This window comes from Cupriavidus sp. PB-02, from assembly GCF_058252315.1.
The window spans coordinates 1,696,692-1,752,214 of sequence record NZ_CM177695.1 but is presented as its reverse complement, the minus strand read 5'-3'; the positions used below and the strand labels follow the sequence as shown (position 1 = coordinate 1,752,214).

General features: G+C 66.1%; 51 protein-coding genes and 2 pseudogenes (2 of these 53 cut by a window edge). 22 read left to right on the top strand and 31 right to left on the bottom strand.

Going from position 1 to position 55,523, the window contains the following annotated elements:
* Positions 1-529 carry the final stretch of a hypothetical protein gene (locus AC10V3_RS28780; protein WP_490923826.1) on the top strand. The gene continues 1,025 nt to the left of window position 1, outside the view, so the window shows 529 of its 1,554 coding nt (coding positions 1,026-1,554); its start codon lies beyond the left edge, outside the window; its stop codon occupies positions 527-529.
* A gap of 90 nt (positions 530-619) precedes the next feature.
* Here AC10V3_RS28780 and AC10V3_RS28775 read toward each other — a convergent pair whose 3' ends face one another.
* The 3 genes and pseudogenes from AC10V3_RS28775 to AC10V3_RS28765 all read right to left on the bottom strand — a co-directional run.
* A complete protein-coding gene (locus AC10V3_RS28775; protein ID WP_041681795.1) occupies positions 620-928 on the bottom strand; it encodes a polysaccharide deacetylase family protein in 309 nt (102 codons plus the stop codon).
* 80 nt (positions 929-1,008) lie between these two features.
* Positions 1,009-2,532, bottom strand: a complete 1,524-nt coding sequence (locus tag AC10V3_RS28770) for a Rieske 2Fe-2S domain-containing protein (protein WP_490923825.1) — start codon at positions 2,530-2,532, stop codon at positions 1,009-1,011.
* 707 nt (positions 2,533-3,239) lie between these two features.
* Positions 3,240-3,648: pseudogene (locus tag AC10V3_RS28765) on the bottom strand (DDE-type integrase/transposase/recombinase); the annotation flags it as partial.
* 47 nt (positions 3,649-3,695) lie between these two features.
* On the opposite strand from AC10V3_RS28765, the gene AC10V3_RS28760 reads away from it, so the two are divergent.
* The 4 genes from AC10V3_RS28760 (at position 3,696) to AC10V3_RS28745 (ending at position 5,625) form a co-directional block, all read left to right on the top strand.
* Positions 3,696-3,866 carry a glycosyltransferase gene (locus AC10V3_RS28760; protein ID WP_022538766.1) on the top strand — a complete coding sequence of 57 codons (171 nt, stop codon included), beginning with the start codon at positions 3,696-3,698 and terminating at the stop codon, positions 3,864-3,866.
* A gap of 265 nt (positions 3,867-4,131) precedes the next feature.
* Complete coding sequence (locus AC10V3_RS28755; RefSeq protein ID WP_022538765.1) at positions 4,132-5,088, top strand: GNAT family protein; 957 nt, start codon at positions 4,132-4,134, stop codon at positions 5,086-5,088.
* A 52-nt stretch (positions 5,089-5,140) separates the two neighbouring features.
* Positions 5,141-5,389: a hypothetical protein gene (locus tag AC10V3_RS28750; protein ID WP_022538764.1), complete on the top strand. Its 249-nt coding sequence runs from the start codon at positions 5,141-5,143 to the stop codon at positions 5,387-5,389.
* Between the two features lie 35 nt (positions 5,390-5,424).
* Positions 5,425-5,625, top strand: a complete 201-nt coding sequence (locus AC10V3_RS28745) for a hypothetical protein (RefSeq protein ID WP_022538763.1) — start codon at positions 5,425-5,427, stop codon at positions 5,623-5,625.
* Positions 5,626-5,715: 90 nt separating this feature from the next.
* Here AC10V3_RS28745 and AC10V3_RS28740 read toward each other — a convergent pair whose 3' ends face one another.
* Positions 5,716-7,068 carry a polysaccharide deacetylase family protein gene (locus AC10V3_RS28740; RefSeq protein WP_490923824.1) on the bottom strand — a complete coding sequence of 451 codons (1,353 nt, stop codon included), beginning with the start codon at positions 7,066-7,068 and terminating at the stop codon, positions 5,716-5,718.
* 420 nt (positions 7,069-7,488) lie between these two features.
* Here AC10V3_RS28740 and AC10V3_RS28735 point away from each other — a divergent pair, with 420 nt between their 5' ends.
* Both AC10V3_RS28735 and AC10V3_RS28730 read left to right on the top strand, forming a co-directional pair.
* A complete protein-coding gene (locus AC10V3_RS28735) occupies positions 7,489-8,733 on the top strand; it encodes a glycosyltransferase family 4 protein (protein ID WP_022538761.1) in 1,245 nt (414 codons plus the stop codon).
* Positions 8,734-8,850: 117 nt separating this feature from the next.
* Positions 8,851-9,993, top strand: coding sequence for a 3-deoxy-7-phosphoheptulonate synthase (locus AC10V3_RS28730; RefSeq protein ID WP_022538760.1), 1,143 nt, complete (start codon positions 8,851-8,853; stop codon positions 9,991-9,993).
* 55 nt (positions 9,994-10,048) lie between these two features.
* On the opposite strand, the gene AC10V3_RS28725 is transcribed toward AC10V3_RS28730, so the two are convergent.
* Together AC10V3_RS28725 and AC10V3_RS28720 are read right to left on the bottom strand one after the other, a co-directional pair.
* The gene (locus AC10V3_RS28725) at positions 10,049-11,374 is read right to left on the bottom strand and encodes a phosphoribosyltransferase family protein (RefSeq protein WP_349605905.1); all 1,326 of its coding nucleotides are present in this window, start codon (positions 11,372-11,374) and stop codon (positions 10,049-10,051) included.
* A gap of 114 nt (positions 11,375-11,488) precedes the next feature.
* On the bottom strand, positions 11,489-11,944 hold the full coding sequence (locus tag AC10V3_RS28720; RefSeq protein WP_022538758.1) for a universal stress protein: 456 nt from the start codon (positions 11,942-11,944) through the stop codon (positions 11,489-11,491).
* A 174-nt stretch (positions 11,945-12,118) separates the two neighbouring features.
* Here AC10V3_RS28720 and AC10V3_RS28715 point away from each other — a divergent pair, with 174 nt between their 5' ends.
* The 3 genes from AC10V3_RS28715 (at position 12,119) to AC10V3_RS28705 (ending at position 13,640) form a co-directional block, all read left to right on the top strand.
* Positions 12,119-12,274 (top strand): hypothetical protein, encoded by a 156-nt coding sequence (locus AC10V3_RS28715; protein WP_374063717.1) that lies wholly within the window; start codon positions 12,119-12,121, stop codon positions 12,272-12,274.
* Between the two features lie 86 nt (positions 12,275-12,360).
* Complete coding sequence (locus AC10V3_RS28710; protein WP_022538757.1) at positions 12,361-12,780, top strand: Hsp20/alpha crystallin family protein; 420 nt, start codon at positions 12,361-12,363, stop codon at positions 12,778-12,780.
* 26 nt (positions 12,781-12,806) lie between these two features.
* Positions 12,807-13,640: a universal stress protein gene (locus AC10V3_RS28705; RefSeq protein WP_490923823.1), complete on the top strand. Its 834-nt coding sequence runs from the start codon at positions 12,807-12,809 to the stop codon at positions 13,638-13,640.
* Between the two features lie 39 nt (positions 13,641-13,679).
* Here the strand turns inward: AC10V3_RS28705 and paoC are convergent, their stop codons facing one another.
* From paoC to paoA, 3 genes and pseudogenes are all read right to left on the bottom strand, one after another.
* Positions 13,680-15,875, bottom strand: a complete 2,196-nt coding sequence (paoC, locus tag AC10V3_RS28700) for an aldehyde oxidoreductase molybdenum-binding subunit PaoC (RefSeq protein WP_022538755.1) — start codon at positions 15,873-15,875, stop codon at positions 13,680-13,682.
* 4 nt (positions 15,876-15,879) lie between these two features.
* Positions 15,880-16,846: pseudogene (locus AC10V3_RS28695) on the bottom strand (FAD binding domain-containing protein).
* The gene (gene paoA / locus AC10V3_RS28690; protein ID WP_349605906.1) at positions 16,843-17,487 is read right to left on the bottom strand and encodes an aldehyde dehydrogenase iron-sulfur subunit PaoA; all 645 of its coding nucleotides are present in this window, start codon (positions 17,485-17,487) and stop codon (positions 16,843-16,845) included. The pseudogene AC10V3_RS28695 and the gene paoA overlap by 4 nt, the downstream one beginning before the upstream one ends.
* A gap of 455 nt (positions 17,488-17,942) precedes the next feature.
* On the opposite strand from paoA, the gene AC10V3_RS28685 reads away from it, so the two are divergent.
* Complete coding sequence (locus tag AC10V3_RS28685) at positions 17,943-18,845, top strand: LysR family transcriptional regulator (RefSeq protein ID WP_022538752.1); 903 nt, start codon at positions 17,943-17,945, stop codon at positions 18,843-18,845.
* A 6-nt stretch (positions 18,846-18,851) separates the two neighbouring features.
* Here the strand turns inward: AC10V3_RS28685 and AC10V3_RS28680 are convergent, their stop codons facing one another.
* From AC10V3_RS28680 to AC10V3_RS28650, 7 genes are all read right to left on the bottom strand, one after another.
* The gene (locus tag AC10V3_RS28680; protein ID WP_022538751.1) at positions 18,852-19,169 is read right to left on the bottom strand and encodes a non-heme iron oxygenase ferredoxin subunit; all 318 of its coding nucleotides are present in this window, start codon (positions 19,167-19,169) and stop codon (positions 18,852-18,854) included.
* Between the two features lie 9 nt (positions 19,170-19,178).
* A complete protein-coding gene (locus AC10V3_RS28675; RefSeq protein WP_022538750.1) occupies positions 19,179-19,649 on the bottom strand; it encodes an aromatic-ring-hydroxylating dioxygenase subunit beta in 471 nt (156 codons plus the stop codon).
* Between the two features lie 2 nt (positions 19,650-19,651).
* Positions 19,652-20,905, bottom strand: coding sequence for an aromatic ring-hydroxylating dioxygenase subunit alpha (locus tag AC10V3_RS28670; RefSeq protein ID WP_022538749.1), 1,254 nt, complete (start codon positions 20,903-20,905; stop codon positions 19,652-19,654).
* 85 nt (positions 20,906-20,990) lie between these two features.
* Positions 20,991-21,980: a 2Fe-2S iron-sulfur cluster-binding protein gene (locus AC10V3_RS28665; protein WP_022538748.1), complete on the bottom strand. Its 990-nt coding sequence runs from the start codon at positions 21,978-21,980 to the stop codon at positions 20,991-20,993.
* A 96-nt stretch (positions 21,981-22,076) separates the two neighbouring features.
* Positions 22,077-23,042 carry a D-2-hydroxyacid dehydrogenase family protein gene (locus AC10V3_RS28660; RefSeq protein ID WP_022538747.1) on the bottom strand — a complete coding sequence of 322 codons (966 nt, stop codon included), beginning with the start codon at positions 23,040-23,042 and terminating at the stop codon, positions 22,077-22,079.
* A 2-nt stretch (positions 23,043-23,044) separates the two neighbouring features.
* Positions 23,045-24,415 (bottom strand): MmgE/PrpD family protein, encoded by a 1,371-nt coding sequence (locus AC10V3_RS28655; protein WP_022538746.1) that lies wholly within the window; start codon positions 24,413-24,415, stop codon positions 23,045-23,047.
* A gap of 49 nt (positions 24,416-24,464) precedes the next feature.
* Positions 24,465-25,445 (bottom strand): Bug family tripartite tricarboxylate transporter substrate binding protein, encoded by a 981-nt coding sequence (locus AC10V3_RS28650; protein ID WP_490923822.1) that lies wholly within the window; start codon positions 25,443-25,445, stop codon positions 24,465-24,467.
* 139 nt (positions 25,446-25,584) lie between these two features.
* On the opposite strand from AC10V3_RS28650, the gene AC10V3_RS28645 reads away from it, so the two are divergent.
* A complete protein-coding gene (locus tag AC10V3_RS28645; protein ID WP_022538744.1) occupies positions 25,585-26,532 on the top strand; it encodes a LysR family transcriptional regulator in 948 nt (315 codons plus the stop codon).
* Positions 26,533-26,637: 105 nt separating this feature from the next.
* Here the strand turns inward: AC10V3_RS28645 and AC10V3_RS28640 are convergent, their stop codons facing one another.
* Both AC10V3_RS28640 and AC10V3_RS28635 read right to left on the bottom strand, forming a co-directional pair.
* Positions 26,638-27,417, bottom strand: coding sequence for a DUF2182 domain-containing protein (locus AC10V3_RS28640; RefSeq protein WP_022538743.1), 780 nt, complete (start codon positions 27,415-27,417; stop codon positions 26,638-26,640).
* An 8-nt stretch (positions 27,418-27,425) separates the two neighbouring features.
* Positions 27,426-28,205 carry a DUF899 domain-containing protein gene (locus tag AC10V3_RS28635; RefSeq protein WP_022538742.1) on the bottom strand — a complete coding sequence of 260 codons (780 nt, stop codon included), beginning with the start codon at positions 28,203-28,205 and terminating at the stop codon, positions 27,426-27,428.
* 116 nt (positions 28,206-28,321) lie between these two features.
* Between AC10V3_RS28635 and AC10V3_RS28630 the strand changes: the two genes are divergently transcribed.
* From AC10V3_RS28630 to AC10V3_RS28620, 3 genes are all read left to right on the top strand, one after another.
* Positions 28,322-29,542 (top strand): helix-turn-helix domain-containing protein, encoded by a 1,221-nt coding sequence (locus tag AC10V3_RS28630; RefSeq protein WP_490923821.1) that lies wholly within the window; start codon positions 28,322-28,324, stop codon positions 29,540-29,542.
* 13 nt (positions 29,543-29,555) lie between these two features.
* Positions 29,556-30,242, top strand: coding sequence for a Vgb family protein (locus AC10V3_RS28625; protein WP_041681790.1), 687 nt, complete (start codon positions 29,556-29,558; stop codon positions 30,240-30,242).
* A gap of 104 nt (positions 30,243-30,346) precedes the next feature.
* A complete protein-coding gene (locus tag AC10V3_RS28620; RefSeq protein WP_374063716.1) occupies positions 30,347-30,940 on the top strand; it encodes an NYN domain-containing protein in 594 nt (197 codons plus the stop codon).
* On the opposite strand, the gene AC10V3_RS28615 is transcribed toward AC10V3_RS28620, so the two are convergent.
* Entirely contained in the window at positions 30,859-33,009 is a 2,151-nt protein-coding gene (locus AC10V3_RS28615; RefSeq protein ID WP_041681789.1) for a phosphocholine-specific phospholipase C, read from the bottom strand. The two genes, AC10V3_RS28620 and AC10V3_RS28615, sit on opposite strands and share 82 nt — an antisense overlap.
* A gap of 354 nt (positions 33,010-33,363) precedes the next feature.
* On the opposite strand from AC10V3_RS28615, the gene AC10V3_RS28610 reads away from it, so the two are divergent.
* Positions 33,364-34,215, top strand: a complete 852-nt coding sequence (locus AC10V3_RS28610) for an HAD-IIA family hydrolase (RefSeq protein WP_022538738.1) — start codon at positions 33,364-33,366, stop codon at positions 34,213-34,215.
* On the opposite strand, the gene AC10V3_RS28605 is transcribed toward AC10V3_RS28610, so the two are convergent.
* The 10 genes from AC10V3_RS28605 to AC10V3_RS28560 form a co-directional block, all read right to left on the bottom strand.
* Positions 34,202-35,035, bottom strand: a complete 834-nt coding sequence (locus AC10V3_RS28605) for a MurR/RpiR family transcriptional regulator (protein WP_041682092.1) — start codon at positions 35,033-35,035, stop codon at positions 34,202-34,204. The two genes, AC10V3_RS28610 and AC10V3_RS28605, sit on opposite strands and share 14 nt — an antisense overlap.
* Before the next feature lie 168 nt (positions 35,036-35,203).
* Positions 35,204-36,340, bottom strand: coding sequence for a DSD1 family PLP-dependent enzyme (locus tag AC10V3_RS28600; protein WP_041682091.1), 1,137 nt, complete (start codon positions 36,338-36,340; stop codon positions 35,204-35,206).
* Positions 36,341-36,370: 30 nt separating this feature from the next.
* A complete protein-coding gene (locus AC10V3_RS28595) occupies positions 36,371-37,909 on the bottom strand; it encodes a M81 family metallopeptidase (protein WP_022538735.1) in 1,539 nt (512 codons plus the stop codon).
* A gap of 14 nt (positions 37,910-37,923) precedes the next feature.
* Positions 37,924-38,907, bottom strand: coding sequence for a Bug family tripartite tricarboxylate transporter substrate binding protein (locus tag AC10V3_RS28590; protein WP_022538734.1), 984 nt, complete (start codon positions 38,905-38,907; stop codon positions 37,924-37,926).
* Between the two features lie 159 nt (positions 38,908-39,066).
* Positions 39,067-40,038, bottom strand: a complete 972-nt coding sequence (locus AC10V3_RS28585; protein WP_022538733.1) for an ornithine cyclodeaminase family protein — start codon at positions 40,036-40,038, stop codon at positions 39,067-39,069.
* Positions 40,028-40,657, bottom strand: coding sequence for a helix-turn-helix transcriptional regulator (locus AC10V3_RS28580; protein ID WP_022538732.1), 630 nt, complete (start codon positions 40,655-40,657; stop codon positions 40,028-40,030). Before AC10V3_RS28580 ends, AC10V3_RS28585 begins: the two co-directional genes overlap by 11 nt.
* 117 nt (positions 40,658-40,774) lie before the next feature.
* Entirely contained in the window at positions 40,775-41,992 is a 1,218-nt protein-coding gene (metC, locus tag AC10V3_RS28575; RefSeq protein WP_041682090.1) for a cystathionine beta-lyase, read from the bottom strand.
* Between the two features lie 57 nt (positions 41,993-42,049).
* Complete coding sequence (locus AC10V3_RS28570; protein ID WP_022538730.1) at positions 42,050-43,048, bottom strand: Bug family tripartite tricarboxylate transporter substrate binding protein; 999 nt, start codon at positions 43,046-43,048, stop codon at positions 42,050-42,052.
* Positions 43,049-43,091: 43 nt separating this feature from the next.
* Positions 43,092-44,714 carry a rhodanese-like domain-containing protein gene (locus tag AC10V3_RS28565; RefSeq protein WP_022538729.1) on the bottom strand — a complete coding sequence of 541 codons (1,623 nt, stop codon included), beginning with the start codon at positions 44,712-44,714 and terminating at the stop codon, positions 43,092-43,094.
* Positions 44,715-44,821: 107 nt separating this feature from the next.
* Positions 44,822-45,409 (bottom strand): cysteine dioxygenase family protein, encoded by a 588-nt coding sequence (locus tag AC10V3_RS28560; protein ID WP_490923820.1) that lies wholly within the window; start codon positions 45,407-45,409, stop codon positions 44,822-44,824.
* 125 nt (positions 45,410-45,534) lie between these two features.
* Between AC10V3_RS28560 and AC10V3_RS28555 the strand changes: the two genes are divergently transcribed.
* From AC10V3_RS28555 to AC10V3_RS28535, 5 genes are all read left to right on the top strand, one after another.
* Positions 45,535-46,401, top strand: coding sequence for a LysR substrate-binding domain-containing protein (locus tag AC10V3_RS28555; RefSeq protein WP_022538727.1), 867 nt, complete (start codon positions 45,535-45,537; stop codon positions 46,399-46,401).
* Positions 46,402-46,625: 224 nt separating this feature from the next.
* Positions 46,626-48,635 carry a hybrid sensor histidine kinase/response regulator gene (locus AC10V3_RS28550; RefSeq protein ID WP_022538726.1) on the top strand — a complete coding sequence of 670 codons (2,010 nt, stop codon included), beginning with the start codon at positions 46,626-46,628 and terminating at the stop codon, positions 48,633-48,635.
* A complete protein-coding gene (locus AC10V3_RS28545; RefSeq protein ID WP_022538725.1) occupies positions 48,632-49,264 on the top strand; it encodes a response regulator in 633 nt (210 codons plus the stop codon). The genes AC10V3_RS28550 and AC10V3_RS28545 overlap by 4 nt, the downstream gene beginning before the upstream one ends.
* A gap of 172 nt (positions 49,265-49,436) precedes the next feature.
* Positions 49,437-49,676 (top strand): hypothetical protein, encoded by a 240-nt coding sequence (locus AC10V3_RS28540; protein WP_022538724.1) that lies wholly within the window; start codon positions 49,437-49,439, stop codon positions 49,674-49,676.
* A gap of 90 nt (positions 49,677-49,766) precedes the next feature.
* Positions 49,767-50,003 carry a hypothetical protein gene (locus tag AC10V3_RS28535; RefSeq protein WP_349605915.1) on the top strand — a complete coding sequence of 79 codons (237 nt, stop codon included), beginning with the start codon at positions 49,767-49,769 and terminating at the stop codon, positions 50,001-50,003.
* A 324-nt stretch (positions 50,004-50,327) separates the two neighbouring features.
* Here AC10V3_RS28535 and AC10V3_RS28530 read toward each other — a convergent pair whose 3' ends face one another.
* Positions 50,328-51,260, bottom strand: coding sequence for a substrate-binding domain-containing protein (locus AC10V3_RS28530; RefSeq protein WP_349605916.1), 933 nt, complete (start codon positions 51,258-51,260; stop codon positions 50,328-50,330).
* 225 nt (positions 51,261-51,485) lie between these two features.
* Between AC10V3_RS28530 and AC10V3_RS28525 the strand changes: the two genes are divergently transcribed.
* On the top strand, positions 51,486-54,311 hold the full coding sequence (locus tag AC10V3_RS28525) for a PAS domain-containing protein (protein WP_490923819.1): 2,826 nt from the start codon (positions 51,486-51,488) through the stop codon (positions 54,309-54,311).
* A gap of 57 nt (positions 54,312-54,368) precedes the next feature.
* On the opposite strand, the gene AC10V3_RS28520 is transcribed toward AC10V3_RS28525, so the two are convergent.
* On the bottom strand, positions 54,369-55,523 hold the 3' portion of the coding sequence (locus tag AC10V3_RS28520) for an alkaline phosphatase D family protein (RefSeq protein ID WP_022538720.1). It continues 855 nt past the right edge of the window; 1,155 of the gene's 2,010 nt are visible here — the last part of the coding sequence; the start codon falls outside the window, past its right edge — the gene reads right to left on this strand; it ends in the stop codon at positions 54,369-54,371.

Sequence of the window (55,523 nt, the reverse complement as noted above, 5' to 3'; positions counted from 1 at the left end):
CTCCGCTGAGCGCTTTGAGCCGGTCGCCAACATCGGCTGGGACATCAGCCACGCGCGGCGGCTGGTGCATTTCTTTGATGCCATCGAGCGCAATCGCTCAGCGATGGCGCAAGTGTTCGGCATCGCCCCGGCGAGCTTGCCCTCGCAAGACACCATCGCGGCTTTTGCGCGCCAGTTCAGTCGTCATGTGTGGAACCAGGACCCGGCTCGCCCGCTGTTCACCAACTACTACAGCGGCGCCAATGGCTGGTATCGGGTGAACTACGACAACGGCACCGGCAGTTGCGCGGAGGGCATTCCACCCTATGGCCTGGCGGAGGCCTTCCCGACCGGAGGCTTTGCGACGTGGCCCGCACTGCATGCGCTGGGGGTGCGCTTGTACGACCTGACGCAGTCGCCACGCGACGAAGACCGGGACTTCGTTGTGGCGCATTACCCAGGCCTGGTCGGAAAGCACGGCGACAGCAGGCGCATGCTTGCCGAACTGATGTTCTGGCCTACGCTGGTTCGCCGCAACGGCGCACGCTGAAGGACGAGGGCATCGCCGCAGCGCTGCCTGCCATCGAGCGAGCGCGGTCCCTGTGGAGGCGGGACCGCGGCTTGCCGGTGCGATGGCTTGTCAGTGGGCAACCACCGCCTGGTACAGCTCCCGCTCATCGGCATTGCCGAGCGAGGAGTTGTGCCACAGCATCGTGAAACAGCCATTCACCGCATTGCAGGTATCCTTCAGTTCCCGGAATTTCTTCCAGGCTGCCTCGCTGGTTCCAAGCCGCATATAGCCCATGACGGTGGCTTCCATCGCGATCAGCGGGCGAATGCGCAGGTTCAGGGCCTTTCCCGCGACCGGATCGAAGGCCGGGTACTCGAAGCAGGTTCCGCAGCGGAATCCGGCGCGGTCGGCGTAGCTGAGCGTGCTGTCGTAGGTCATGCCTGCCTGCTCCCAAGCGAGCATGGTGGTCGGGTGCGCCTCGCCGATGACGCGCCGGTGGAATAAAGCTGCAGCAGGTCTCATCCTTCCAGTTCTATAATTTTCGCTTCCAGGCTGCAACTTCCATCCAATGCCTTTCCGTCATCCTCAAGCGAGAAGGCCCAACCATGGCGCGGGCATATGAGCTTGCCATCTTCCGTAATAGTGGCGCAAGACAGATCTGCTCCTTGGTGAGGGCAATAGCGATTGATCTCATAACGTATTCCACTGCCCCGGGAAATCATTATTCTTTCCTTCGGAATGGCGAGCGTTTGGAGTATGGAATCGCGAAGATTTGAGACATCCGAAAGCAGGAATATGTTTATGATGTTGTCAAATCTGTCAGGAGCGCGATATAGCTTTGCCCTCAGCGAGAGGTGAATGTTCTGCCATCGGTCGCGGCCGCACATCAAGGCAAAGTATTTCTTGTCCGCGGTAATTCGCCAAAATGCCGGCATGGAACCAGGCGGATTAATAATGGCTTTCTCTGACAAATCAATACATATGGAGTCATCTTCGCCATCACCCCAGGCCAGTACCAGAAGAGACTCACATTGGAATTCCAGGTCCCAGATCTGATCCAGTCTGTTATTTATTTCATCTATCAGTTTTTCCTTTGAAAAATCAATAGCAAGACCTTCCCAGCGATCTGCAATATCCTTTTTGTAATCAAGAATATCGCGTTCCCTGGGTGGGGCGATGGGCTCCCGTGCGGTGAGTTCATTTATCTCATCCCCCGGCCTTGGGTACAGGATGTTTTCAATATTGGCGCGCAACAAATATTGATGAAGTTCTGGTTGGTGAATGAAAATGTTGCCGACCCCGTATGATAGGGGCAGGGGCAGGAAAGGAAATATTGCAGGCCCCGCAGCCGGGATGAAGAATCTTGGCTTAAGCCTTTGCATCGCGCCAACCACATTGTCAAGTTTTTTGATCGATTTTTCCTTGCTGAGCTCCGCTCGTTCGCTTTCACTGTAATTCTCATAACAGACCGGATGCCAGGTCGCCCCAGAAAACTGAACTGAATAGTAGGTTATCGACCTGGGCAGCTGATCAAGCCGATCAAATATCTTGCAATCGTTCTGGTTGAAAAAACTGAAAGCAGGCGTTTCAATCAGAAGCGCGCTATCATGATTCACTCCAATGTCCGACACAAAGCAGGTCAGCGTCAACCATGCGCTCATCAAGCTTGGCTGGCCATCGAGAAGTTCGATATATTGAAATCCCAGTTTGTCGATCTCGCTCCTCAGGGCGTCATCGCGAAATCGTGGAATAACAAATACCGCATCCCGGCCGATCTTGCTCAGGGTGTCCACGTCAAAATGATCCTCATGCTCATGGGAGATATATATCCAGCCCTTCTTTCTTTGGCTTGTCTCTATGAATTCGGCTTGAAGATGATGATTTTTTGGATACTGGAACCAGCTGCCATGGAATGCTCCGTTATCGGTGAGCCAGGGGTCTATCGCAAGATATTCCGTTGACGACTCGACCAGAAAGCCGTTATGCCCCAGGAATTTCAGGGAGACCGCTTGCTGCATACCCGTGCCAGTGATGTTCGCCATGGTCACTTCTCCTCATATCCTATATCCACGCCTTGGAATGGGTGCCGAAGGTCTCCTTAAAGATCCCCAGCCCGACCGCGATCGCCTGCCTCGAGCAGGCGCCATCGCCAACATTGTGCAGACCGATCTCGAAGCCGTTGTCCGACAAAAGGGCTCAGGTGTGTGCGAGCACCGCCAGATACAGGGCCCGTTCCTTCGCGGTGCCGAGCGAGGAGTTGTGCCACAGCCTCGTGAAGCAGCCGTTAAGGTTGAGCAAATTATCGAGATCACCGGGAGGCGTTACAACGGCACTGGGTGCGATGGCGCACGGATGTCTCATATGTCCAGGCTCACCAATTAATGTTACCGAGTGGAGACATTAGCCGTGCGATCAGGCGTAAGGGCCTGCGACCAAGCTTCGTAATTTTGCTCTGCCTTATCGGCATGACGTTTTGCCTGCCAAAAGCGGCCGGTTCCGGAATCGGTCTGACTCAAATCGAACAAATACAAGGAGTTGCAACGTGAGTGGACCATTCGATTAACCGTGGGCACGCAAGGCCGTTTCCCCAGCAGAAGAATGCAATGCCGCGCTGACGGACTGGGCACGGTGCGGGCCAGCCTGCAGAATCTGCGCTTCTCCGACATCGAGACCATCGAACCGAAGTGCATGCAAAGGCGTTGTCAACTTGCCGATGGCGAGACAAGGCAGTGGCATGTTGTACCACTGCTTAGGCAGCGGATGACGGATTTTGGGCCGCTTGGGTGAAGTGGTGCCAGGCGGTGAATCTCGCTGCGAGGTGCTTGCGATAGAGCGAAGCACACAGCAGATGCCGTTTCAGCGCGAAGTGTTGCCGAATCGGACCGAAGCTCGACAGGAAAGCCTGCGTGCGTTTCGGATCGCGAAAGCCACGCATGCGCCGCTCCCGTTCGCGGGTCGGCTGGTGGCTGTTCTCGGCCCGATTGGCTGCGCAGTTGATCGGTGACGATCCTGCGCGGTGCCGGGCAGAAACGCAGGACGCGCTGAAAGAAGTGTTTGGCCGCGGCCTTGTCGCGCCGCTTCTGCAGCAGCATGTCGAGTTCGGCGCCATGCTCATCGACCGCCCGCCATAGCAAGTAGGGCTCGCCGCGCAACGACACGCCCGCTCTGGCGTGAGATCGTCGAGGAAAGCGAGAGCGGCCTGTGCGTGGACCCGCTGGATCCGAAGGCGATCGCCGCTGCCGTCGACTATCTGGTGACGCACCCGGATGAGGCGCGCCGCATGGGTGAGAACGGCCGCCGCACCGTGGTCAGCAAATACAACTGGGCCAAGGAGCAGGACAAGCTGCTGCATTTCTACGAGCGGATTCTGGCGTGAAGTGTGAGCTGGGTCACGCACTGCCCTACAAAAGTAGCGGCAACTTTGATTAGATGGATAGCGCGGGAGCGGATCTCCATCGCCGACCCTTGCATCCGGAGAGGCACGATCCACGGCTGGTACGGCAGGGACTTCCACTGCTATCTGTTCGGTACGGGAGTGCAGGAGTCCTTCCCCTTCCATATGTATAACCAAGGATCCGCTAGTCTGGTGATCGGGGAAGACCCGTACAGCGACAACGGCCATTCACCGATGACTGAGACATATGGACCTCAATCAGCAGAAGTACAGAGATCTCTGCGAGATCGAACGCTCAATCCCGTTTTCCAGCCAGGCCTGGTGGCTGGACGCTACGGTCGGGCCTGACCGGTGGAGCGCGACCCTGGTGGAGCGGGCAGGGAAGGTGATCGCGGCAATGCCCTACGTCAAGAGGACGAAATACGGCTTTGTCATTCTTACCCAGCCTCCCGCTGGCCATGGCTTGGGTCCCTGGCTGGCGTGCAAGGACGCAAAACCGACAAAATTGCTCAGCCAACAGAAGGAGCTGATGACCGAGTTGATTGAACAATTGCCGAGGTTCGATCATTTCGCGCAGGCGTGGCATTACAGCGATACCAACTGGCTGCCTTTCTTCTGGAAAGGCTACCGGCAAACCACGAAATATACCTACATTCTTCCGGACCTCAGTGACGAGACGTCGCTTTGGAGCGCCATGCAACCCACCGTGAAACAGGACATCCGGAAGGCGACTGGCCGCTTCAATCTTCGCGTACGCCACAGCGATAGTATTGACGAATTCCTTCCCCTGAACCGCAATGTTGGCACCGACCCGAGATGGCGACGAGGCTATTCCGATGACGTCGCGAGGCGGATCGATGCTGCGTGCAAGGAGCGTGGGAAGCGCAAGATATTCATCGTCGAGGACGAGGAGGGACGGGCTCACTATAGCGCCTATCTCGTGTGGGATGAGCGGAGCGCCTATGGTCTGATGGGTGGCGCAAACCGGGACATGCCGCCCAATACCGGAGCCGGCAGCTACTGCATATGGGAAACGATCAGGTTCGCCGCGACGGTAACCAGGATCTATGACTTTTCAGGTTCCATGCTGGAAACGGTGGAACGCTTCTTCCGGGGATTCGGTGCTGTTCAGAGACCCTATTTCCTGATTTCGAAGACACCATCCAGGGCGCTTTCCCTGTATCAGCTCATGCGGTCCCGATAGCGGGGGCCAGCGGGGAGGTAAGGCGCCTGCGCTTCTACAAGGAGATGCTGGCATGAGGCAGCACAACGGACGCGCCCGCCGCCCGCTTGCGCGGGCGCTGCTGGGCGCCGGCGGCCTGGTTGTACTGCTGGCCTGCACCGTGCCGGCGGCGCAGGCGCAATCCGGCGGCTTGATGCCCGCCGCGCTGGACTGCGGTGGTCCGCTCGAAGGCGCGGTCTGGCGCCGCTGGGACGAAGGCGGCCTCGCCTACGTGCAACGGGAGCTGATCGCGGAACGGCTGGTGAAGGAAGGTGACACCTAGTCCATCGCGTCTTTGAAATAGCACCCCATTCATCTATGATGGTTTTGCGACGTGGCCCCGCACTGCATGCGCTGGGGGTGCGCTTGTACGACCTGACGCAGTCGCCACGCGACGAAGACCGGGACTTCGTTGTGGCGCATTACCCAGGCCTGGTCGGAAAGCACGGCGACAGCAGGCGCATGCTTGCCGAACTGATGTTCTGGCCTACGCTGGTTCGCCGCAACGGCGCACGCTGAAGGACGAGGGCATCGCCGCAGCGCTGCCTGCCATCGAGCGAGCGCGGTCCCTGTGGAGGCGGGACCGCGGCTTGCCGGTGCGATGGCTTGTCAGTGGGCAACCACCGCCTGGTACAGCTCCCGCTCATCGGCATTGCCGAGCGAGGAGTTGTGCCACAGCATCGTGAAACAGCCATTCACCGCATTGCAGGTATCCTTCAGTTCCCGGAATTTCTTCCAGGCTGCCTCGCTGGTTCCAAGCCGCATATAGCCCATGACGGTGGCTTCCATCGCGATCAGCGGGCGAATGCGCAGGTTCAGGGCCTTTCCCGCGACCGGATCGAAGGCCGGGTACTCGAAGCAGGTTCCGCAGCGGAATCCGGCGCGGTCGGCGTAGCTGAGCGTGCTGTCGTAGGTCATGCCCGCCTGCTCCCAAGCGAGCATGGTGGTCGGGTGCTCCCAGCGCAGGTAGTGCATGCGGCCGCCCCACACCTCCTGCGTGATCTTCTCTTGCTCGCATACCCGCCGTAGCCGGTTTGCCTCCGCCTGGACCGCCGCGGGGACCTGATAGGTATTGAAGCTCGGGTGCAGGCCGATTTCGTGGCCGCGGGCATGGATGCGCTGCATCAGTCCGCGTATGGCGGGATGCTCGGGCTCGTAGTCGGCATCCTTGCTGGGGTCGGTGCGGCCGCAGATGAAGTAGAAGGCGCTGACCAGTCCATGGCGCTCGGAAACATCCATGAGCCAGTCGAAGGTATTGACCCGATCGGTCGGATGCAGCGCGGTCCGCGTCTTCATCCGGATGGCCGGGGCCTGCAGCACGCTTCTCACGTCCCGGCGTACCAGTATGTCGCCGGCCATGCGGCGGACCATTCTCGCCGCGGAGCCAAAACCATAGCGACTGGGCACATCCACGTCATGCGACACCTTCATGCTGGCCCGCAGTTGCGTGAGCTGCAGCTCGGGCCACTGCCGCCGGATCACCTGGCCAAGGATATGCAGCCACTCATCCACTACCGGCCGCTCCAGATAGCCATGCTTGTGGGCATGCGAGGCGCTGGCCGGAAAGCGATTGTAGTTGTCAAGATCGGTGCGGCCGACCTCCTCCTGACGCGACAGCATCCAGTAGCTCAGGCCGAGGATGTCATAGTGGATCCGGTAGCCGGTCGGGGTTGCCTCGATCAGCGGCGACGGTGCGCGCGCGAGGCCTGGCGCCGGCAAGGGCCCGCGCAGGACCGGCTGCCAGCCCTCGGCAAGCGCATCCCAGGTGGTGAAGGCGAGTGCCGAGTCGGCGCGCCTGAAGGTGCCGGGGTCTGCGGCAATCTCAATCGATCCCTGGCCGGAACCGGCAAGGCTCAGGCGGACAAAGCCCGCATCAGTCCCTTGCAGCTGAAAGCCATGGCCGAACCGCTCCGCGAGAATCCGCTGTAGCCAGGAGAGGGTTTCCTGAGTCATATGCCTCATTCAGAGAATTCCAGAGTGAATACGCGGTTGGGAAAATTATCCGGACTCGGTACTGCGCTCGCAATGGCGTTGGGTGCGACGCCGAACGCAAAGCGAATACGTTGAGCTGCCGAACAGCTGTCTTGAGGCCGCTACGGTGCCGCGTCGGAGTGTGGGCCGGGCCACGCTATGGACTTTCCAATTGCGGCAGACTTTGATTAGATGTAGTCGGTTGGATTGAAGAAGTACGCAGCCGATGACGGCAGAGTGTTTCAGCATCCGGCCGTGACCATTGCCTTGTGCGCCGACAAGCGGTCGCGCCACGGAGCCGTTCTTGACGAGCCCACATTGCCCTGATGACCCACCAGACCCCCGGGAGAGTCCAACTGGACGAAGCCTGCCGATGACATCTGCGCCAGCATCCAACGATCGGGCCCATCCATGAAACACGTCTGGATTCTCAATCACTATGCCAAGGAACCCAACAGCGGCACAGGCGGCACGAGACACTTCCATCTCGCGGAGCACCTGGGCTCGTCTGGCTGGCAGGCGACCGTCATCGCGGCCAACGCCAACTCAGTCGGCAGCGAAGAGCGGCCGCTGGCGGCAGGTGAGTTGTCGCGCCTTGACCGTATTCGCGATGTGCCCTTCCTCTGGGTGCGCACGCCGATATACCAGGGCAATGGCGCCGGCCGCATCCTGAACATGCTGGCCTACAGCTGGCGCGCATTGCGTCGGCGGACCACGCGCGGCCTGGCGCGCCCGGACGTGGTGATCGGTTCCAGCGTGCATCCCTTGGCCGCGGCGGCGGGCGCCCTGCTGGCGCGCCGCTTCAAGGTCCCATTCGTGTTCGAGGTGCGCGACCTGTGGCCGCAGACACTGGTGGACATGGGCCGCCTGCGTGAAGGGGAATTCCTGACCTGGGCGCTGCGCAAGCTGGAGGCGTGGCTGTACCGGCGCGCCGATCGCATCGTCGTGCTGCTGCCGCACGCGTGGGAGTACATCACGCCGCTCGGCATCCCGAAGGAGCGCATCACCTGGATACCCAATGGCGTGGACCTGTCGCTGTTCCCGCCGCCACCGGCGCGCACCGGGGAGCCGTCCGGGCGTTTCACGCTGATGTATTTCGGCGCCCACGGGCAGGCCAACGGCCTGGACAACGTGCTGCAGGCGATGAAGCTGGTGCAACAGCGGCCGGAGGGGCGGCACATCACCCTGCGCATGGTGGGGGATGGCCAGCTGAAGTCTGCGCTGATGGCGCAGGCGCGGGAGCTCGGCCTGAGCAATGTCAGCTTTGAGCCGCCGGTGCCGAAATGCCGCATCCCGGCCGTGGCGATGGAGGCGGATGCCTTTGTCATCGCCGTGCGCGACCTGCCTCAGCTGTACCGGTACGGCATCAGCATGAACAAGCTGTTCGACTACCTGGCTGCGGAACGCCCAATCGTCATCGCCTCCAATGCCGCCAACAATCCGGTGGCCGACTCGGCGGCGGGACTGACGGTGGGCGCGGAGCAGCCCGAGGCACTGGCCGACGCCATCATCAGCATCGCCGCAGCGCCGCTCGAGGCCCGCGAGCGCATGGGGCGCGCTGGGCGGGAGTACGTCGAACGCAACCACAGCTTCCAGTACCTGGCGCAGCGCCTGGCTGCCGTGCTGGACGAAGCATGTGGAGCCAGGTCAACCTAGTGTCTCGCGCCGCCCCGGCGGACGAGAGGGCCGCGCATGGATTAAAGTAGCGCAACCGAACCTGGATCTCCGGCATCCGCCGGAGATTTTTTTATCCCAGTTCCCCAGGAGCCAGCCATGAATGGTCCACAGAAATCACCGCCCACCATTGCCGAGGGTTGGCAGACGCCGCCGGACCGCACTAGCGTGACCGACGACGCGCGCGTCGATGACATCATTCCACTGCCCCCGCCTGAACACCTGATCCGTTTCTTCCCCATCCGGAACACGCCTGTCGAATCCCTGGTCACCCAGACGCGCCAGCGCATCGCGCGCATGCAGCACGGCAAGGACGACCGGCTGCTTGTGATCATGGGACCTTGCTCGATCCACGACCCGCAAGCTGCACTCGAGTACGCGCGGCGCTTGATGGCGCAGCGGCAGCGCTACGCCGAGTCGCTGGAGATCGTGATGCGTGTGTACTTCGAGAAGCCCCGTACCACCGTGGGCTGGAAAGGGCTGATCAACGACCCCTATCTGGATGAGAGCTTCCGCATCGACGAGGGCCTGCGCATTGCGCGCAGCCTGCTCGTCGACATCAACCGCCTCGGCTTGCCGGCGGCCGGCGAGTTCCTGGACGTGATCTCGCCGCAGTACATCGGCGACCTGATCTGCTGGGGCGCGATTGGTGCCCGCACCACCGAGAGCCAGGTGCACCGCGAGCTGGCTTCTGGCATTTCGGCGCCGATCGGCTTCAAGAATGGCACTGACGGGAATATCAAGATCGCCATCGACGCCATTCAGGCCGCCTCGCGTCCGCACCACTTCCTGGGGGTGCACAAGAACGGGCAGGTGGCGACGGTACACACCAAGGGCAACCCGGACTGCCATGTCATTCTCCGCGGGGGCAAGGCCCCGAACTACGATGCGGATTCCGTGGCGGCCGCCTGCCGGGAACTGGAAGCGGCCGGGCTCGGCAACTCGCTGATGGTGGATTTCAGCCACGCCAACAGCAGCAAGCAGCACCAGCGGCAGATCGATGTCGCGCGCGACGTTGCGCAACAGATAGGCAGCGGCAATCGAGCCATCTTCGGGGTCATGGTCGAGAGCAATCTGCTCCCCGGCGCGCAGAAGTTCACCCCGGGCGAGCACAATCCGTCTGCATTGACCTACGGACAGAGCATCACCGATGCCTGCATCGGGTGGGACGATTCGGTGGCAGTGCTGGACATGCTTAGCGAGGCGGTCAATGTACGCCGCGGGCTCTATTCGAAGCCGTAGCAACGACGATGATCGACAGCCGGCCAGTTCACCGCCGGCGCAAGCGCAGGGCGCTTCAGTGCGCGTCGTAGGCGAGCACGGCGGGTGGGGCCGCAGGCAGTAGCTGTTCGAACCAGTCCGCCGTCAGGCTGGCGATGCTCGCCAGCGCCGGGCGGTCTTCGAAGCTGCGGCCGTTGGTCGGGATCAGCCGCAACTGCCGCGGGCCGCGCATCTGCCCGAAAGCCAGGTCGTTGACGCGGATGCTCTCCGGGTCGCCGCTGGCGCACATCAGCAAGACCGGTGTTTCAAGCTCTCGCAGGGCTGCGTCGCCGGACAGGTCCGCGCGCCCCGCGACAAAGGCCATGGCCGCGAGCCGGTCCGGGTTGACCGCGGCTTCGCGGGCCGCTGCCGCGGCGGCGCTGCCGGTACTGAGCAAGCCCGCCGGCAAGCTGGCAAAGGGCGTGCGTGCGCGCAGGAAGTCCAGCGTCTGGCGCAGCCGCGCCGCCAGGTCGTCCAGCTCGGAAGCCGCGGCGTCGTCGACGCGGCTGTCAGGGCGCAGGTCGACCAGCATGGTGGCGAAGCCCCTGGCCCGCAGCTTGCGCGCCAGGTAGTGGCTGCGCGCGGCGCGGCGCTGCGCCCCGCCCGCATAGACCATCAGCACGACGCCCAGCGGATCGGGGCCGGATTCGAGCATGGCCGGCAGCCAGCCGCTGCCATACGGGACCTGCACGGCCGCGCTGAGCGATGGCAAGCCGGCGCCCGCCCGTTGCCCGGCGCCCGGGCCGGCCTGGGCGGGCGTCCTGGCCAGCAGTTGCCTGACCCGGTCGTCGCTCACCAGCTGGAACTCCCGATAGTAGTGCGCGAGGCTGGCGATGCGCTCCGGCGTGTCCAGGCAGACAACTTCGTCGGCCAGCGCGCGGATCCGTTCCAGCCCGGCCCTGGCGGCCACCGGCAGCGCGCAGACGATGCGCGCCGGATAGCGCTTGCGCAGGCGTGCCAGCGCGGCATACATGGTGGCGCCGCTGACCAGCCCGTCGTCGACCACGATCACCACGCGAGCGTGCGGGTCGCAGTGCTGCCGCAGCGGCGTATAGACCGCTCGCTGGCGGCGCAGCTCGTCGAACAGGGCGTCGCGCCGCTCGTCCGCTTCGCCGCAGGAATCGCCTTCGCCGGTGCGCCAGGTTGCGCCGGCATCGTCCAGGGCCACGCCGGGTGCGATCCTGCGCGCCATCGCCAGGTCAAAGTCGGCACCCAGCGTATCGGCGACGATGCGCCCGACCGGCACCCCGCCGCGCGGTATCGCCAGCACCAGGGCGCCGGTGCCCCGGTAGGCGCGCAAGGCCCCGGCCAGCTCCGTGCCGGCATGCTCGCGGGTCTGGAAACGCGTCTGGTAACGGCTCATGGAAATCAGCGAAGAAGGTGGCGGAGGGAGAGGCCGCAGCCAGGCCAGACGGGCCGGGCCAGGAAATACGCAGTGATATACGGTCGGAGCCGGGCAGGCGGTCCCGGCTTGCCGTCAGCCTTCGGTCTCGCTGCGGATCAGCAGCACTGGCTTGCTGGCCCTGGCAAGTACGCCTTCGGACACGCTGCCCATCAGCAGGCGCCTGACGCCGCGCCGGCCGTGGGTGCCCATGACGATCAGGTCGGCATTCCAGGCATCGGCTTCGGTGACGATGGTCGCCGAGATCCGCCCCGGCGCCACCGGCTTCTCGTCCAGTTGCGTGATGCTGCGGATACCGGCCTCGCCCAGGCGGGCCGTGGCGGCCTCCAACGCCTTGCGGCCATGGGCGATGAGGTTTTCGACCAGCTCGCGCGGGTCGAAATAACTGGCCTCGAAGTAGACATCGGAATCGTCCACCACGTACAGCACCTTGACTTCGGCACCCGTGGCCCGGGCGATGATGACGGCCTGGCTCAGGGCCAGGTCGGACGAGCGGCTGCCGTCCACGGCGAGCAGGATGCGCTGGTACATGGTGTGTCTCCTGAGGGGGCAACTGGCGACGAATTTCTGTTGCGATTCGTTGCAGTTAGCGTAGCCGGTGGCAGCGATATGGGCTTGACGCGGATCAACCCGGCGCAGGCAAATCGTGCTGGGTTTCTTCGCGAACCGTTGCCGGGGGTCTGGAAGTGGCGGCGGCGGACCCTGATGCGCGCCTTGGTGCTGCAGCCCGCACTGATCACCCGCCAGGGCAGGGCTGCACGTGCGGGGCAGAACGTCGCCACCTGCGCGCCGGTCGAACTGGCAGGGACGTTGCCGGGTGGCGTTGCCGTTGCGCAGGCGCGCGTCCCCAGGCATCGTTGACGCGGCGCAAATCCATGCCGGCCGGCCGTGTCACGATGGACTCACCTGCAAGTGCCGGGCGGCAATCGCCAGAGCAAGGAGGCATCATGGGCAGCAACAGGTACGACCCGTTCTCCATCGAACCCATCGGCGACATGCTCCAGGGAGTGCTGCGCACGCTGCGCGGCGCGGCCGAAGGCGGTGGGGGCATCAAGGTGGACGTCAGCGAGACCGAGCGGGACTATACGGTGACGGCGGAGATCCCCGGGGCGAGGAAGGAGGATATCGAGGTGTCGGTGGAGCGGGGGACGGTGGTGATTTCCGCCAGGGTCGAGCGCTCCAGCGAAGAGAAGGAGGGCGAGCGCGTGATCCGCCGCGAACGCTACCGCGGCACGATGCGGCGCGCCTTTGCGCTGGATACCGACGTCGACGAGGACAAGGTCGACGCGGTCTATGAAAACGGCGTGCTGCGCCTGGTGCTGCCCAAGAAGCAAGCCACGCCACAGAAGACCATCAACGTCCGCTAGCGGACCGCCACGCACAGGATCACGCCATGCCCATGCACTTCCGGACCATCCTGGTCGACCTGCGGGAAGACCATGCCCGCGCCGCCCGCATCGAGGCCGCCGCGCGACTGGCCGCGCAAAGCGGCGGCAGTGTCGTAGGGCTGACTGCGACCGGCACGCAGCTCGAACCATTCCGTGGCGCCGGCGCGGAAGCCGGCAGCTACGCCGCGCTCGCGGCCGGCCATTTGCAGCGCCTGGCCGCAGAGCATGAGGCCGTCTTGCTGGAGGGAACGCGCCAGGTATCGGCTGCTGTCACGACCCGGCATTTCGTGGTCGAGGCGGAAGCCGGATGGGCGCTTGCCGACGAAGGCCGCTATGCCGACCTGATCCTGCCCGGTCCGCCCGGCGGCGACGCGGGCATTCCGGCGCCGATGGCGGGCACCGCGGAATACGCGCTGCTGCATGCGGGCCGGCCGGTGCTGCTGATTCCCGGTCGTGCCTGCCCGGTGCTGCCGGGCCGCGTTGCCATCGCCTGGAACGGCGGGCGCGAGGCCGCCAGGGCGGTGGCTGATGCGCTGCCCTGGCTGGCCAGTGCCACTGGCGTGTCGATCGTAGTGGTCGAAGGCGGCGCGGATGGGCCGGACCGGGCCAGCGGCGTGCGCCTGGCGGACTGGCTCGCCAGTCATGGCGTCAGCGCCGACCTGCATGTCGAGCCGGGCGGCAACCCTGACGAGGTCTTGCCGCGAATGGCCATGGACCTGCAGGCGGACGTGCTGGTCGCGGGTGGCTATGGCCGGGCACGGCTGCGCGAGCTGGTGCTCGGCGGCACCACCCGGGCGTTGCTGCACCAGGCGGCGCTGCCGGTGTTCCTGTCCCGCTGAAGCCCGGCCCGAGGTCGCACCGACGTCGGGCCGGCCGCATCAGACCACCAGCGGCATCTTCCCGATCAGCTTGTCCAGCGTGATCGGATAATCCCGCACACGCACCCCGGTAGCGTTGTAGACCGCGTTCGCCACGGCCGCCCCAACGCCCGAAATCCCCAACTCCCCCACACCCTTGGCCTTCATCGGCGATGAAGCCGGATCGGTCTCGTCAAGGAAGATGACCTCCTGATGCGGAATATCGCCATGCACCGGCACTTCATAACCCGCCAGGTCATGGTTGACGAAGAAGCCAACACGCTTGTCGACCGCGAGTTCCTCCATCAGCGCCGCACCCACGCCCATGGTCATCGCGCCGATCACCTGGCTGCGCGCCGACTTGGGATTCAGGATCCGCCCCGCCGCGCACACCGCCAGCATGCGCCGCACGCGGATCTCGCCGGTGGCCGCATCGACCGCGGCTTCAACAAAATGCGCCCCGAAGGTGGACTGCTGGAAACGCTTGTCGAGGTCGCCGAACTCCAGCACATCCTCCGCCACCATGCCGCCTTCACCCGCCACGCTGGCCAGTGGCACGCTGCGGCCGCCGGCGCGGATCTGGCCGTTGTCGAACACCGCCTCCTGCGGGGCAAAGCCTGCCTTCTGCGCCACCGTGTCGCGCAGCTTGACGCAGGCCGCATAGACCCCGGCGGTGGAACTGTTGGCGCCCCACTGGCCGCCCGATCCCGCCGAAACCGGGAAATCCGAATCCCCCAGCCGCACCAGCACCCTGTCCAGCGGCACGCCCATCATTTCCGCCGCGGTCTGGGCGATGATGGTGTAGCTGCCGGTGCCAATATCGGTCATGTCGGTTTCCACCGTGACGATGCCATTGCCATCGACCCGCACCCGCGCGGCTGACTTCATCACCTGATTGTTGCGGAACGCCGAAGCCACGCCCAGGCCGACCAGCCACTGGCCCTCGCGCCGCGCGGCGGGCCTGGCGCTGCGGCCCTGCCAGCCGAAACGCTCGGCGCCGATGCGCAGGCAGTCGACCAGGCGCCGCTGCGAGAACGGGCGTCCCGGCTTCTCCGGATCGACCTGGGTGTCGTTGAGGATGCGAAAGGCGATCGGGTCCATGCCCAGCTTCTCCGCCATCTCGTCCATCGCGACTTCCAGCGCCATCATGCCGGGCGCCTCGCCGGGCGCGCGCATGGCATTGCCTTCAGGCAGGTCCAGTGACGCGAGCCGCAGCGTGCTCAGCCGGTTGGGCGCCGCATAGAGCAGGCGGGTTTGCTGGATCGCGTTCTCCGGCTTGCCGCCCGGCAGGTCGCCCGACCAGCTGTCATGCCCGATCGCGGTGAGCTTGCCGTCCAGCGTCGCACCCAGCCGAATGTGCTGGATCGTGGCCGGGCGGTGCGTGGTGTTGTTCATCATCAGCGGGCGCGTCAGCGCCACCTTCACCGGCCGGCGCACCGCGCGCGCGCCGATCGCGGCGAGCAGCACATCGGCACGCAGGAACAGCTTGCCGCCGAAGCCGCCGCCGATAAACGGCGACACAACGCGCACGTTCTCCCTGGGGATGCCAAGCGTGGTGGCCAGGTCGGTGCGGGCCCAGTCGATCATCTGGTTGGAGGTCCAGACCGTCAGCTTGTTGCCTTGCCAGGCGGCTACGGTGGCATGCGGCTCCATCATCGCGTGCGACTGGTCCGGCGTGGAGTAGGTGGCGTCGAGCTTCACCGGCGCCGCCGCAAAGGCCCCGGCAAAATTCCCCACCGCCGAGTCGGGACGGTTGGCCACCTTCGCCGCGGCGTCGCGTGCCTGCGCCAGGTCATAGGCGCCGCGCTGCCGGTCGTAGCGCACGCGGATCAGCTGCGCCGCGGCGCGCGCTTGCTCGAACGTCTGCGCGATCACCAGCGCGATCGCCTGGTGGTAGTGCTGGATCTCCGGGCCACCCAGCAGCGTGGCGGTATTGCGGCCGGCCTTGGCGAGCTCGCCGGCATGTTGCGCGGCAATGATGTCGATGACACCGGGGGCGCGGCGGGCCTCGTCCAGGTTGATCGACGCGATGCGGCCCTTGCCGATGCCGGCGCCGACCACATAGCCGTAGGCGGCCTTGGGCGCGACATCGTGGCGCTCATAGGCGTAGGGCGCCGTGCCCGTGGTCTTGCGCGGGCCGTCGATGCGGTCGACGGGGTGGCCGACTACCTTGAGCTGGTCGATCGGGTTGGTGGTGGCTGGGGTATCGAATTTCATGTCGTCATCCCTTCGCCTGCGCCAGCGCGGCGGCAATCGTACGGTAGGCCAGCGTGAGCTTGAACTGGTTCTCCTCAGTGGGGCGGGCATCGGCCAGCAGGCGCTCGGTGACCGCGCGCGCGCCCTGCGGCATCTGCGCTTCGGCGGCTTCCACGCGCCACGGCTTCCACGCGCCACGGCTTGTGCGCGACGCCGCCCAGCGCGACCCGGCCGGTGCCGTCGGGCTGCACGATGGCCGCAACCGACACCAGCGCAAACGCATACGAAGCACGGTCGCGTACCTTGCGATAGACCTGTGCGCCGCCGATGGGCTTCGGCAGCGTCACCGCGGTGATCAGCTCGCCGGGCTCCAGTGCGGTCTCGATATGCGGCGTGTTCCCGGGCAGCCGGTGGAAGTCGGCAATCGGGATCACGCGGGCCTTGCCGTCCGGGCGCACGGTCTGCACCGTGGCGTCGAGCACGCGCATCGCCACCGCCATGTCGCTGGGATGGGTGGCGATACAGCTGCTGCTGCCACCGACCACCGCATGCTGTCGGCTGAAGCCGCCGATGGCCGAGCAGCCGCTGCCCGGCACGCGCTTGTTGCACGGCAGGTTGGTGTCGTAGAAGTAGGGACAGCGCGTGCGCTGCAGCAGGTTGCCGGCGGTGGTGGCGCGGTTGCGCAACTGCCCGGACGCGCCGGCCAGCAGCGCGCGCGACAGCACGCCATAGTCGCGCCGCACGCGCGCATCGGCCGCCAGGTCGGTATTGCGCACCAGTGCACCGATGCGCAGGCCGCCTTCCGGCGTGGCGTCGACGCGGTCCAGTGTCAGGCGGTTGACGTCGATCAGGTGGACCGGTGATTCGATGCCCAGCTTCATCAGGTCCAGCAGGTTGGTGCCGCCGGCGATAAAGCGCGTACCGGGCGTGCGCGCCGCCGCCGCGGCGGCCTCGGCGGGAGAACGCGCGCGTTCATAGGTAAAGGGCTTCATGCCTTGCTCCCGGCAACCTCGGTGATCGCGTCGACGATATTGGAGTAGGCGCCGCAGCGGCAGATATTGCCGCTCATGCGCTCGCGGATTTCCTCGGCGGTGAGCTGGGGGCGCGCCTTCAGGTCGGCACTGACGTGGCTGGGGATGCCGTCGCGGATCTCGCCCAGTACCGCAACGGCCGAGCAGATCTGCCCCGGCGTGCAATACCCGCACTGGTAGCCGTCATGTTTGACGAAGGCCGCTTGCATCGGGTGGAGCTTGCCCGGCGCGCCGAGCCCTTCGATGGTGGTGACCTTGCTGCCGTCATGCATCACCGCCAGCGTCAGGCAGGAATTGATGCGCCGGCCGTCGACGATCACCGTGCACGCGCCGCACTGGCCGTGGTCGCAGCCTTTCTTGGTGCCGGTGAGTTGCATATGCTCGCGCAGTGCGTCGAGCAGCGTGGTGCGGGTATCCAGTTGCAGCGTCCATGGCTTGCCGTTGACTTCGAGCGAGACGGCGCCGGTCACGCCACCCTGGGTGCCGCTGCCCGCCACGGCCTGGGCGTTGGCGACAGCAGGCAGGGCCACGCCAGTCGCGGAAACGGCGCCGACCTTGAGCAGGTCTCGTCGTGTGAGCTTGATGTCGCTGACGTCTTCCATGCGTTCGGGTCCTTGTCTGGTCGCTTTCCGTAGAAAAGCGAAACGCCGGCGGGGGCGCGGCGTTCAGGTTGTGGGGGTGCAGGCTTGCGAACTGCGGGGCCGTTCGGCACTGCCGGAAGCTGTCAGGATCTGGCCGGCGGTTGCGGCGGCACCGCGAGTTAAGGAGGCGCAGAAAAATGATAGATCGGATCGCTGACAGTGTTTAGATACGAAAATCCGAATGCGCTTTTAAGTTCTATTCATCAATCGGCCCCAAACGGGTGCGCGGCGAGCGGGAAGGTCGGTGAATTGTGATGGGGGCTGCTCCCGGGCGTTTGCAGTGCGCCACCCAGGTTGCTAGAGACCGGTACGGGTGCTCCGCAGGCAGCCCGCGCTTTCGCGCTGATTGAAATAGCGGCATAGAATGGCTGTCCAACCGTCCATTCACAAAATCAATAAGCCGTGCGGAGCGAGACATGGAGTTGCACAACGTCGACCTGAACCTGCTGGTGGTGTTCGAACACCTGCTGCGCCTGCGCACCGTCTCCGGCACGGCCAAGGCGCTGGAGCTGAGCCAGCCTGCGGTCAGCAATGCGCTGGCCAGACTGCGTCGCATCTTTGACGACGACCTTTTCGTGCGCAGCGCCAAGGGCATGCTGCCGACCCCGCTGGCACTGGAGCTGGCCGAGCCGGTGTCATATGCGCTGGATGCGCTGCACACCGCGCTCAACCGCAAGGTCGACTTCGATCCGGCGCGCAGCGAGCGTGACTTCCATATCGCGATGACCGATATCGGCGAAGTCCACTTCATCCCGAAGCTGATGGGCGCGCTGCGCGAGCTGGCGCCGGGCGTTTCCGTCGCCACGGTGCGCAACACCGCGGTGAACCTGGCCGAGGAAATGAGCCAGGGCAAGATCGACCTGGCCGTCGGCCACCAGCCTGAGCTGGCTTCCGAGTTCTTCCAGCGCCGGCTGTTCCGCCAGCGCTATGTCTGCATGTTCCGGCCCGGCCATGCGCTGGACAAGCGTACTGTCCGGCTGCGCGACTTCGAGGACGCGGAGCATGTGGTGGTGACCGCGGCCGGCACCGGCCATGCCCGCGTGGACGAGATCCTGGCCAAGGGCGCCGTACAGCGGCGCATCCGTTTAAGGGTGCCGCACTTTGTCGCGCTGGCGGACATCGTTGCCAGTACCGACCTGGTCGCGACGGTTACCCAGAAGTTTGCCGAGCGCAGCGCCAAATACTTCGGGCTGAAGTACGTCAAGCACCCGGTGGACCTGCCGGATATCCAGATCAACCTGTTCTGGCACGCGCGCTACCACCGGGACCCGGCCAACCAGTGGCTGCGCACGCAGGTATTCGACCTGTTCTCCGAATAGGCGCGCTCAGCCCAGGTCCAGCCAGACCTTGCCGCCGTCGATCCGCACCGGGTAGGCGCGGATATTCTCGGTCAGCGGCGCGCATAGGGCTTCACCATTCCTGACGTCGAACTTGCCCTGGTGCAGCGGGCATTCGATCTCGTGGCCGTCGAGGAAGCCGTCGCACAGCCGTGCATGGCCGTGGGTGCAGATGTTGTCGGTGGCAAAGATCTCGCCGTCGACACCGTACAGCGCGATCTCGCGGCCTTGGACCTCGATGGCGATCACATCGTCCTGCGGCACGCTGGCAAGCGCGGCGGCCTCGATCCAGGTTTCAGTCGTCATGGTTGTCTCCTAGATGGGATAGATCAGCGAGTTGGGGATCATCTCGCTGTCGAAGATGCAAAGGCGGGACGCAAAGCGCAGGCCTTGCGGCGTGCGCACGATGGTGTCCAGGTAGCGGCCGGTGTTGAGCACATCGGTGAGCTGGTCGGGCTTGGTGCGCAGCACCGCGTAGTTGGCTTCGGCAACGATCCGCTCGCCATCGGCCTGCCGCACCAGCGGCGCGCCGACGATATGGCGCTGGTAATACGGGTCATGGAACAGCGTTTCGCGGATGCCGAAGACGCGGTCCTTCAGCATGCCCTTGCTCTCGAACGACAGCGTCGCCAGCGGTAGGCCGCGCTCGTAGTTCTCGCGTGGCTGCAGGCGGTAGATGCAGTCGTCGGTGAAGAAGTCGGGCCATTTGTCCCACTCGCCGTTGTCCACCACGGCGGTGTAGTCGGCGTAGAGCGCAAGCAGGGCGTAGTAATCCTGGAAGTCCATGGTCAGATCTCCATCACCTTGCGCCAGTAGGCGTACATGCCGCGGATCAGCGTCTCGGTGACCATATGGTCGGTGTTCTCGGCGGTGGTGCCGCCCAGTTCTGCCAGCACGCGGTGCCACGGCTTCTGCGTAAAACCCTCCTGCGAGCATTCGATGACTTCGCCATCGTCGGCGGAGACAAAGCCCGCCGGCCCGAACAGGTTGGCCTGGCGCAGGCGGCGCCGCGTCATTTCCTCGGTGTCATCCTCGAAGCCGAAGTGCGTCCAGACAAAGTCGAACGAATCCGGGCCGTTCGGCTGGATATGCCGCGTGGACACCGAGTTGACCTGCTGCTGGAAGATCACGCTGGGGAAGACCGTCATCATCACCGCGGTGGGATCGCCCCACCAGGGCTCGTGCACGATGTCGAGAATGCGGTCGTCCTGCAGCGCCATCTGGTCCTTGAAACTGGCCACGCCCGAGGTCACCTCACCTTTACCGCCCTGGCCGCGCGTGGAAACCATCGCGGCGTGGCGGAACTGCTCGTCCATCACCAGGCGCGACTTGTTGTCGGCGCGCCAGAGGCCGAAGGTCACGAACCAGGTGTGGAGGAGGCCGGGGTGGTAGGGATCCTTGATGTTCTCCTGCATCAGCTTCCAGTTACCCGGGATGCGCTGCTTGTTGTAGCCGAGGATCTTGAGCTTGCGCCCGTGGAACAGGCGGTCGAAGTAGCCGGTGATGTCCGGGCCGAGGAAATCCTCCAGCGGCTCGACCTCATGGTCGAACGACGCAAACACCACGCCACCACGCACCGCGACCTTGAGGCGCGTCAGCCCGTGGTCCTGCGGCTTGAAATCCGCCGGCATGCCGCCATTGACCTTGCCGTCCTGCTTGACGCCGCGGCGGAACGGCACGCCCTGCAGGTTGCCCTTCAGGTCATAGTTCCACTGGTGGTACGGGCAGTGGAAATCCTTGCGGTTGCCGCTGCGCTCGCGGCAGAACTTCATGCCGCGGTGGGCGCAGACGTTCTCGACCACGTTGATCTCGCCTTCCTGGTCGCGCACCAGGATCACCGAGCGCTCGCCGATCACGGTGCGCTTGAAGTCGCCGGGGTTGGGAATCTCGGCCTCCAGGCCGACGTAGTTCCAGTGGCCCCGGTAGAAGCAGCGTTCCAGCTCGCGCTGGTAGAGCTGCTGGTCGGTATACACGCGGAAGGGGATGCGGCTGATGCCATCGTCTTTCCAGACCGGCTCGGTCCGGGAGGATGTGGTGTCCATGGTTGTCTCCGGTTTCCTGTCAGGGGATGCGGTGTAGCGTCGCGCAGCCGGTGCGCAGGCGTTCGATGTCTTGAGGCTGCCGGGCTCAGGTGCCCGAGGCGTAGAAGGCGTCGGCGTAGATATGTTCGGGACGCACGCCCTTGTCGCGCAGCAGCAGCGTGGCCGCGTCGACCATCGGCGGCGCACCGCAGAGGTAGGCGCGCCAGCCGCCCAGCGCGCCGAAGTCCTGCGCCACGGCTTCGGTGACCAGGCCGGTGCGCAGGTCGCTGGCATTGCCGGGCACCGTGGACACGACTTCCACGCGCAGGCGCGGATGGCGCTGCGCGAGTTCGTCCAGCCAGTGCAGGCCGTAGGCGTCGCGCGGCGAGCGGATGCCGAAATAGAGATGGATCGGGTTGGGCAGTCCGGCTTCGATCGCGCCGCGCACGATCGACAGCACCGGCGCCAGGCCGGTGCCGCCGGCGATGCAGAGGATCGGGTCGTCGTTGCGGGTGCGCAGGTACGACGTGCCGAGCGGGCCGCTGACGCGCACCGTATCGCCGGCCTTCAGGGTGTCGCGGATATAGCAGGTGACGCGGCCGTCGGGGACCATGCGGACGTGGAATTCCAGCTCGCCGTCGCTCGCCAGCCGCGCCATGGAATAGGGGCGGCTATGGTCCGGCGCGAACTGCAGCATGGCGTACTGGCCCGGCGAGAAAGACAGCGGCTTGGCCGGGGCCAGCCGGATCATCCGGACATCGTGGCTCAGGTCTTCCAGTGCCGTGACGGTCGCCTTGACGATGCGGGCGGGATGGACGACGACTTCGTCCGGCTCGGGAATCTCGATGGTGCAGTCGCCGGCCACGACCGACTGGCACGCCAGCACATGCCGTTCAGCCTGGTGGTCGGCATTGTGGAAGGCATAGCCGCCGGCTTCATGAATATCGCCGTCGACGACGCGGCAGCGGCAGGTGCCGCAGCGTCCGGCCATGCAGCTGTAGGAAATGGGAACGCCGTTCTGCTGCAGTGCGGTCAGCAGGTTTTCACCGTGGGGGACATTCAGGCGTTGCCCTTGGGGGAGGACGAGGACTTCCATGCCGTCTCCATATTCGTTGTCGTAGTAGTGACGGAATAATGGTTCAGCATGGAAAATCAGCCAATAGAATCGCGGTTATATAGCCTATTCACCAGATCAATAAGGGTCGGCAGCGTCGCGCAGCCAGGCCTCCAGCGCGCCCACTACGCCCTTGGCGAAGGTCGCGAAGACCGGCTCGCTGACAAAGCCCATATGCGGCGTGATCACCACGTCGCGGCGCTGGCGTAGCGGGGCATCCGGCGGGACCGGCTCGGCGTCATACACGTCCAGCGCTGCCATCCCGGGGCGCTTCTGGTCGAGCGCATGGGGCAGGGCTTCCATGTCGACCAGCGCGGCGCGCGAGGTATTGACCAGGATCGCGTCCGGCCGCATCAGCGCCAGCCGCCCGGCATCGATCAGCCGCGTCGTGGCCGGCGTCGGCACCAGGTGCAGGCTGACGATGCGCGAGGTCGACAGCAGGGTTTCCAGGCTGACCGCGGTCACGCCTGCCTCGGCCGCGCGCTCGGGCGTCATGCGCGGGCTCCAGGTCACGACTTCCATGCCGAAGGCCTGGCCGACGCGCGCCACGCGCTTGCCGATCTCGCCAAGGCCGATCAGGCCCAGGCGCTCGCCGTGCAGCACGCCGGGCAGCGGCAGGCTGTCTTGCGGCCGCCAGCCGCCGGCGCGCATGGTTGCCATCTGCCCCTCGAGCTGGCGCACCGCCGCCAGGATCAGCGCCCAGGTCATCTCGCAGGTGCTTTCCTTGGACGGGCCCCAGCCGGTGTTGGCGACCGGGATGCCGCGCGCCTGCAGCGCCTCGGTGTCGAGGGTGTTGTTGCGCGTGCCGGTATAGATCACCAGCTTCAGGCGCTGTGCCAGTTGTAGGCGCGCTCCATCCAGCGGGGTGCGGTCGCGCACCAGCACCAGCACATCGGCGTCGCGCAGGACCGCATCCAGCGCCTCGCCGCGCAGCGGTTCATGGTGGAAGCCGACCTCGGCACGGGCCGAGATCGCCGTCCAGTCCGCCAGGCGCGGCAGCGCGCGCTCGTAGTCGCCGAGTACGGCAATGCGTGGACGGGTCATGGTCAGGGGCGCGCTAGGGCGGTCAGGGTGCGCACGTCGGCGGTGGCGCCGAGCTGCCAGCACGCGTCGATCAGCGCCGAGACCTTGCGCGCGCCCAGCACCGGGTCGGCCAGCGCATGGAACTTGGCGTTCAGGTTGGCATCGGTCATCGGCCGCTGCAGCGAGCCGATCGCGTGTTCGACATCGACGCTGACCTCGCGGCCGTCCTTGAGCACGGCGCGCACATGGGCGGCGGCCTCATCGACTTCCGCATCGGCGGTGGCCACGACCTTGCGGCGCAGCGCGACCACGTCGTCGCGCAGCACGACCTCGTCGGAGAACTCATCCTCGCCGGCGCGGCCGAAGATCAGCCCGGCGGCGCAGCCGTGGTAGACGCTGAACTTGGCGAGCAGGCCGTCGCTGGGCTCCTTCTTGCCGGTCAGTTCCAGCACCAGCGGATGCACGCGCAGCTCGATGCGCTCGACGTCCGCGGGGTTGACGCCTTGCTCGCGCAACTGCACGCAGGCGTCGATGCTCGGATGGATCACGATGCCGCAGGCGAACGGCTTGTAGGTGTTGAACGAAATCTCGAAGCGCTCGCCGAGCTGGTCGGTGATCTCGTTCCAGTCGGTCTTGGCGGAGATCACCTGCATAAAGCCGCGCGGCGCTTCCAGCGCCCGCGCGCTCGCGGTATAGCCGTGGCTGGCCATCAGGGCCGACATCAGCCCGGCGCGCGCGGCGCCGCCGGGATGGAAGGGCTTGGTCATGGTGCCGAACTGCTCGCGCAGGCCCACCGGCTGCGAGGCGGCGATGCCCAGCGCCATGGCGGCGCGCTCCTCGTCCAGTCCGAGCAGCCGCGCGCAGGCGGCCGCGGCGCCCAGCATGCCGGTCGAGCCGGTGATGTGCCAGCCGCGGTCGTAGTGATCCGGGTACATCGCATTGCCGACGCGGCAAGCCACTTCGATGCCGAGCACCACCGCATCGGCCACCGCGCGGCCACTGGCGCCGGTGTGCTCCGCCAGCGCCAGCGCCGCCGAGGCCACCGGGCCGGCCGGGTGGATGATGGTCTTGAGATGGGTGTCGTCGAAGTCAAAGGTATGCGAGGTGATGCCGTTGACCAGCGCCGCGCTGGCCATGTCGACCTTCTCGCCGCGGCCCAGCACGGTGGCTTGCGCCGACGGCTGCAGCATCGCCACCGCGGCCAGCGCCGCATCGGCGGCCTCATGGCGCGCGGCGCCGACCGCGCATCCCAGCCAGTTCATGAAGGTGCGATGGGCCTCGTGCTCGACCGCTTCGCTCCAGCCCTGGCTGGGATGGGTCGCGACAAACCGGCCCAGGATGCGGGTCACGGGCGGGGCGTTGTGGTCTGCGGCGACATGGGTGTTGCGTGCCATGAAATCTGTCCTTGTTCAGTAAAAGCGGATAGCTGGGAAGGGGGATGGCTCAGGCATCGAGCCGAATGCCGCGGTCGCGCGCCAGCTTGCCCCAGCGGTTAATCTCGTCGGCGATATAGCGGCGGAACTGGTCGGGCGTCATCGGCATGGGCTGCAAGGCCTCGGCGGAGAGCTTGTCGGCCAGGTCGGGGCTCTTGAGCACGGTGTTCAGCGTGCTGTTGAGGCGGGCCACCACGTTGGCCGGGATGCCGGCCGGGCCCACCACGCCATACCACTGCATGGCGTCGAAGCCCTTCAGGCCGGCTTCTTCCAGTGTCTGCGTGTCCTTGAGCAGCGGGTGCCGCGCCTGGCCGGTCACAGCCAGCGGCCTGACGCGGCCGGAACGGATATGCGGCAGCGCCGCCGACAGGCCCGGGAACATCGCCTGGGTCTGGCCGCCGATCAGGTCGTTGAAGGCAGGCGCGACGCCGCGGTAGGCGGCATGGGTCATCTGCAGCTTCATCTGCTGCGCGAACAACTCCATGGTCAGGTGCGTCAGCGAACCGGGACCGGCCGAGCCATAGGCGATCGCGCCCGGCTGCTTGCGGGCATAGGCGATAAAGGCCTCCAGCGTGGTCGCCGGCACGTTCGCGCCTACCACCAGCACGTTGGGCGTGGCGCCGATCATGCCGACCGGCGTGAAATCCTTGAGCGGGTCGTACGGGACCTTGCGGGTGGCGGGGTTAGTGCCGTGCGTGGCGACGTAGCCCTGCATCAGGCTGTAGCCGTCGGCGGTGGCCTTGGCCGTCATCTGGCAGGCAATCACGCCCCCGCCGCCGGCCTGGTTCTCGACCACGATGGACTGGCCCAGCACGCGGCCCCAGCGCTCGGCCACGGTGCGGCCGATCAGGTCCGAGCCGCCGCCGGCCGAGACCGGCACCACGTAGCGCAGCGGCTTGTTGGGAAAGGGCTCCTGCGCCCTGGCAAGGCCGCCCGTGGTGGCCAGCAGCATGGCGCTGGCCTTGAGCAGGGTCCGGCGTGTCGCGTTCATCAGTCTCCTCCGGTGCGCCACTGTCGGGCGCTGTTCTCGGTCGGCCCCGGCCTGGCAGGCGGGAGCGGGTGAGCGAATGATGGCGTGCCGGTGCTAGACTGTGAATTGCAAATTTCCTTACGATTGATGCAAGGTCTGCATGAATTTGAATCTGTCCGATCTGCGCGCCTTTGTCGCCGTGGCCGAACACAGCAGCTTCCGCGCCGCCGCGGCGGAACTGCACCTGTCGCAGCCGGCGCTGTCGCGCCGGATCGAGAAGCTGGAGGATGCGCTGGGCGTGCGCCTGTTCGACCGCACCACGCGCTCGGTCGAGATGACCGCGGTGGGGCGCGAGTTCTCGCGCCGGGCGCGCGACCTGCTCAACGGGCTGGATGAGTCGCTGCTGGGCATCCGCGACGTCGCGTCCCGGATCGCGGGCGAAGTCACGGTCGCCTGCGTGCCGTCGGCGGTGCGCTATTTCCTGCCTGGCGTGCTGCGCGAATACCACGCGCGCTATCCGCGCATCGTGGTGCGGCTGGTCGACGAAGGCGCCAACGAGGTGCTCAACATGGTGGTGCGCAACGAGGCGGACTTCGGCCTCAACTACATCGGCACGCAGGAGCCTGACGTGGAATTCGAGCCGGTGCTGCGCGAGGCCTTCGTGGTGGCCTGCCCGCCCGGCCATCCGCTGGCGAAGAAGAAGCAAGCCACCTGGGCGGAACTGGGCCAGTACGACTATATGACGGTGGGCAAGGCCAGCGGCAACCGGCTGCTGCTGGACCTGGCGCTGTCCGAAGTGCCGGTGCGCCCGCACTGGTACTGCGAAGTGCGGCATGTGTCCACGCTGGTGAGCCTGGTCGAGGCCGGGCTGGGAATCGCCGCGGTGCCGCGGCTTGCAATGCCGCCGGGCGACCATCCCACGCTGAAGAGCGTGCCACTGGTCGATCCTACGGTGACGCGCACGGTAGGGCTGATCCGGCGCCGCGGCCGGTCGCTGTCGCCGGCGGCGCAGCAGCTCTACGACATGCTGCTGGCCACCAAGGTCGAGGCGAAGTCCGGGCTGAGCCGGGCAGGCAAGCGCAAGGCGCCGCGCGCCGCGGCCGGTTGAGCGCGGGCGGGCAATCAGCCTGCGCCAGCTCCCGCCAGTGCGCCCCTGCGTGCCACCATCGTCCTGCGTGCGATAGCGCGGTGACGCGCGAGCGGCCGGGATGCGCTAGCCGAGCCCGGCCGCTCGCGCGATCAGCAGTACTCCCGCGTTGACGGTAACGACGCCGATCCCCTTTGCGACCCGCGCGCCCGCCGGGGCGAGACGTTCGGCCGTGATGGCTGCCGTGACCGCGGCCATCACGCGCAGGTCCATCACGCCGACGGCCAGCAGGCTCGCCGTCAGCCCGGCGCAGCAATAGCTGCAATGCAGGCCAAGGCGCAGGCCATAGCGCCATGCCGCGCCGGTATAGGCTGGCATCGCGGGCGCGTACCGGCAGCACGCAAGCTGGCGGGCTTTCCACTCGGTGAACTGCAGCGCGCCGGCGCACAACACGACCACGCCGGCCAGCATCGGCATGGCGCGCGCCAGCGCCGGCCAGTGCATCGCAAGCGCCGCCAGCGCGGCACCCGGCGCAAAGACTGCCAGGCCCAGCATCGCCCACACGCAAAAGTAGGCAATGCCTGCCACCGCGTAAAACAGTTCTGGCCTGGCCGTGACGCGCCACAACACTGGCGCCAGCGACGGCAGCATCATTACCGCCATCATCACCACCCACATGCCGAGGAAGGATGCCGCGGCGCCGGCCCAGGTCTGCCCGCACATCCGCGTCCATGCCATCGACAGGGTCCAGCCGCCGGGCATCGGCATCGCGCCCATGGCGGACATGGCGTCGTGCAGCATGAATGTGGCCGTTGCGCAGGCGGCGAAGAGCACGGTGCAGATGCCGATGAAGACTCCCATGCCTGCGCGGACCTCGGGCGTTACGGTTGTGCCGGCGATCGCCATGGCTTGCCTCAACGCTCGCCATACTCATCATGGCGGCGCCACCAGACGCCGCCGGTCTCATTGCGCCCCTTTGGCGCGCGGTCGAGCCACTGGTACATGCCCCACAGTCCGTCGAGCCCGCGCGCATAGGTGGAATAGCAGTGGTAGACCACGCCGTCCTCCATCACAAAGGCGCTCATGCCGGGCCGGTCACGCTGGTAGGTGGCCGAGTCGGTGCCGCACATCGCCGCAAACTTGTCTTCCGCCGGCTGGCCGCCGGCTGCCAGCTCCGGGCGCCATGCGAACGCCGGCTCGCGCCGGTAGTTGTAATCGATATCGCCCTCACGCTGCTGCGCCGTGGTGAACGCGACGTGGAAGTCGCTGTTGAAATCGCTGTCGTCCGACGAGGCCCACGGGAAGGTCCATCCCATGCGTTGCTTGTAGGCCTGCAATGTCGCGAGCGGCGCGCGCGACACGGCCGTCAGCATGACGTCATGGTTGGCCAGGTGGACGGCGAAGCCGTTGAAGCCGTCGGCAATTGCCGAGCACGACGGGCAGCCGGCCTTGTAGGCGGGACCGAACATGAAGTGGTAGACGAGCAGTTGCGAGCGCCATTTGAACAGCTCGGCCAGCGTGGTGCTGCCTTCGTCGGTTTCGAAGCGGTACGCCTTGTCGATCCGCAGCCATGGCAAGGCCTGTCGTTGCTGCGCCAGTTCGTCGCTGCGCCGCGTCAGTGCTTTTTCCGCTTCCAGCAGTTCGAGCCGGGCGGCCAGCCAGTCTTCGCGCGTGGCGGTTGCATGTGTGGTCATCGTGGGTTCCTCCGTGGATGTCGTGCGGTATGCGATACGCCGCGTGATCGGGTAGTCGTGTGCTAGATTAGGCGCCGGCATCGACAGGTGGGAGTGACATGTGTGGCGCGATTCAGATGGACGCAGCGATCTCAGCCGCCGCACGCGCGCTCGCGGCCGGTGACCCGCTCGGGGCGCTGAACCGGGTCGCCTTGCGCGACGACGCGCCGGCGCTGGCGCTGCGCGGCATCGCCATGGCGCAGCTCGGCGACCTGATGCGGGCCAGGGCGCTGGTACGAAGCGCGGCGCGTGCCTTTGGCAGCAAAGCGCCGGTGGCCCGCGCACGGTGCGTGATTGCAGAGGCTGAAATCGCACTCGCGGCGCGCGACCTGGGCTGGCCGGCGAAGACTCTCGACGCCGCCCGGGCGACGCTCGAAGCGCACGGCGACCGGTTCAATGCCGCGCATGCGCGCTATCTCGGCATCCGGCGGCTGTTGCTGATCGGTCGCCTCGACGAGGCCGAGGACATGCTTGCCGGGCTCGCTCCCGCGCGCTTGCCACCTGCCTTGCGAACCACCCACGAGTTGATCCTGGCAGGCATCGCCATGCGGCGCGTGCAGGCCCGTATCGCGCGCGCCGCGCTCGCCAGGGCGGGCCGCGCTGCCATGCTCGCAGGCATCCCTGCGCTGGCAGCGGAAGTCGAAAACGCCGCCCGTATTCTCGATGCCCCCGCCGCACGCCTGATCGCGCGCGGCGAACCGCGGCTGCTGCGGCTCGAAGACGTTGAAGCCCTGCTGGCATCGAAGACGCTGGTGGTCGACGCCTGCCGCCTTGCCGTGCGCAACGGCGGGACGGTGGTGTCGCTGGCCACGCGCCCGGTGCTGTTCGCCCTGGCACGCGCGCTGGCCGAAGCCTGGCCGGAAGACGTGCCCCGCGACACCCTGATCGCGCAAGCCTTCCGCACCCGACACATCGACGCCTCGCACCGCGCGCGCCTGCGTGTGGAAGTGGGGAGGCTGCGCGCCGTGCTCGGGACGGAGGCGGACATCAGCGCCACCCCGAGCGGTTATACGCTGGTGCCGCGCCGCACACGCGAAGTCGCAGTGCTGGCGCAGCCAGTCGAGGACCGCAACGCGCCGGTGCTGGCGCTGCTCGCCGACGGCGAGTCATGGTCCAGTTCAGGCCTCGCGCTTGCACTTGGCGCCAGCCAGCGCACCGTGCAGCGCGCACTCGACGCGCTGGCCGCAGCCGGCAAGGTCCAATCGATCGGCCACGGCCGCGCGCGCCGCTGGATGACCCCGCCCGTGCCGGGATTCACGACGACTTTGTTACTCCCCACGCCGCTGACCGTTGACTAGGATGGAGAGCATGATGAAACGATACCCCGCACAAATCCTCCGTGAATACGGCCCGTTCCCCGGCGTCGACAACGTGCATGGCGTCTCGTACGACGGCCGGCATGTCTGGATCGCCACCGGGGACAAGCTCAATGCCTTTGACCCGGCGAACGGGCAGGTTGCGCGCTCGCTCGATGTGGCGGCCAATGCCGGAACCGCCTTCGATGGCAAGCACCTGTTCCAGATCGACGGCGAGCGCATCCAGAAGATCGATCCGCAGACTGGCGCCGTGCTCGCTACCATCCCCGCCCCGCCGGGCGGCGGCAACTCCGGGCTCGCCTGGGCAGAAGGGACGCTCTGGGTCGGCCAGTACAGCGAACGCAAGATCCACCAGGTCGATCCGCAGACCGGCGCGATCCTGCGCACCATTGCTTCCGACCGCTTTGTCACCGGCGTCACCTGGGTCGATGGCGAGCTGTGGCATGGCACCTGGGAAGACGATGCCAGCGAACTGCGGCACGTCGATGCGCGCACGGGCGCGGTGCTCGAGAGCATCGAGATGCCGGCGGGCGTGGGGGTGTCGGGGCTGGAGTCCGACGGAGGGGAGAAGTTCTTTTGCGGGGGCGGCAACAGTGGGAAGGTGAGGGCTGTGCGGCGGCCGGGGCGTGGGGCCGGTGCTGGCGGTGACTCAGAAATCGCTGTCGATGTTACGCGCAAGTGATTGTCGATCCCGATCGGTGGAAGCCTCTGAGGAGACGACATCAAGGCTCGTAGCCTGTCTTTATCGCGACCAACTGACTGAGTAGCAACCACGCAGCTCGCACTATGGTGCTCAGCCCGATAGTGCGTTTGATCGGTTGCGGGCCAAACGCAAGCTGGCTCTGCGGCTGTGTAGACATGCGAATAGGCATCGACGTCGCGTCACTTGCCTTCAAGAAGCAAGTGGATCAGATCGTTCTGATAGCAGGGGATGCTGACTTCGTGCCAGCCGCCAAGCAGGCCCGTCGCGAAGGCGTTGATTTCATTCTCGACCCGATGTGGCGGGCGGTTCCGCAAGGGCTGCAGGAACATATCGACGGTTTGCGTTCGTCATGCACGCGGCCCAAGCGAGATCACCTCGTACCGGATGCAAGCGACCTGACGGGGTTCCAGGAATACGGCGAGGCGCCGAACGTGGCTGGGAAAACTACAGGCTGGGCATCGCCGCGCACGCGGCGGCGCGGATATCAGGGGCATTCAGCCCCTCTAAAGCCGCCGCCGACGGCGGCGAATGTGCAAGCGGCCTGCACCAAGGCAGGCCGCCCGCTTCAAATCAAAAAGTCACCAGGCGCCGGCGGTCACGCACCGGGCATCGCCATGGCCGGATCGCTGACGCTGTCCTTGCCGGTTTCCAGGCGGCCGGCAAAGCGCCGCAGGTAGCTCGTGTCGTCCGCGCGCACCACACTGAAGTCGTACCAGCGCGCGCTCCTTTCCAGCGACCAGCGCTCTTCCACGACCTCGCCGCCCGCGGGTACGGTCAGCGTCCACGGGCCATCGTTCCGGTACGCGTTGGCCTTTACCGTCACCGTGCACGCGGCGTTGCCGGTGTTGCGCATATGCAGGTACAACTGGCCGTGCTTCGGGTCGTAGCAAACCTGGCACTCCGGCTGCGCGCCGCTGGCGGCCACAGTGCCGGTGAAATGCCGGACGAAGCCGTTCGGTCCGAGCACCCACAGGTCGTACTTGCCGTTGTCCGCGACGAGGTCCCACGCGTCCGACAAGGTCTTGTCCGCTTCCACGGTGTAGCGTCGCGGGATGCGGTCCAGGTGGAGCTTGTCGTAGACATGAAACACCGCGCCCTGCGCGCCGCTGTTGGCGAAGAGCAGGGTCACGCTGCGGCCGGCGCTGTCGACGCGCGCGCTGGTGTGCAGCTCGTAGGGCAGTGCGCGCGAGAAGCGGGTGCCGATTTCCTGGAACAGCGGCTGTGGCGTGGCGGGCGGCGTCGGCGCCGGCATGGTCTTCTGCTGGGCTTCGATGATCGCGTAGTCGCTGGTATCGGGCAGTGCGGGGAACTTCGGGTCGTTAGGCGTGGCGAAATCGAAGGCCGAGGTCAGATCGCCGCAGACCGCGCGGTGCCAGGGGCTGATGGCGGGAATGGTGATGCCGAAGCGCTGTTCGAGGAACAGCCCCACAGACGAATGGTCGAACGTCTGCGAATTGACCCAGCCCCCCTTGCTCCATGGCGATACCACGTACATCGGCACGCGCGGGCCCAATCCCCACGGGCGCAGGTTGCCGCTGATGGTGTCTTCGGGATGCAGGTACTTGCGTGCCGGGTCGGAGAAATACTCGCCTTCCAGCGGCAGCGTCGCCTTTCCGGCGAGCGTGCCATCCAGGTTGTAGGAGGGCACGGCCGGCGGCGGCAGGTGATCGAACAGCCCGTCGTTCTCGTCGAAGGTCTGGAAGAACACGGTCTTGCTCCAGACGTCCGGGTTCGACGTCAGTGCATTCAGCACCTGGGCGGTGAAGTTGCCGCCGTGCTGCGGGCTTGACGGCGCGCCGGGGTGTTCGGACTGCAGCTTGGTCGGCAGCACCCACACTACCTCGGGCAGCGTGCCGTTCATCACGTCGCGCTGCAGGTCCTCGATGGTCCACAGGCTCATGCCTTCCTTGTACGTCGGCGACTCCGGCTGCGCCGTGCGGAACGAATCGAAGGCCAGGCCACCGTGCATCGCGCCAGTCCAGTTGTCGTTCGGATTCTGGTAGATGCGCCAGCTGATGCCGGCCTTTTGCAGGACATCGGGAATCGTCGGCCAATGGAAGGACGAACCGGCATAGGTGTAGCCCGGCGTCGGCAGCGCGCCCTTGATCCAGCAGCGCAGGTTGTTCGGCTCGGAGTCCGTATCGGTGCAGTTGATGCCGCTCGCGCGGAGCTCAGGATTGAAGTTGGAACCCGAGAAGAAGACGATGCGGTTGGGATCCGTGCCGGTGGTGATGGAGCAGTGATAGGCGTCGCAGATGGTGAAGGCTTCGGCCAGCGCGAACTGGAAGGGGATGTCGTCGCGCTTGTAATAGCCCATCGAATACGGCTTCTTGAACTTGGGCCACAAACCGAACTTGCCCTGGTTCCATGCCGCCTGCGCATCCGAGAACGAGTGCGGCGTGCTCGGGACCAGCAGGGCGTTCATGGTCTGCTTGTCCAGGTGGAAGGGCGGAATCTCCTTCGTGCCATCCGACTGGTACCAGACCGGCTTGCCGTTTTCGAGCGGGATCGGGAAGCGGTCGCCGAAGCCCCGCACCCCTTTCATGGTGCCGAAGTAGTGATTGAAGGCACGGTTTTCCTGCATCAGGATGACGATGTGCTTGACGTCCTTGATGGTGCGCGTCTCTACGGCGGCGGGCACGGCAAGCGCGCGGCGGATGCTCGGCGGCAGCACCGTGAGCGCGGCGGCCGCACCCATGGCCTGGGTGGCGGTGCGGAGGAAATTGCGTCTGTCGTTGGATTGCATGTGGCTGACCTGTGGGCGATGGCGTGGGGAGGGGATCAACAGAGGCTCAGGGGGCGCAGCGCAGCGTGTCCGCCGGCTTCTTCTGCTCGTTCGCTTGTGCCGATGAAAGTTGCTGTGACGTTGCCGTGGATGCGGAGTCATCTCCGCCGCCGCAGCCGGCAAGCGCCGAGCTCAGTACAACGCCAGCCAGTACAGCGAGACATCTCGTTCGCAGGGTGTTCATGGAGGTTCCGTGTCGCGTGGTGGGGGATGGGACAACACGGATGCTAGAAGACCTACATGACAATCAAATGAACAGTGCTCAATAAAAAGTGTATGTAGAATGAGCGTTGTTCAAAATGATCGAACGCAAAGATGACAGATATCAGGCGGTTCCCCTCCGGCCAACGTGCCACCGACGATGTCCCCATCCCGCGGCCGGCGCTGCCGCCCTGGCGCGCGCCGGCATGGCGCTACATCGTCGACCTGGACGGTACGCTGATCCGCAACGGCGCGGCCATGCCGGGCGCGGCCGCGCTGCTCGAGGCGTTGCAGGGCCGCTATGCCATCGTGTCGAACAACTCGACCGACACGGCGGCCGGCATGTCGCGCAAGCTGCGCCGCATGGGCCTGGCCGTTGCACCGGAGCAACTCGTGCTTGCCGGCGAAATGTCCGTGGACTGGCTGCGCCGCACCTCCCCAGAGGCGCGGGTGCTGTTGTTGGGCAGCCCGGCATTGCGCCGCCATGCGAAGCGGATCGGTTGCCAACTGGTGGAACAGGGCCCTGACGTGGTGCTGCTGGCGCGCGATCCCGACTTCAGCTACGGCAAGCTGGCGCTGGCGGCGAACGTGCTGCGCGCCGGCGCCAGGCTGGTGGTCACCAATCCCGACCTCAGCCATCCCGGCGACAACGGCACCTGCGTGCCGGAAACCGGTGCGCTGCTCGCCGCGCTGACAGCCTGTGCCGGCGTGCATCCGGAGTGCATCATCGGCAAGCCCTCCGATGCGCTGTTCCACGAAGGACTGCGGCGGTTGCAGGCGAGGCCGGCGCAGGCGCTGATGATCGGCGACAACCCGGCGACCGATGCCGCGGGCGCGGTCGCGATGGGCATGTCATATCTGCTGCTTGGCACCGGCTCCGGGGCGGAGGCGGAGACCCCGGCCCAGTTGCTGGACACATGGTGTGCCGGCCGCACGGCCCTGCACGCCAGGCTCAATAGCGTTTGAGCGACAGTACGTCGAAGGTGTGGCGGATGGTCTTGACCGCGCGGTCGTAGTCGGTCAGCGCCAGGCAGGCGATCAGCACATCGATGATCGCCAGTTGTGCCAGGCGGCTCGTCATCGCCTCCGTGCGAAAGTGGGTCTCGCGTGCCATTGTGAGCAGCACCACATCGGAGAAGGCCTGGATCGGCGATTTGCCGAAGTTGGTGATGCAGATGGTGTGCGCGCCGGCCTCCTTCGCCAGTCGCGTCGCCGTCACGGTTTCATACGTGCTGCCGGAATGCGAGATGGTCAGCACCGCGACATCCGGCCCCGTCAATGCCGCGCTGATGACCTGCACATGCGAATCCACCACGGCCTTGGCGTTAAGGCCGATGCGCAGCATGCGGTAATGCGCGTCCTCGGCGATGGTGGCCGCGCTGCCGATGCCGTAGATCTCGATGCGCTTGGCTTTCTTCAGGATATGAACCGCGCGCTGCAGCGCCGCCACATCCAGGGTTGACTGGGTATCGCGCAACGTCTGCACATTGCTCTGGAAGATCTTGCGCACGACTGCCGCCGCATCGTCCTTCGGTTCCAGGTCTTCGTGGATCATCTGGACCGGCTGCACGATCTCCTGCGCCAGCACGATCTTCAACTGCTGGAAGCCGGTGGCGCCGAGCGTCTTGCACAGCCCGACCACGCTGCCTTCACTGGCGCCGGTGCGCTCGGCCACTTCGCTGACGGACATATGGACCACTTCTTCCGGATGACCAGCAATGAAGTCGGCAATGCGCTGGCCGGTGACGCCCAGCGTGTCGCGGATGCTGTCGATGCGCGCCACGATGGCGCTCAGCGTGGCTTGCTGCGGATTCGGGGCGGCCTTGCCCGGGGCGGCCTTTCCCGGGAGTTTCTTCTTCGCTGGCATGGATGGTTTTCCGTCGCGCGTCCGGCGCTGCGGACACATGGCCGCCATTGTAGAAGACTTCCGCGTTCGATCCTTGCCGCGCCCGTGTCACCAGCCATGGAAGCGCTCCCATAGCGCCAGTTCACCGCCTTTGGCGAGCGCCCGGTATTCGGGGAACTGCGCGCCGGTCGCACACGCGTGATTGGGCAGGATGCGCAGCCGCGTGCCAACCGGAAAACGCCCGGCGATGTCACCATCAGGCACGCCTTCGCGCGACACGATGCCGTGCTCCTGGTTGGCGCCGCTCAGCACGTAGCCTTGCAACACCGTGCCGTCGATCGTGCAGACCAGCCCATAGCCATAGTCCCGCTTCTGCTTCTGGGTGCCGCGATCGCGGCTCATCGCCATCCACCCGGCGTCGACAATGGCCCAGCCCTTGTCGGTCTGGTGGCCGATCACCGTCGTCAGTACGCTGAGCGCGATGTCATCGGTGGTGCAGACGCCCACGTTGCTCATCACCAGGTCAAACAGAACATAGACGCCGGCCCGCACCTCGGTGACACCATCGAGCTGCGCGGCGGAAAGAGCCGTCGGGGTCGAGCCGACGCTGACCACCGGGCAGGGCAGGTGTGCCGCCCGCAGACGCTCGGCCGCACGCACGCAGCCGGTGCGTTCTTGCTCGGCCATGGCGCCCAGGGCCTCAGCGGTGTCAAGCTCATAGCTCGAGCCAGCGTGGGTCAACACCCCGCCCAGCCGCATGCCCCCATCGTGCAGGGCGCGGCCGACGTCCAGCAGCGCAGGGTCCTCGGGCTGGATGCCGGAGCGGTGGCCGTCCGTGTCGATCTCGATCAGGACCTCGAAGACTTCTCCGTTCGCTCGCCCGAATTCTGCAATCGCTTCAGCGGAGGCCACGCTGTCGGTGAGGATCTTCAGGTCGCAGCCTCGCCGGCGCAAGGCCAGCGCCTGGGGAAGCCGGTGCGCGGCCATGCCAACGGCATAGAGGATGTCGGTGACGCCCTCGGCGAGAAAATATTCGGCTTCCTTGAGCGTAGAGACCGTGATACCCGTCGCGCCGGCGGCGAGCTGGGCACGCACGACCGGCGTGCACTTGGAGGTCTTGACGTGGGGGCGGAAGCGTACGCCGAGCGCATTCATGCGCTGCTGCATCCGATCGATGTTGTGCTGCATGCGCGTCACGTCGATGACGGCTGCGGGTGTATCGAGGGTGTCGAGAGTAGAGTGCATGTCGAACCGGATGGTCATGGGTGGGAGCGGTCAGCTCAACAGGCGGATGTGCGGTGTCCACTCTGTCATGGTGTCCAGGGGGACGACGGGCCGGGGCAGACGCCGGAAGTCGAAGCGCGACAATACCGGCGAGGTCAGGCCCGGCGCGTCGACGCTGAAGATCTGTTCGGGGGCGAAGAATTCGTCGAAGGCGGCGCGGAAATGGCCGCGCGATTTCACTACCACCGTGCGTGCCGCTGCGATATCGATGCCGAACATCTCGAAGAAAACGGGCTCGTGGCATTGATGGCGATTGGTGATCACCACGACCTGCACGCCGCCCACTCGCAGCAGGGCTGACGGGCCCAGGTTAAAGCTGCATCCGGCCAGCTGCCCCCGGCGTCCAATGCCTTGACCCGAATGCAGCCGTAGTACCGTGGCGGGCGCGCTGAAGGCTTCGGAACAGGCGGTGCTTTCGCCGCGATTGAAGTGGGCGGTGAATTCAGTGCCCATGCCGAGGGCATGGGCCTGCGCGCTGAGCTCGGGATCCGTGACCACACCCAGCACGGCATCGCGCACGCCGGCGCGCAATAACGCGTCCAGCAGGAAAGGGGTATTACCGCGTCCGCCGCCGCCGGGGTTGTCTGCCACATCGGCCAGCAATACGGGCGGGCGCGCGTGGTCCTCGCCGGCGGCCTTGGCCAGCGCGACCGCCTCGTCAAGCGACGTCAACTCGGGCGTGAAGGCTGCGCGCCCAAGCCAGGCTGGCGTCACCAGCGCCTGGGCGGTCTCGCGGGCGAACCCGGCATCGCCGCGGGTCGAGACAATCACCGTCAGGCCGTTCTTGGGCGTATCGCCGAAGGCAAAGCCGCCGACCACCGAAATATTGACGATGCGCGGGTCGTCCAGCGCTTCCGCTTGCTGGATCATGTCGGCGTAAGGCCCGGTGCCGGGCGCGGTCAGCAACTGGGTCGGCGGCGCACAAACCGGCATGCGCACATGCGCGACGCAGAAGCGCGCGCCGCGCATCAGCTCCATGAGTATCTCAGCCGCTTCCGTGCCGCGTTCTGCCATGTCGGTATGCGGATTGCGGCGATAGGAAACAAGCGTGTCGACCGCGTCGACCATGCGATCGGACACATTGGCATGCAGGTCCACCGTGGCGACGACCGGCACCGACGGTCCCACGATGGCCCTTACCGTCTCGAAGACCACGCCATCGGGATCATCTTCTTCGGTGGTGATGGCGGCACCGTGCTCGCAGATGTAGACGGCGTCCAGCGGCAAGGCGGCGCGCAGTTCCCGTTCAAAGACAGCGAGGGTCTCAAGGAAGAAGGCGTGATCGACGGGGCCGCCCGATTCTGCGTTGGCAAAGAGGATCGGCACCGGTGTCCACGGGCCGCTGGCATCCATGCGGCGGACAAAGGCCGGGATCTCCGGGGTCATCGCGGGTGCGGCAGCGCGGGCATCGGCCAGCAGCGCACTGCCGGCAAGGTAAGCCCGGTCCACGAAGTCGGCGCGCGTGGACACGGGAGCAAAACGGTTCGATTCGATGGCGAAGCCGAGAATCGCAATGCGGGAATTGGACATGGTCGGCGGAATGCTCAGTTCTGCTTGGGGATCTTCGCGGTTTCGACCAGGTCGGCCCACTTCTTCTGCTCGCTGGCGATAAAGCGCAGGAAGTCGTCGCGGTTGCCCGTGGCCGCGACGGCGTTGGCATTGGACAGGTCCTGGCGCAAGCCGTCGGACTTCAGCACCTTTTCCAGCGCCGTGCCAACCTTATCGACAATCGGCTGCGGCGTGCCCTTGGGAAACACCAGGCCGCCCCACGAGACGTTTTCATAGCCCTTCAGCCCTGACTCATTTAGCGTCGGCACGTCGGGATACAGCGCAACGCGTTCGCGGCTGGTGATCGCCAGCGCGCGCAGCTTGCCGCTCTTGACCAGTGGCCACGCCACCGATGCATTGGTAATGGTGTAGTCGAGCCGGCCGCCGGCGAGGTCGGTCAGCGACGCCGGGTCGCCGTTGTACGGAATGAACAATACGTCGATGCCGGCCATCTTCTTTAGCAGTTCGCCGCCCATATGGCCGCTGCTGCCGGTGCCGGCAGCAGCGTATGAGAGCTTGCCGGGCGACTTCCGCGCCAGTGCGAGCAGCTCGCCAACGTTCTTGACCGGGGAGTCGGCGCGTACCACCAACAGGTTGTAGATGGAGAACATGCGGCCCACAGGCACGAAGTCCTGTCGCACATCGTAGGGCAGCTTGTTGAACAGGGCCGGGTTGATGGCCAGCGTGTTGATGTTGCCGTAGCCCAGCGTGTACCCGTCCGGCGCAGCACGCTTGACCTGGGCCATGCCGATGTTGCCGGCGGCGCCCGGGCGATTGTCGACGACAAAGTTGGCGTGGGTCTCTTTGGCGAGGTGCGTCAGCACGATGCGGGTCAATACGTCGGCCGATCCGCCGGCAGCGGAGGCAACGATGACGGTCACCGGCTTTTGCGGCCAGGCGTTGTCGGCGGCGCGGGCAGGCGCAGTGAAACTACAGGCGGCAATCAGTGCGAGAGCCGTGAAGGCAGTGGTGGGGCGCATGAAACCATCTCCGGACAATAAAGGAAGGAATGGAGGTCCTTGGCCGTCCGGATGCGCATCATTGGCGTGCGGGGGGCAAGGCGCCGAAGCCGCGCAGCGGCTGCGGTGACATCATCGAAAGCAAGCAAGGCCTACATCGTGCAGACTCCGCTGAACGCATTACCAGGACCACGCGATGTCGGAACCCACGCGGGCCGCGCCGGCGCGCTGAAGGAGCATGCGTGCGACGGTCAGGTCCTGCAGCGCGAGCCCGGTCATGTCGAAGACCGTGATGTCGGTCGGTTGCCGCTCCACGAGGGCCTTTCCCGTCAGCACATCGCCCAGTTCCGTGCACGGCGTATCGGGGGCCCACTGGGTTTCGCCGATCTGGCGCGCTTGTGCCTGGTCGTCGACGAAAAGGCGCACCCGCTCCAGCAGGCCCTGGGGTAGTTCCCGCTTGCCTTTGGTGTCGGCGCCGACGCAATTCAGATGCGTACCGGGTTGCACCGACTCCGCTTCAAACAATGCACCGCCGCCAGGGGTTGCGGTGATCACGACATCACTCTCAGCCACCGCGGCATTGCCATCGCCGGCATGCGAGATGTCGCAGCGGTGCGCGAAGTACGCTTCAAAAGCAGCGTCGGGCTTGCCGGCCGCGGTGGCATAGCGGACCTGGCACAGCGCCGGCAACAGTTGCAGCGCGAAGTTGAGTTGCACGCGCGCCTGCACACCGGTGCCGAACAGGCACAGGCGGGTACTGTCCGCTCGCGCGAGCTGCTGCAGCCCGAGGCCACCCGCCGCACCGGTGCGCATGGTCGTGACCGCATTGCCGTCGATGATGCAGACCGGCCGACCGGTAGCGGGGTCGATCAGCATGATGGTGGCCTGGTGCGGCTCACCGCCGAGCCGGCGGTTGTCCGGCCAGAATCCCGCCGCCTTGAAGCCGAGCAGGCCTTGCGCCTGCACATCCCCGGACTTGATGCCGAATACGCCGCCCGTTGCGAGCGGCTCGCGCACCACGGGGAAAACGCGGCCCTCGCCCTGACTATGCAGCACGAAGGCCTCGCGCACGGCTTGCAGGACATCGTCGGGCAGCAGCAGGGCCTCGACCTCGTTCTTGTCGAGCAGCAGCAGGCGGGCGTCACTTGGCATCGCTGTACACCGTTGCCCGCGATACGCCCAGGTGCATCGCGACGATTTCCATGGCCCGGCGCACTTCCATGCAGCCGGCTTCCTTGAGCTCGCGTATCAGTGCGCGCCGCTCTGTCGCCTTGAGCGAACGGGGCGTCGTGGCGAGCCGCGCCGCAAACTGGTCAATGCGATCCCGGATGGCGTCTGCGCTGATCGGATCGAGCGATTCGGTGACGCCGGCCGCAGCGCCAACGCTGCCAAACTGTCCCAGCATGCTCTGCAAGCCGCGGAAGAGGGTCAGGTCCACGTTCAGGCACAAGGCGGCGATATATCTCCCGCTCGAATCCTTGATGCCGATGGACGTGCTTTTCGCCTGGCGGCCATCGGCGAACTGGTTCGCATAGTTGGCGATGACCTGCTGGTATTGCGGATCGGCAATGCGGGCCAGACCGAGTTCTGTGGCCGGATCGCCAGGCTGGCGACCGGACAGATTGTTGTGGATCGCCAGGATGGCTTGCTCAGGGTGCAGGAGGTCGTGAACAACGACTTCGCAGAACGGCGCCAGGGTCTCGCCGAGGCCCTGCGCCACTTGCTTGAGCTGCTCGAGCAGCGCTTGCTGCTCCGGGGTACGTTTCGTCATGTGGACATATTATCCAGCATTAGACGATTTGTAAAGGATGAATTTTGCCTGGCTTTATGTGATGCCGGCGTTCCCCGACCCGGCCTCAAGCCAGGCGCGCTGCCCGCGTGCCGCCAATTACCGATACTGCGTATCGGCGCGCGCGTCCCCTTCCTCGTTCCCGATCTCCACGATCGCCGCAAACGCCTGCTCCAGGTCGGCCAGCAAGTCGCCGACCCCCTCCAGCCCGATATGCAGCCGGATCATCTGCCCGTGCGTTGACCAGTCAGTGACGCTGCGCGCGCGGCGCATGTCTGCCAGCACGGCCAGGCTTTCGAAGCCGCCCCATGAGGCGCCGATGCCGAACAACCGAAGGCTGTCGACAAAGCGCTCCGCCGCCACCGGCGCCGTGCTCCGCAGCGTGAACGAAAGCAGGCCGTTGGTGCCATGGCAGTCGCGCAGCCACAGCGCGTGGTTGGGATCGTCCGGCAGAGCCGGGCAGAACACGCGCGCGACTTCGGGCCGGGCGCGCAGCCAGCTTGCCGCGGCGATGGCGCTTTCCTGGTGTTGCGCGAGCCGTGCGCCAAGGGAGCGGATGCCGCGTTGCACGAGGTAGGCATCGTCTGGGCTCACCGTCATGCCGAAGGCGTCGGCCGTAGCGGAAAGCTCGGCCCACGCGCCTTCGGTGGTACACACCGTGCCCATCATCACATCGGAATGGCCGCTCAGGTACTTGGTCGCGGCCATCAGCGAGATGTCCGCACCCAGTTCCAGCGGCCGGTACAGCAGTCCCGAGCCCCAAGTGTTGTCGGCGGCGACCAGCGCGCCGTGCGCATGCGCCAGCGCCGCGACGGCGGGCAGGTCACACATTTCATAGGCCAGCGAGCCCGGCGCCTCGACATAGACCAGCCGCGTCTCTGGCCGCAGCCGCGCGGCAAGATCCGAGCCGTCGGCCGCGTAGAAGTCGGTAGCGATGCCGTGCCGGCGCAGGAAGCCGCTGGCCAGGTTGCGTACCGGCTCGTAGACGCAATCGGGTAGCAGCACGTGCTGGCCGGGACGCACAAAGGCCAGGATCACCATCGTCGCGGCACAGAGTCCCGTGGGGAACAGGCGCGTACGGTAACCACTTTCGAGCACGGTCACCATGTCTTCCAGCGCGAAGTTGGTCGGATTGCCGCGCGCGCCGTAGGTGAAGAGCCGGTCATGGTCGCGGCGGGCGCGCATTTCGCGCTGCTGCGCGACGGACTCGAACAGCACGGTGCTGGCGCGCACGACCGGCGGGTTGACCGGCTGGCCGCCGGGCACGTTGGGCGCACGGCCGGCGTGCGCCAGGCGGGTAGGGAGGGAATGCGTCATGGCTGGCATGTCGGGGTGGCTGCGGACGGGGCTGGCATCGCAAGGACCGTGCCGCGTTCAGTCGACGTGGGCGCCGGACAGCTTCACGATCTGGGACCAGCGCGAGATGTCCTGCTTCAACTGCTGGGCAAAGGCCTCGGGGCTGCTGGCGATGACATCGCTGCCGCCGTCGTTAATCAGCTTCACCACCTCGGGCATCTGCAGCACCTGCACGATGGCGCGGTTCAGCAGCGCTACGCGTTCCGGCGCGGTGCCGGCGGGCACGAAGAAGCCATACCAGTCCTCGAAGCGCGCGTTGCGGTAGCCGAGTTCCTCCAGCGTGGGCACCTTGGCAAACACACCCAGCCGGCGCGGGCTGGTCACCGCTAGCACGCGCATGCGGCCGGCCTGGACAAAGCCGGCCACGGATGAGGTCGACGTGACCAGCACGTCGACTTGGCCGCCGAGCAGGTCATTGATCGCCGGCCCGGCGCCCTTGTACGGCACGTGCTGCAGCGACACGCCGCTGTCCTTGTCGAGCACCACGCCCACCAGGTGCGACAACGTACCGTTGCCGGGCGTGGCGTAGGTGATCTTCTGCGGCTGGGCCCTGGCCTGCGTGGCGAGTTCGGCAAAGGTCTTCCACGGCGCGTCGGCGGCGACGACGATGGCCAGCGGCGCGGCATTGATCTGCGTGACCGGCACGAACTGCTTAACCGGATCGAAACCCGGCGAGCGGTACAGCGTCGGGTTGACCGCCATCACCGATACCTGCGAGGTCAGCACCGTATAGCCGTCGGCCTTGGCCTCGGCCACATGGCGCGTGCCGATATTGCCGCCGGCGCCGCCGCGGTTGTCCGTCACCGCGCTCTGGCCGAGCACCTGCGATAGCCGCGTGGCAACGATGCGCGTGACCGCGTCGTTGCCGCCCCCGGCCGGGAACGGCGAGACGATCCGCAACGGCTGCGACGGAAAGCCGCCCACCGGCGCCACCGGCTGTTGCGCGGAAGCCGCCGGGCCGGCGCCGAGCAGGGTGAGCGAGAGCAATACGGACAGGAACTGCGGAATGCGGGACATGGGGCGACCTCGTTCTTGTATGGGACAGGGGAGAAGGAACCAATCAGGCGGCGGGCGGGAAGCGGAACGTCGCCAGCTCCTGGGCATCGAGCTGGCCGACCAGGTTGGTTTCCCAGGCCAGGTATTGCCGTGCCGCCGCCTTGTTGCCGTCATGGCGGTCGTGCACGAAGAAAAGGAAGTCGATGCAGCGCACGTCGGGCAGCGCGTGCTCGCCCTCGGCAAGCGGATAGCCGGCGCGCTGCCAGGCCGCGAGGCCGCCGCGCAAACGGCGCACGTCGGCAAAGCCCAGCGCGCGCAGGTCGGCAAAGGCGAGTTCGGCAGGATCGTCGGCACCGGCGGCGCCGATCAGTACGACGGTGGTGTCGTGCGGCACCCCGGCCAGGTCTTGTGCCAGGCGCGGGCGGATCGACCAGCGGCTGCCGGCGATATGGCCGGCCCGGTAGGCCATGCTGCCGCGCAGGTCCAGTGCCAGCATCGAGCGGTCCTGCAGGCCGGCGGCCAGGGCGGCGGCTTCGACGGCGGGCGGCGCGACGACCTCTGCCAGCGGCCCGTGCGTGGCGGCGACGCCCGCGTCCAGGCCGGCCCGCAGGCCGCCTTCCAGCACGACCGCGTCATGGCCCATCTGCCGCAGCCAGCTCGCGACGACCGGGGCACGTACGCCGTCGGCATCGAACAGCACCAGGCGCGCGCGCCGCACGCCCACGTACTGGTCCGTGGCCTGCATCAGCTGCCCGCCGGGGGTGTGCTGGGCACCGGGCAGGGTGGCGGCCGCATATTCCTCGGCGGTACGGACATCACACAGGAAGGTCGTGCGTGCCGGATCGGCCAGCCAGGTCGCGGCCTGTGCCGGGGCGATATGCGGAACCGAAAAACGCTGCGCCAGCGCCCGGGCGGCAGCGCGCGCGTCATCGAGCCCGCTTGGGGGGGCGTTGTCCGGATAGCGCGCCGTGCCCCCGTGCTCCAGCCTGAAATCGTTCAGGTACCAGCCCTGCGTACCGTTCTCCAGCGCATAGACAGGATTCGCCACGCCGAAGTTGATCAGCGACTGCGCACCGAGGATGCTGCGCGTGCGGCCCGCGCAGTTGATGACGATGGGCGTGTCGGCATCGGGCACCAGGTCGCGCAGCCGGTAGGCCAGTTCGCCGTTGGGGCAGCAGATCGCGCCCGGGATGTTCATCTTGTGGAATTCGGACGCGGGCCGGCCGTCGAGCACCACCGGCACGCGCGTGCCGGCGCGGCCGGCCTGCATCGCGGCAAGCTGATCGGCCGACACGCGCGGGGTGCCGTAGTGGTGCTCGGCCAGCTCGCCGAAGGTCTTGGACGGCACGTTGACGCCGGCAAACAGCGTGTAGCCCGCCGCGCGCCAGGCGGGCATGCCGCCATCGAGCACGAACAGGCTGGTATAGCCAAGACGGGCCAGCGCCTGGGCGGCGGCAGTCGCCACGCCGTCGCCGTCGTCGGCCAGCACGATGCGCACATCGGTGCGCGGCGCAAGCCGGCCGACATCGAGTTCGAGCCGGCTGTAGGGCAGGGGCACCGCGTAGAAGGGGTGGCCTTCGCCATACTGGCCGTGCTCGCGCACGTCGAACAGGGCGATTTCGTCGGCATCGTGCAGCCAGCCCTTGAGCGTGACGGCATCGACGGTGGTGAAGGAAGGCGTCGGCATGGAATTCCGGGCAATAGGGGGCCGTCCTTCCCGCGCGGGGAAGGGGATCGGCTGGCTTGTCGGGGAGGGCGGCGAGAACTGAGAAGCGCCGCCCGGGTCAGGTCAGGTCAGCGGCGCGTCTGCACGCCCACGCTCATGACCTGGCAACGCCCGGTCTCCAGGTCGAACGACAGGCGCTTGGTCAGCGTTTCCAGCGAACGGCCATACATGTGCAGGTGGCGGATGACGTCCTCGCCACGGATCTCCACGGAATGGATGTCGTCCGGCAGCAGCGCGATGCCGTGGCGCGGTCCGACTTCCACCGTGTGCGAGAACGCCAGGGTGCCCACGCCGGGCTGGCTGCCGTCGTCGGTGCGCACATAGACGTCGTTGAACTCGATGCCGCTCACGCCCGCCACGCAGGCCCAGGTCGTATGGTTGTGCGGCGGAATGCGCTTGCCCGGGTGCATCACGTTCAGGTACAGCGCGTAGGTCTGGCCGGCGTCCTCGGCGATCAGGTAGCGCGCCTGGCGCTCGCCCGGCTCCGGCGGCGGGTAGTCGGCCTCGTTCCACAGTTCGGTGCGGGCCCCCAGATCCTCGACCCGGGTCAGGACCTCGGCCAGGGCGTCGCGTGTGACACCGCTCCTGGCTACGATTTCCCTAATGGATTCGATGGCATCTCCTACGGCTGCCTGGCGTTGTTGTGCGATGGACATAGAGGGGTCGATCCTTGCAATCTCTGTTTTTGAGGGGTAGAACGATGTTTCTTGTTTCACTGTAATGAACACCTGCCCTGAAAACCACTTAATGCCTGATGAAAACCCATTAACACCTCTAATGAATGCGTAACCTCGACCTTGACCTGCTCCGCACCCTGGTGGCCATTGCCGACCACGAGACCTTCGGCGCCGCCGCCGGGAATGTGCAGCGCACCCAGTCGGCGGTCACGCAGCAGATGCAGCGGCTCGAGGAGCAGCTCGACCTGACGCTGTTCGAGAAGCACGGCCGCGGCAAGCAGCTGACCCGTCACGGCAAGAAGCTGGTCGAATACGCGCGCCAGCTGCTGACGCTCAACGACGAGGCGCTGCGCGTGCTGCGCGAAGGCGATCTCACCGGTTCGGTGCGTATCGGTGCACCGCACGACGTGGCCGACACCATCCTGCCGGTGCTGCTGTCGCATATCGCCCGCACCTCGCCGGCGCTGCGGCTGGAAATCCACGTGGGCCGCAGCCCCTTCCTGATGGAGTCGCTGCGCCGCGGCGAGATCGACCTGACCGTGTCCACGCGCGAGGACACTTCGCTTGACGGCATTGCGCTGCGCACCACGCCCACGATCTGGGTTTGCGCGGCGGACTTTGTCTATGAGCGTGGCACGCCGGTGCCGCTGATCCTGGCCGACGAGCCCAGCCTGTTCCGCAAGCTGTCGCTGGACGCGCTGACGCAGGCCGGTGTGCCGTGGCGCATCGCCTACCTGGCGCCCAGCCTGATCGGCATCAAGGCCGCGCTGCGCGGCGGACTCGGGATCACGGCGCGCAGCATCGACCTGCTGGCCCCGGACATGCGCATCCTGGGCGAGAGCGACGGACTGCCGCGCTTGCCGGACGTGACGTATTACCTCTGGGCGCGGCCCAACGCGGTCAATCCGGTGGCGCGGCATGTGTTTTCGATGCTCAAGACGGCGTTGCAGCGGGGGCTGGTCAGTGCCTGAGGGGGGTGTGGTCAGGTTGGAAGGCGAGATCGCAGGCCGGCATGGGCGGCGGCGGAACGAAGAAGTTTGCGCATCGATATGTGCGTCGCGATGACGGCGATCGGGTAAGGATTTCCCTATTTTCCGTTCAGGAAACCCTTGATTTAAGGGAGTGATGTGGAGGCCATGTGGGGTAGTGGGATGCGGTGATATGCTGCACCCGCAATAACGTCAGCCAAGCAACCGTGGGTCAAGACACCGACGAGCCGCAAGAGCGGCGCACCATCCTGATCGTGGACGATGTGCCCGCCAATATCGCCATCGTTGCGCAGCACCTCGAGGCGCAGGGGATGTGCGTGCTTGTCGCGCAGGATGGTGAAGAAGCCCTCGAGCGCGCCGGTTTTTCCCAGCCCGACCTGATCCTGCTTGACGTCAGGATGCCGCGCATGGACGGGCTCGAGACCTGTCGTCGGCTGAAGACGATGCCGCAGACGCGGGATATTCCCGTGATCTTCATGACGGCGCTGTCCGCCACCGCCGACATGATGGATGCCTTCGCGGCGGGCGGCGTGGACTATGTCATCAAGCCATTCCAGCTTGCCGAGGTCATGGCGCGCGTCAATACGCATTTGTCGCTGCGGATGATGCACCGACGGCTGGCGCAGCGGAACGCCAGCCTGCAGGAAGAAATCGCCATCCGGCGCGCGGCGCAGCAGGAGGCGATGCGCGCGCGCGACGAACTCGAATACCGGGTCATACAGCGCACGCAGGCGCTGGCGCGGGCCAACGCGAGCCTGACGCTGGAGATCTCCGAGCGCTGCCGCGCGGAGGCGGCGCTATCGGCCAGCGAAGCCCGCTTTCGCTCCATCGTCGAATCCAGTCCGGTACCGCTGGTGATTACCGCGATCGACGAAGGCCGGATCCTGTTCTGCAACCAGCCCTTCCGTGACCTCTTCGGGCTGACCGAGGCGCAGGCAACCGGGTTTGACATCCGGGAATGCTATGCCAATGCCGAAGCCCGGCAGGCGGCCGTACAGGAATTGCGTCGCGATGGCCGGATCACGACGCTCGAGATCGAGGCGCGCCATCGCGATGGCACCGCGTTCTGGGTCGTCGTCACGACGAGCCTGATCACATTTGGCGAGACCGCTGCCGCCTGTGTCGGCCTGTACGACATCACCGCCCGCAAGCGTGCCGAACTGAAGGTGGTGGCCAGCGAGGCAAGCCTGGCAAATGCGCAGCGCCTCGCGCGGCTGGGCGACTGGGAGTGGAACGCCGCGGACGGCGCGGTGCGACTGTCCAGGGAGATGTGCCGGATCCTGGGCGTCGACGAATGCCGGGTCCGGTCGCTGCGCGCACTATTGCGTCATGTGCACGTGGAGGACCGGCGCACGATCCTGGCCACGCTCAGCCAGTTGATGAAAGCGCCGGGAAGCGCCAGCATCGACGTGCGTCTCAGGTATCGGGGCGTGAGCGATCATATCGTGCAGTGGCAGGCCGAGCAGCGCGGCGACGAGGCAGGCCATTGCATCGGCCTGGTCGGCACGCTCCAGGACATTACCGAGCGCAAGCGCATCGAGCAGGAACTGCTGGCCTCGCGCGAACAACTCAGGGAACTGTCGGGCCACCTGGAGGCCGCTCGGGAGGAGGAGCGCAAGCGCATCGCGCTGGAAATCCATGACGAGCTGGGCCAGCTGCTCACCGCGCTGAAGATGGATGTGTCGCTGCTGCGCATGAAAATCGCCGGCAACCATGCCGCCGAGCAGAAGGCCGACGAGATGCGCGAGCTGGTCGAGCGGACCATCAGCATGGTGCGCCATGTGGCCAGCCACCTGCGCCCGGCTGCGCTGAACTACGGCATCGTGTCGGCGCTGGAATGGCTCACCGAAGACTTCGGGCGCCGCCATCACGCGCATTGCCGACTCACTGTCGACGGGCCCGAGCCGCAGCTGGACGATGCGGTGGCGACCGCCGCGTTCCGCATCGTGCAGGAGTCGCTGACCAATGCCGCCCGCCATGCGCGCGCCGCGCGGGTAACGGTGTCACTGAGCAACCGGCCCGACGGGCTGCTGCTGTGCGTCAGCGATGACGGGCAGGGCTTTGAGGTGGCGGCCGCGCTGCAGGGCGATTCCTACGGCCTGCTCGGCATGCGCGAGCGCGCGCGCATGATCGGCGGCAGCCTGAATATCGACAGCCAGCGCAGCACGGGCACCACCGTTTCCATTCATATCCCCCGCCAAGCGAGTGCAGCATGATTCGAGTTCTGATTGCGGACGACCATGCCATCGTCCGCAGTGGCCTGAAGCAGATCGTGGCCACCACCACCGATGTAGTGGTTGCGGCCGAGGCCGCGGACGGTGGCGCAGTGCTCGAGCAATTGCGCGCCGGCGAATTCGACCTGCTGCTGCTCGACATGACCATGCCGGGCATCAGCGGCATCGACCTGATCCGCCGCGTGCGGGCCGAGTGGCCCGATCTTGCCATCCTGATCCTGAGCATGCACAACGAAGCACAGGTCGCCTCGCGGGCGCTGCGTGCCGGGGCATCGGGCTATGTGACCAAGGACAGCGACCCGGAAATCCTGCTTGGGGCGATCCGCAAGCTGGCTGCAGGCGGCAAGTTCATCGACCCTGCGCTGGTCGACGCCATGGTCTTTCACCAGCGCGGTGCGGACGCTCCCGCGCACGAGGTGCTCTCGGACCGGGAATTCCAGGTGCTGCAGCGGCTCGCCGCCGGCCAGACTGTCAACGAGATTGCGGAGTCATTTTCGCTGAGCGCCAAGACCATCAGCACCCACAAGATGCGGTTGATGCAGAAGCTGGGCCTGCAGAACAACGCCGACCTGATCCGCTATGCCATCAAGCATGGCTTCACGCAGGAGTAGGCGGCGCCACCCAGCCGGCCGGTGTCAGGATTTTCCTACGATTGATTCAGGGAGTGCTGAACGCCCTTTCATCGTCCGCTGAATGCGGTGGCCGCCCGACCCGCCTACGATGGAATCATGGAAGCTGCAACGTCGGCCGGCAGTGCCGGGGCAGCCCGCAAGTGGAGGAAGCATGGGAGCAGAGAAGTCGTTGCGGTCGATGGTGGATAAATGGCTGGGACCAGCCGTGGCGTATCCACCGCGCGTTGCCGCCATGGGGCGGATGCGGGACTGCGGCAGTCGATTCGTATGTGTGGAAGCCGACCGCGTGACCGGCAAGCTGTCGATCGTGTTTTTCAGGCATGGCGACGGGGCCTGGTATGTCTTCCCGCCCATGACGAGCAGGGCGGGGTTGGCCGCATATGGCGCGTGAGGCAGGGCGTGTGAGGCAACCGCGCCCCCGTCACGGCATCGCAGACCAGCGCGCCGGATGCAGGATCCGGCGTTCTTTCAGGGGACTGGCTTGTTTGACGACCAAGATGGGTACGACGCCGACAGTGGCGCGGGCCCGCAGGGTGCGGCCACGGCACCCTTCGATATCTACGCCTGGGCTGCAGCCCTGCATGACTACGCACTGAGATCCGGCCTCGTATCCAGTGCTTACGTGCCCGACTACCTTACGCTGGAACGCCTGCGCATATATTTCCGCTCGGGCCTGACGCCCAGCGAGGCGGCGCGGGCGTGTTTCATGCCCTGCTAGCCTGCAGGTCATTCTCTCGCGGGTGCCGATAAGAGAAAGAGAAGAGAGGAGGACGGCTGGCTACCCCGCGCTAGCCGCATGCCGTCCCAAAGCCCCACGCACTGGCCCGAAGCCGGCACAGTCACCGCGTCGCGGCGCTTGATGCGCCGTAGTCCTGGATTTGCGTTGATCTCCTGCGGCCGGCTTTTCGTATATCAGAGCTTGTTATGTGGCGATTATCGGAGGCGCCGTGGTGGCCGGCCAGTCAGCCAGCGCTGAATTGCGCTTCGGATTTCCCTGACAGCGCTGGTCATCAACTCATTCGCGCGGTGCCTTGGGCGATTTCTAGTAGCGCGCAAGTTCCTCGCGTACATCGGCATCATCAAGACGCGCCGCCGTCACCACGAGCGTGCCGATACGGATATGACGCGGCGGCCGGTTCGCGCGCATGGATTCGGCCAGCTCGCGCATTGCCTCGTAGCCCATGTTAAATGGCCGCTGAATAACGATGGCGTGGAGTTCGCCATTGCGCAGGCTGGGCGCAAAGCTCGGCCAATAGTCAAAACCGACCTGCAGGGGGCGCTTGCCTTTCGGCAGCGCGTTGATCGCACGCACCACGCTGAAAGTCGAGATGTCATGCGGCGTGAACACGGCATCGAGCGCCTGCGCGTGCTTTGCGAGTGCCGCGGCGGCAGCGGTCTGCATGCCGCGGATGTCATAACCCAGGTAGGTTTGCAGCACCACCCGGAATCCCAGTTCCGTAGCGGCGGCGATAAACCCGTTTTCGCGCGCGGTGGTGGCCTGCAGATCCCGCGCCACGCGGAAGACGCCGATGCGGGCACCGCGGGGCAGGGCGCCGCGCAAGGTTTGCGCAGCCCGGCGGCCAGCGGCGTAGTTGTCCGTGGCAACCAGGGGCGCGGAGTAATCGGCCCCCTCCCTGTCGATCAGGAGGAAGGGAACGCCAATGACCGGAGGGGCCGCGGGCGCCGCGACCGGCATCGGCGCGAGAATCAGGCCGTCCACCTTGCGCTCCAGCATGGACTGGATCATCCGCACTTGCAGGTTGTCCCGGATCGCCTGCGGGTCATCCTCATTGGGAGCGCGGATGATCACGTTGACCTTGGCGTCGCTTGCGGCCTTGCGCACGCCTTCGGCGAGCACCTGCCAGAACTGGCTGCGGTTGCCCGCGAGGACGACGCCAATCTCCGTGGCGCTGGCCACGGTGTGGTGAATGACTGCCAGCAAGCCAGCCAGGCAGATCACCAGGATCCGAACCATGCGCACCATCTCCGACTTTCCGATCGATAACCCGCGCGCCATTGTCGCACGCGCCTAGGTGTTTGTACCTGCCGTCAGCAAAAGCGCGCCCACAGCCGTTAAAGTTCGGACTGGTCTTTCGGTCGGGCGTTGGTGAGAAATCCGGGAGTACGTCAGTTGAAGTCGGTCATCCCTGCATGGTTGTTGCAGCTGTGGCATGCCCCGCGGGAGAGGATCGCGGTAGTCTTGCTGACCCGTGTCGTGCTGTTCAGCACCCTCATCACGCTGGTCCTGACCGCCATGCAGCTTGCGCTCAGCTACCAGGCTGAAGTGGCCGGCATCCAGAATCGCTTCCGCGAGATGGAGGAAGGCTACTCCGGCGCGCTTGGCAGTTCGCTCTGGTCCCTCGACAGCCGCCTGGTCCAGGAACAACTGGAGGGCATGCTGCAATTGCCCCATATCCGCTACGTCGAAGTGCGTGAAACGGCGCAGACCACGCACCCGCTGGTGGTGCATCGGGGCACGCATGCCGAGCGCAATGTGGTCGCGCGCGAGTTTCCCATCTATTGCTGCGACGGCGACAAACGCCAGGTAGGCGTGCTGCGCGTGGAGGCCAGCCTCGACGAGGTCTATCGCGACATCCTGCGCCAGGCGGTTGTCATCCTGGCCAGCAACGCAGCCAAGACCTTCCTGGTTGCGCTCTTTATTCTCTGGATTGTCCATCGCGTTGCCACGCGCCATATCGTCGATCTCACCACGGGGTTGCGCAAACGCGTGCCCGGCGTACCGTCGGCGCCGTTGAGCCTGCGCCGGTCCCGGCACGGGCAGGATGAAATCGAAGAGCTGGTCGAGGCGCTGAACCTGATGTTCGCGCGCATCGACCGGCATACGGCGGAAATTCGCGATGCCAATACCAGGATGGCCGCGATCCTCGACAACATTCCCGACCTGGCCTGGATCAAGGATACGGAAGGGCGCTATGTGGCCGCAAACCGCGCCCTGGCGGTGTCCCTGGGCGTGGCGCACCCCGCCGAGCTGATCGGCAAGACCGACCACGATTTCTATCCCCACGATCGGGCGCTGGCGTACCTGGCCGACGATGCCCGGACCATGGCTTCAGGCGAGCGGCAACGCATCGAAGAGCCGCATACGCAGGCGAACGGTTCGCGGACCTGGGTCGAAACCATCAAGACTCCGTATTCCGATGGGTGCGGACGGCCGGCCGGGACGGTCGGCATTGCCCGCGACATTACCGAGCGGCGGCGCATCGAGGACCAGTTGCGGCGCAGTGAAGCCTTGCAGGCTGCCGGCCAACGGCTCAGCCGGACCGGGAGCTGGTCGTGGAATGTCAGGACCGGTGCCGTCGTCTGGTCCGACGAGCACTACCGCATCTATGGATTTACGCCCGGCGAAGTCGAGCCGACCGCGGACATCTTCATGAGCCGCATCCACCCCGAGGACCGGCCCGCCATGCAAGCCTTTGTGGCCGACAGCCTGCGCGATCCGCGCGAGCTCGAACACGAGATGCGCCTGGCCCTGCCGGACGGCACCATCCGGCATGTCGGTGTGCTTGCGCACCCGGTACGCAACAAGGACGGCGGGGTCGATGAGTATGTCGGCATCGCGGCGGACAAGACCGCCGTGCGGCTTGCGGAAGCCGAGCGCGAGGCGCGCCGTGCCGCCGAGGCGGCAAACCGCGCCAAGACCGAGTTCCTGGCCACGATCAGCCACGAGCTGCGCACGCCGCTGAACGGCATCCTCGGCTATGCCCAGCTGCTGATGCGCGACAAGGACAGCGTCCCGGGCGTGCGCGAGAAGAGCGAGGTCATCAAGCGCAGCGGCGAGCAGTTGCTGAAGCTGATCGACGATCTGCTGAATTTCTCCAAGATCGAGGCAGGGAAGCTGGAACTGGCGCCGACGGAATTCGGCCTGGCCGAATTGCTCGCCTCCATCGAGGAACTGATACGGGTCAAGGCCGAGCAAAAAGGCCTGGCCTTCGAGTGCCATGCGCCGCAAGCCATGTCGACCACGGCCTGCGCGGACGTGGGCAAGCTGCGCCAGGTGTTGCTGAACCTGCTGTCGAACGCGGTCAAGTTCACGGACCGCGGCTACGTGCGGCTGGACGTGAAGGTCGCGGAAGCGCAGCCGGGCAGGTCGCGCCTGCGCTTCGAGGTCAGCGACAGTGGCGTGGGCATTGAAGCCCGGCAGCAGCGGCGGCTGTTCCGACCGTTCGAGCAGCTCGGCGACGCGAGGCACCGTCTGGGCGGCACCGGCCTGGGACTCGCCATCAGCCAGAAGCTGGTGGGCCTGATGGGAAGCGAGATCCGGCTGCATAGCGAGCCGGGTGCCGGCAGCACCTTCTGTTTCGAGATCGATGCCGCCACCGGTGCGACGCCGCTGCGCCATGAAGACCACGCAGCCGTTGCCGTCGGGTATGCCGGAGCGCGCCGCCGCGTGCTCGTGGTGGACGACATCGCCGAAAACCGTGCGGTGCTGGTGGACCTGCTGCGGTCCCTCGGGTTCGTGCCGGAAGCCGCGCCCGACGGGCAAGCGGGCCTCCGGCAGGCGCTGAGGGCGCCGCCTGACCTGATCCTGATGGATGTCCATATGGCGGGGATCAGCGGCCTTGATGCCATCCGGCAGTTGCGGCGCGATCCCAGGCTGAAGCGGGTGCCCGTGATTGCGACCTCGGCAAGTACGCGGGGCATGGACGAAACCAGTTCGATCGACGCGGGCGCCGATGTCTTCCTGCCCAAGCCGATCGATCACGATGCGCTGCTGGTCCAGATCGCCAGGTTGCTTCAGATCCAGTGGGACTACGAGGCCGCGACCACCGGGGCCCGCAGGCAACCGTCACCCGCTGCCGTGGTGGTGCCGCCTGTCGCGGAAATCGAGAAGCTGCACTACCTCGCCAAGCGCGGCAGCATGCGCGAGATACACGCCTGGGCGCAGCGGATCGTAGAGCTGGACGACCGCTACAGTCATTTTGCCGCCAGGCTCAGGCAACTGGCCAATGCCTACCAGTCGCGCGAAATCCTGCGCCTGGCCCGCCAATACCTGATGAAGCCCTGAGCGCAAGGGCCGTTGCGCGACAGGATGGTGGCGCCGGCCACCCCGCCACTCCCGGCACTACAGCACACTCACATCCGGCGTGCCTGCGGCCACCTCCAGCACCTTCGTACTCGCCGTAGCGGGCAGGGCAGGCGCGATGCCGCCGTCGAGCGGCTTGAGCGTATGGAAGGTGCAGCTGAGCTTGTCCGGCGTCAGCGTGACCAGTGCATAGCCCTCCGTGTTGGAATCGGCGTGGCGGAGCCACGGATTGAACGTGCGCAGGGTGGCATCGAAGGTGTTCACCACCGCGCCGCCGACATTGCTGTAAACGAGCTCTCGCAGCGCGGCGAAGGCCTGGTCGTTGTCCACGATCGCGCGGAACCCGCTGAGCAGCGAGTTGCTCGACAGCCCGGCGGTGACCAGGTCCACCATCACGGGTGCCTGCGTCGCGGCATCGTAGTCGTCCATGACCTGCCCGGCAAAGAAGGCATGGATATCGCCGCTCAACCCCACCACGTTGCGGACGCTGTTGGCCTTGAGGAAGGCCATCAGGTTCTTGCGCTCGGCGTTGTAGCCATCCCATTGGTCGGCATTGAGGATAAAGCGGTCGAGCAGCGCGATGGCCGGCAGCCGGCTCTCGATGAACGGCTTGATGTTCGCATCGAAGGCGGCAGCGTCGATGCCGGCCTGCGACAGCACGTTGCGCAGCGCCGTGTATGCGAGGTTGGCATAGCTGCCGGCGGCCTTGGCGGCACGCAGGTCGCTCGCCAGCGCGTCGGCAATCGCGGCTTGCAGTGAAGACAGGGCGCTGTTTGCCAGCACCAGCCCCCGGGCGATCAGGTTCGCCACCGCCTGGGTGACGTCGACCTGCATGCGCAGCAGCGACAACTGGTTGCCCCACAGCTTCCACGTCGTGTTGGCTCCGCCGACGCGGTCCTGCCACCACGCGCGCTGCGTGTCGCCCAGCATCGAAACCGGCGTCAGCGCATTGCCGGCGCCAGCGATCTTCTCTGCCTCGGCGGCGGCCAGCATTGCCGCCGGCACGAAGTACAGGCTTCCGACCGCGCGGCCGGTGGATTCTTCCGGGATGATGTGGTCGGCGCGATAGAGTCGCTCGTCGGTCATCAGCAGCGTGGCGAGGTTGCCGAAGGTGAAGGCGCGATAGATCTGGATGTTCTGGAACGACGGGTTGTTCGTGTCCAGGCTCACGTCTGCCGGCAGGTATTCGAACCA

What these genes read in the sequence shown, in the direction of transcription:
- AC10V3_RS28710 (WP_022538757.1), top strand. Translation starts at nt 12,361, where the DNA reads ATGGGCAGCAACAGGTACGACCCGTTCTCCATCGAACCCATCGGCGAC.
- AC10V3_RS28675 (WP_022538750.1), bottom strand. Translation starts at nt 19,649, where the DNA reads ATGGACTTCCAGGATTACTACGCCCTGCTTGCGCTCTACGCCGACTAC.
- paoA (WP_349605906.1), bottom strand. Translation starts at nt 17,487, where the DNA reads ATGGAAGACGTCAGCGACATCAAGCTCACACGACGAGACCTGCTCAAG.
- metC (WP_041682090.1), bottom strand. Translation starts at nt 41,992, where the DNA reads ATGACGCATTCCCTCCCTACCCGCCTGGCGCACGCCGGCCGTGCGCCC.
- AC10V3_RS28635 (WP_022538742.1), bottom strand. Translation starts at nt 28,205, where the DNA reads ATGACCACACATGCAACCGCCACGCGCGAAGACTGGCTGGCCGCCCGG.
- AC10V3_RS28770 (WP_490923825.1), bottom strand. Translation starts at nt 2,532, where the DNA reads ATGGCGAACATCACTGGCACGGGTATGCAGCAAGCGGTCTCCCTGAAA.
- AC10V3_RS28540 (WP_022538724.1), top strand. Translation starts at nt 49,437, where the DNA reads ATGGGAGCAGAGAAGTCGTTGCGGTCGATGGTGGATAAATGGCTGGGA.
- AC10V3_RS28640 (WP_022538743.1), bottom strand. Translation starts at nt 27,417, where the DNA reads ATGGCGATCGCCGGCACAACCGTAACGCCCGAGGTCCGCGCAGGCATG.
- AC10V3_RS28565 (WP_022538729.1), bottom strand. Translation starts at nt 44,714, where the DNA reads ATGCCGACGCCTTCCTTCACCACCGTCGATGCCGTCACGCTCAAGGGC.
- AC10V3_RS28530 (WP_349605916.1), bottom strand. Translation starts at nt 51,260, where the DNA reads ATGGTTCGGATCCTGGTGATCTGCCTGGCTGGCTTGCTGGCAGTCATT.
- AC10V3_RS28560 (WP_490923820.1), bottom strand. Translation starts at nt 45,409, where the DNA reads ATGTCCATCGCACAACAACGCCAGGCAGCCGTAGGAGATGCCATCGAA.
- AC10V3_RS28735 (WP_022538761.1), top strand. Translation starts at nt 7,489, where the DNA reads ATGAAACACGTCTGGATTCTCAATCACTATGCCAAGGAACCCAACAGC.
- AC10V3_RS28630 (WP_490923821.1), top strand. Translation starts at nt 28,322, where the DNA reads ATGGACGCAGCGATCTCAGCCGCCGCACGCGCGCTCGCGGCCGGTGAC.
- AC10V3_RS28600 (WP_041682091.1), bottom strand. Translation starts at nt 36,340, where the DNA reads ATGCACTCTACTCTCGACACCCTCGATACACCCGCAGCCGTCATCGAC.
- AC10V3_RS28650 (WP_490923822.1), bottom strand. Translation starts at nt 25,445, where the DNA reads ATGAACGCGACACGCCGGACCCTGCTCAAGGCCAGCGCCATGCTGCTG.
- AC10V3_RS28655 (WP_022538746.1), bottom strand. Translation starts at nt 24,415, where the DNA reads ATGGCACGCAACACCCATGTCGCCGCAGACCACAACGCCCCGCCCGTG.
- AC10V3_RS28730 (WP_022538760.1), top strand. Translation starts at nt 8,851, where the DNA reads ATGAATGGTCCACAGAAATCACCGCCCACCATTGCCGAGGGTTGGCAG.
- AC10V3_RS28615 (WP_041681789.1), bottom strand. Translation starts at nt 33,009, where the DNA reads ATGCAATCCAACGACAGACGCAATTTCCTCCGCACCGCCACCCAGGCC.
- AC10V3_RS28580 (WP_022538732.1), bottom strand. Translation starts at nt 40,657, where the DNA reads ATGACGAAACGTACCCCGGAGCAGCAAGCGCTGCTCGAGCAGCTCAAG.
- AC10V3_RS28740 (WP_490923824.1), bottom strand. Translation starts at nt 7,068, where the DNA reads ATGAGGCATATGACTCAGGAAACCCTCTCCTGGCTACAGCGGATTCTC.
- AC10V3_RS28755 (WP_022538765.1), top strand. Translation starts at nt 4,132, where the DNA reads ATGGACCTCAATCAGCAGAAGTACAGAGATCTCTGCGAGATCGAACGC.
- AC10V3_RS28585 (WP_022538733.1), bottom strand. Translation starts at nt 40,038, where the DNA reads ATGCCAAGTGACGCCCGCCTGCTGCTGCTCGACAAGAACGAGGTCGAG.
- AC10V3_RS28570 (WP_022538730.1), bottom strand. Translation starts at nt 43,048, where the DNA reads ATGTCCCGCATTCCGCAGTTCCTGTCCGTATTGCTCTCGCTCACCCTG.
- AC10V3_RS28725 (WP_349605905.1), bottom strand. Translation starts at nt 11,374, where the DNA reads ATGAGCCGTTACCAGACGCGTTTCCAGACCCGCGAGCATGCCGGCACG.
- paoC (WP_022538755.1), bottom strand. Translation starts at nt 15,875, where the DNA reads ATGAAATTCGATACCCCAGCCACCACCAACCCGATCGACCAGCTCAAG.
- AC10V3_RS28590 (WP_022538734.1), bottom strand. Translation starts at nt 38,907, where the DNA reads ATGCGCCCCACCACTGCCTTCACGGCTCTCGCACTGATTGCCGCCTGT.
- AC10V3_RS28750 (WP_022538764.1), top strand. Translation starts at nt 5,141, where the DNA reads ATGAGGCAGCACAACGGACGCGCCCGCCGCCCGCTTGCGCGGGCGCTG.
- AC10V3_RS28660 (WP_022538747.1), bottom strand. Translation starts at nt 23,042, where the DNA reads ATGACCCGTCCACGCATTGCCGTACTCGGCGACTACGAGCGCGCGCTG.
- AC10V3_RS28745 (WP_022538763.1), top strand. Translation starts at nt 5,425, where the DNA reads ATGATGGTTTTGCGACGTGGCCCCGCACTGCATGCGCTGGGGGTGCGC.
- AC10V3_RS28545 (WP_022538725.1), top strand. Translation starts at nt 48,632, where the DNA reads ATGATTCGAGTTCTGATTGCGGACGACCATGCCATCGTCCGCAGTGGC.
- AC10V3_RS28670 (WP_022538749.1), bottom strand. Translation starts at nt 20,905, where the DNA reads ATGGACACCACATCCTCCCGGACCGAGCCGGTCTGGAAAGACGATGGC.
- AC10V3_RS28685 (WP_022538752.1), top strand. Translation starts at nt 17,943, where the DNA reads ATGGAGTTGCACAACGTCGACCTGAACCTGCTGGTGGTGTTCGAACAC.
- AC10V3_RS28775 (WP_041681795.1), bottom strand. Translation starts at nt 928, where the DNA reads ATGACCTACGACAGCACGCTCAGCTACGCCGACCGCGCCGGATTCCGC.
- AC10V3_RS28595 (WP_022538735.1), bottom strand. Translation starts at nt 37,909, where the DNA reads ATGTCCAATTCCCGCATTGCGATTCTCGGCTTCGCCATCGAATCGAAC.
- AC10V3_RS28620 (WP_374063716.1), top strand. Translation starts at nt 30,347, where the DNA reads ATGGTGCTCAGCCCGATAGTGCGTTTGATCGGTTGCGGGCCAAACGCA.
- AC10V3_RS28610 (WP_022538738.1), top strand. Translation starts at nt 33,364, where the DNA reads ATGACAGATATCAGGCGGTTCCCCTCCGGCCAACGTGCCACCGACGAT.
- AC10V3_RS28665 (WP_022538748.1), bottom strand. Translation starts at nt 21,980, where the DNA reads ATGGAAGTCCTCGTCCTCCCCCAAGGGCAACGCCTGAATGTCCCCCAC.
- AC10V3_RS28645 (WP_022538744.1), top strand. Translation starts at nt 25,585, where the DNA reads ATGAATTTGAATCTGTCCGATCTGCGCGCCTTTGTCGCCGTGGCCGAA.
- AC10V3_RS28705 (WP_490923823.1), top strand. Translation starts at nt 12,807, where the DNA reads ATGCCCATGCACTTCCGGACCATCCTGGTCGACCTGCGGGAAGACCAT.
- AC10V3_RS28715 (WP_374063717.1), top strand. Translation starts at nt 12,119, where the DNA reads ATGCGCGCCTTGGTGCTGCAGCCCGCACTGATCACCCGCCAGGGCAGG.
- AC10V3_RS28680 (WP_022538751.1), bottom strand. Translation starts at nt 19,169, where the DNA reads ATGACGACTGAAACCTGGATCGAGGCCGCCGCGCTTGCCAGCGTGCCG.
- AC10V3_RS28555 (WP_022538727.1), top strand. Translation starts at nt 45,535, where the DNA reads ATGCGTAACCTCGACCTTGACCTGCTCCGCACCCTGGTGGCCATTGCC.
- AC10V3_RS28625 (WP_041681790.1), top strand. Translation starts at nt 29,556, where the DNA reads ATGAAACGATACCCCGCACAAATCCTCCGTGAATACGGCCCGTTCCCC.
- AC10V3_RS28720 (WP_022538758.1), bottom strand. Translation starts at nt 11,944, where the DNA reads ATGTACCAGCGCATCCTGCTCGCCGTGGACGGCAGCCGCTCGTCCGAC.